Consider the following 54,607-nt stretch of genomic DNA (forward strand, 5'->3'; position numbering starts at 1 on the left):
TCCTCGTCCACGGCCGGCTTCGCGATCGCGCCCGACTGCACCTCGTCGACCGTCTTCCGGCCCTCCACCGGACCCAGGTCGAACAGGTACGGCGGATCGGCGGTGTCCTCGACGAACCTCTGGGCTGCGGGCTCGAGGACCGGCTGCACCGGCTGCACCGGCTGCACCGGCCGGAGCGGGTTGGCGGATTCGGACATGTGCATCTCCCGGGGTTTCCGTGACGTGCCGCCGGTCGTTCCGGCGATGACGGCCCCAGGGGGTGCCGAACGCGCCATGCGCTCCGGTTCCCGCCCCCGGGATCCGTCCTCCGGCACGCCAGAACCGTCCGGTGGTCACCAGTTGCTCACCAGCGCACCACCCCTGCTCCTCCAGTGCACGTCGTCGGCGCGGTGCCGGACCGGGCCGGGGGGAGGCCCCTCAGCCCGGTTCGCCCTCCAGCCACCGCAGCACGTCGGGCGTCACGGGGTCGACGAGGTCGGCGAACTCGCCGTGCTTGGTCAGGAACCTGGCCCAGTAGGGGCACACGGGAACGATGCGCTTCCCGCTCTCGCGCACGTCGGCGATCGCCTCCCGGACGAGCCGGGAGGCGAGACCCTGCCCGGCGAAGGCGTCGTCGATCTCCGTGTGGAAGAAGACACGCTGCTCGCCGCGGTCGCGGTACTGGGTAACGCCCGCGAGCCGGCCGTCGGCCAGGATCTCGTAGCGGTGCCGGGCGTCCGCCCGCTCGACGGTCGGTGCTGCGGAGGGCTGGTCCATGGGGTCTGTTCCTTACGGTCCGACGGTCCGGGGTCAGTCGCGCGCGGGGTTGCGGCGCGGGGTGATGACGGCGTTCGGCAGGGCGGGCGCGGGCAGCCGGTCCCCGTCGTAGCCCTCGACGGCGCCGAAGCGGTCGGACGCGTCCTGCCACTCCTCGCGCGCGCGGACGATGTCGTCGTGGCTGCGGCCGATGAAGTTCCACCACATGACGATCTCCTCGCCGAACGGGGTGCCGCCGAGCAGGACCGTCCGGGCCGGGTCGTCCGAGTCGTTGACGAGGGTCAGTGCGTCGGCGCCGGGGTGCACGTAGCCGAGTTCCGCCGCCTGCAGCGGGGTGCCGGCCACCCGGACGTCCCCGTGGTCGACGAGGAGACCGTGCTCGAAGCCGGGGTCCACGGCGAGGGTGACCGTCGCGCGCGGCGCCAGGACGATCTCGGCGCCGAGCAGCGGCGTGAAGGTGCGCACCGGAGACACGGACCCGGCGAGGGAGCCCAGGAAGACCCGGACGGTCGCGGCGCCGTCGGTCCCGTCGGTCCCGTCGAGGCGGACCGGCTCGGGCACGTGGTGCTGGAAGTCCCGTCCCGTGTCGCGGTGTTCGGCGGGCAGCGCCACCCACAGCTGCACGCCGTGCAGGACGGTGGTCCGCGGGGTCGAGACCTCCGAGTGGCAGATGCCGTGTCCGCCGGTCATCAGGTTCAGCTCGCCGGGCCGTACGTAGGCGTGGCTGCCGAGGCTGTCCCGGTGCTCGATCTCACCGCTGAACAGCCAGCTCACCGTCTGCAGTCCGATGTGCGGGTGCGGCGCGACGTCCATGCCGCCGGTGCGGGCGACGTCGTCGGGGCCGTAGTGGTCGGCGAAGCACCAGGCGCCGATCAGGGTCCGGGCACGCTGCGGCAGCGTGCGCCGTACGGTCATCGCCCGCGGGCCGCCCAGGGGCACGTCGCGGGGGGTGAGGACGTCGACCCGCGGTTCCGCCGCCGGCCGCCCGTCGGCGTCCGCCGGGGTTCCGCACCGTACCGCCACAGGTCCTGACTCGACGTTGCTCATCGGGGACCACCACCTTCCACACTCATGATACTTTCATTTTCAACAATTACGCAACGGCTTCGGCCCACCCGCGAAGGAGCCCCAGGTTGAGCAGCAGCCCCGCGCCCGCGTCACCGGCGTCACCGGAGCCTTCGGCACCCCCGTCCGCGGGCCGACGGATCTTCGTCGACAAGCAGAGCCCCCAGGCCTACCGCGCGCTGGTGCAGACCTCGGAGGCGGTCCGCGCCACCGCGGCCGACGCGGGACTCGACCGCATTCTCGTCGAACTGGTCAACCTCCGCGTCTCCCAGCTCAACGGCTGCGCCTACTGCCTCGACGTGCACACCAGGGCGGCGCTGCGCGCGGGTGAGACGACGCGGCGGCTGGGCACGCTGGCGGCCTGGCGGGACACCGAGCTGTTCACCCCGCTCGAACGCGCCGCGCTCGCCCTGGCGGAGGCGACCACGGTGCCGTCCGACGCCGCCGCGCAGGACGCCGCGTACGCCGCCGCCCGCGAGGTGTTCACCGACGAGCAGATCTCCGCGGTGATCTGGGTGGCGGTGACCATCAACGCGTTCAACCGGGTCTCGATCCTGAGCAGGCATCCGGTGCGGTGACCCCCTGTTCGTCCGGCTGTACGAGCAGCCGTCGGCAGAGACCGGAGGAGACCGGAGGCCGCGGAAGAAACGATGCGGCCGCGCCCCGGACGGGGCGCGGCCGCGATGGATCAGGTGGGCCGGCGGGTTCTCACACCTCGGTGCTCACGGACGCTCACACCCTGGCGCCGTCGTCACGGCCCCGGCTGCCGGACTTGGCCAGCCCCCGGCTGATCATGTACCCGATCGTCAGCAGGGTGACGTACAGCCACGCCTGCCCCGCCGGGAACCGGTCGACCCCGCGCGCGTCGTCCCCCACGACGGCGGATGCGATGAGTACGGCGACCACGGCCGCGACGAACGCCATGAGTTCCGTGGTCTTGTAGCTGGGCTTGGTCTCCTCGCCCACCCGTTCCCCGGCGTACGTGGCCCGGGGCATGCCGGACTCCGGGTATCCGGCCGACGATGCAGCGGACATCGTGTCCTCCTGGATTCGTTGGGGCCCGACGACCGTCGAGCCTTGCGAGCCAGTACCCGACCCCTCTCCCCCGTAACGGCGCTATCCGGCGGACGACCGGGCTCCACCCCGGTACGGCGTTCAACCGTTCCCCCGGCCGGCGCCCGTCCACGCGGGGCCGCCCCCGGGTGCCGACGACGTGCTGCGTGCGCGGCCGTCCGCGCGCGCCCGTCCACGGCACGGGCGCCGGTGGCCGGTCGGCCTGCGCAGGCCGGCGGTGTCCGCCGTACGGCGACGTACGTCCCCCGTACTGCGTCACCCGGCCCGTCCGCGCGCCCGGATCCCGGCGGTCACGTCCCGTCCGGGTGTCCGTGCCCCGTACGGCCGCTGGCGCGGGGCGGTCCGCCACCGCTGCCCGACGTGACGCGGGAGAGCCGCGCCGTACCCCTTTTCCGGCTGACCGCCCGTCATGCCTGAGCTGTTGCGCCGTAAACGGTCCACGGCCGCGCGCGACGAAGGGCTGCCCATCTGTGAGTGACAACGGATCCGGCGGAAGGGTCCGGCCGGCTCGCCCCGGCGACCCCTCCCACATAGGCCCGTACCGGATCGCCGGCCGGCTCGGCGCGGGCGGGATGGGAGTCGTCCACGCCGGTGTCGCCGCCGACGGGACGCGCGTGGCGGTGAAGGTGATCCATCCCGCGCAGGCCGAGGAGCCGGAGTTCAGGGCGCGTTTCCGACGCGAGGTGCGGTTGTCCTCCCGCGTCACCGGCCCGTACCTGATACCGCTGCTCGACGCCGACACGGAGGCGGACGTCCCCTGGCTGGCCACCGCGTACGTCCCCGGTCCGACGCTGAAACAGCACGTGGACACGGACGGACCGCTCACCGGGGGAAGCCTGTACGCACTCGCCGGCGCCACCGCGCAGGCCCTGGCCGACGTCCACGCCGCCGGTGTGGTGCACCGCGACGTGAAACCGCAGAACGTCATCCTCACGCCCGCCTGTCCCCGCGTCCTGGACTTCGGCATCGCGCACGCCGACGACGTCACCGGCGTCACCCGCACCGGGGCCGTCTCCGGCACCCCGGGCTGGATCAGCCCCGAGCAGTACCGCGGCGGGAGCACGAGCCCCGCCAGTGACATGTTCGCCTGGGGAGCACTCGTGGCGTACGCGGCCACGGGCCGGCTGCCCTTCGGGGACGACGCCTCCTACGCGGTCGCGGTGCGCGTGATGACCGGTGAGCCCGACCTGGACGGCGTCCCCGGTCCGCTGCGGCGGATCGTGGAGCGGGCGCTGTCCAAGGAGCCGGAGGGCCGCCCGTCGGCCGCCGAGGCCGCCCGGAGCTGCGCGGAACTGCTGGCCGCCCAGACCACCCAGGTGCTGGGCACGGCACCGGCCACGGTCGGGGACATGGTCACGGCCGTCTGGGACGTACCGGCCGGCGACGATCCGGCGTGGGGCCTGCCCACCTCGCCCGGCTCGTCCCCGGGCCGTCCGGGCCGTCCGGGCCGTCCGGGCCGTCCGGGCCGTCCGGGCCGTCCGGGCCGTCCGGGCCGTCCGGGCCGTCCGGGCCGTCCGGGCCGTCCGAGGAAGCGGCCGGTCCGCACGGTGGTCGTCGCGGCCGCCGTCATCGGCGGCCTGGCCGGAGGGGTCGCGGCCATGCTGCCCCACGGTTCCGGAGGCGACAAGGCGGTGGCCTCACCCTCGAACGCCGCGGACGGCGGGACGAAGGAGGCGGAGCGGTCCGCCGGCGAGGACGCCGGTGACACCACCGGCGCGACTCCTGTCGTCGACGAGACCCCCGTCGTCGACGAGCCCCCTGCCGACAGCGACGACGTCGGCAACGACGCGGACTGGCGCCCGGACGACGCCGGTCTCCGGGAGGCGATGTCCCCCAGCACCGACAGCACCGAGATCCAGGTGGCCGACCAGGCCGCCAGACAGATCATCGGGCGGACCAACGGGATGCGTGCGTACCTCGGCACCGACCGCGAACTCGGTCACGAGGACATCGCCGTGGGATTCGACCCGTCCGGCTCGGTGATGTACGTGTGGACGAACAGCGAGGTGTGGGGTCGGGGCGCGGCCGAGGCATGGGCCGCCACGACCGCCGGTGAGGCCTGCCGGACCCTCGTGAGGCAGCGGGAGAGCGCGGGCGGCACCTGGCCGTACACCCGTTACGCCGTGGCGCAGAGAACGGAATCCGGCCCCCTGATGATGCGCTGGGGCACGGCCGGCCCGGAGGCCGGCTGCCCCTCCTGACCACGGCCCGGACCGGGCGGGCGACCGCTCACGCCGCCGCCGGCCGGCCCGCCGGCGCGTGCGCATCCGTGACGTCCGCGATGTCCGTGACGACGAATCCGCTGCGCGGCCGGGTCGGGATGCGCCCCAGCGGAATGGACAGGTCCTGCTCCGGTACCGCGTACGTGAGGCGCGCCAGGCGCACGGCGAGGGTCTCCAGCAGTCCGATGGTGAGGTTCTCCCCCGGGCAGCGGTGACCCGCCCGGGGATCGCCGCCGCCCTGCGGGATCAGCTCGTCGCTTTCGGCGGGCCGCTCGAGGAACCGCTGCGGGCGGAAGGCGTACGGGTCGCCCCACAGCTTCTCGTCGTGGTTCTGCCCGTACACGTCCAGCAGCACCAGCGCCCCGGCCGGAATGCGCTCGCCCTCCCAGGTCAGGTCGGTCACGGCGTGCCCACCGAGGAACGGTGCGAACGGGTAGAAGCGGCGCACCTCGTGCGTGAACGCGGTCGCGTACGCGGCGTCACCGGTCCGCAGCCGCTCCCGGATCTCGGGCCAACGGTGGAGCGCGTGCGCCGTGAAGGACAGGAACCAGCTGACGGCGACCGTGGGCCGGATGACGTTCAGCAGCTCCACCGCGGCGGTCCTCGCGTCCAGCGGCTCGCCCGAGGCGTCGCGGTGCCGGCACACCCGGCCGAGCACGCTGTCCTCGGGCGCCGCGACACCACCCGAGCGCACGTCCTCCACCAGCCGGGCCAGCCGGTCCTCCTGCCGGCCACGGGCCCGCCGGGCACGCCAGTGACGCGGCCCGAGCGTGGCGAAACCGTCGATCATGGCGACCAGATCGCGGGCCAAAGCTTCGGCCCCGTCCCCGTCCCCCTCACCCAGGGGAACTCCGGCCCAGCGGCACACTCCACGGGTCAGCACCACGCTCACCTCGTCGAACAGGACGACCTCGGGCCGCCCGCCCCACTCGGGCACGGCCTCGTCCCACGCCCGGGCGACCTCCTCGGCCAGCCCGGCGACCCGGTCACCGTGCAGCAGCGGCAGGAACAGCTCCTTCCGCGCCCGGTGCGCCTCCCCGTCGAGCGTGTGCACCGCGCCGTGCCCGAACAGGGTGCCGACCACCGGCTCGGGAAGCGCGCCCGTACGGCGCACGTGCCGCTCGTCGTAGAAGAACCGCACCGCGTCGGGTCCGCGCAACGCCACGGTGGGCCGCCCCATCAGCCGGGTCCGCACGACGCGGCCCCCGCTCTCCCGCATGCGGTTCGGCAACCAGGCATAGCCTTCGGCCAGGGCGAACAGGGTGCGGTCGGTCAGGGGGCGGCTGAGTGCGTCCATGAGGGGCGGGTGCCCCGGGGCCCCACCGGCACACCTGTCACCATCGGCCCCATAGGCCCTCGGCCGGGTTCCAGGCTCCGGAGTCCGGGACGTGGACAGCGAACGCGCAGCCGATGCCGGTCGCCGCGGTGGACCGACGGCCCGGTGGACCGACGGCCCGGGAGGCCGACGGCCCTGACGGCCGGAGGACCGGGGGTCAGAAAGCCGCCCCCGGCCCCACCGCCGTCCCGTTGACCCGGGCCGACAGGGCGATCAGCCGGTCGATCAGCGCGATCAGGACCTCGCGGCACGAATCGCGGTCCCGGGCGTCGCAGAGCAGGACCTGGGCGTCCTCCGGCAGGGCGAGGGCGTCGCGGATCTCCTCGGGGGCGTAGGGGTGCTCGCCGTGGAAGCCGTTGACGCCGACGACGAAGGGGATGCGGCGCCGCTCGAAGAAGTCGATCGCGGCGAAGCTGCTCTCCGGTCTGCGGACGTCGATGAGGACCACGGCGCCCAGGGCACCGATGGCGAGGTCGTTCCACATGAACCAGAACCGCTGCTGACCGGGGGTGCCGAAGAGGTACAGCACCAGGTCGTCGCTGATCGTGATGCGGCCGAAGTCCAGGGCCACGGTGGTGGCGTGCTTCTCCTCGATGCCGTCGAGGTCGTCGACGCCCAGACCGGCCATGGTCAGGGGTTCCTCGGTGCGCAGCGGGACGATCTCGCTGGTCGACCCGACCATGGTCGTCTTGCCGACGCCGAAGCCCCCGGCGATCAGGATCTTCACGGCGTCCGGTGCCGCGGCGGCGCCCCGCGTGCCGGCACCGGCACGGTCGGCGGAGTCAGAGCCGCTCAAGGCCGTCCCTCACTTTCTGCAGCAGTTCCAGGTCCGGGATCGCCGAGACGGGACGCGGCGGCCGGACGGTGATCCGGCCCGCCTCCAGCAGGTCGCTCAGCATGATGGTGACCACGCTGACCGGGAGGTCGAGCCGGGTGGCCAGCTCGGCCACCACGACCGGCCGCGCACAGAGCCGCAGGATGCGCAGGTGCTCCGGCTGCGGCCGCGGGCCGTCGTCGGGTTGCGGGTCGGCCGCGGTCACCGACGTGATGAGGGTGAAGTCGGCGCGATCCGGTTTGGTCCGGCCTCCGGTCAGGGTGAACGGCCGGACCAGACGGCCGGCCGTATCGCCGCCGTTCACCTCACTCGCCGTTGTCGGCGGCGTTGCCGCGCGGCGCCGCGCTCAGGTGCTCGCCTATCTTCTTCACCAGCATGTTCATCTGGTACGCCACCACGCCGACGTCCGCGCCCTGGCTGGTGAGCACGGCGAGGTGGGCGCCGGGCCCGGCGTTGGTCAGGATCAGGTAGCTGTTGCCCATCTCGATGAGCGCCTGTCGCACGGGTCCGCCGCGGAAGTCCATGCTGACGCCCTTGCTGAGGCTCATCAGCCCGGACGCGGTCGCGGCGAGCCGTTCGGCGTCGTCCCGGACGAACGCCGTGGACTTGCTGACGACCAGGCCGTCCTCGGAGAGCACGACGGCGTGGTTCACCTCGGCGACCCGGTCCACCAGTCCGGTGAGCAGCTGGTCGAGCTGGCTGTGTGTGGCGGGGGTGGGGCGTGTCATTTCTCTGTCCTTCATCAGCGGTTCAGCGGTCGCTTCGTGAGCGGTCGGCGCTCGGGGTCGATGCGGTGGACGGGCCCGGCGGGGAGACGTTCCCGGGGTCGCTTCCGGATGCGCTCCCGGTCTCCGCGTCCTCGTCGCGGGCCCGGAGCGTGCCGCGCTGGAAACCGGCGAGCGAGGAGGCCGCGCGCTCCGCGGTGAAGTCGTCGGCGGAGTCGGCGGAGCCGGGGAGGCCGGCGTCACCGGTGGGCGGGAGGTCCTCGCGCAGCTCGGCCGCCAGGCTGGTCTGTGGTATCCGGCGCGGCAGCGGGGCGACTCCCCCGCGTCCGGGCCCGCCCGGGCGGACGGATCCCGGCCGCCGGGTGGGGCCCGCGCCGGCCGCCGGCGAGGTGCGGGGCGCGGGCCGCGACGCGGCGGTCGTGGCGGTGTCCCGCTCGCCCGGTGCGTGCGTGGCGGAGCGCGGTTCCGCCGCGTACGGCTCCGGGGTGTGCTCCCTGGTGCGCTCGGTGCCGCCGGACGCCCCGGCCGCGTCCTGGGCGTCCGTGACCGCCTCGTGCACCGGTGACGTCGTGCGGCGGCGGGCGAACGCGGGCACCGCCTCCTCCGGGTCACCGGTGTCCGCGGCGGGCCCGTCCTCGGTCTCGCGCACCACGATGTCGTGCGGGACGAGCACGATCGCGGTGGTGCCGCCGTAGGGCGAGGGGCGCAGGGTGACGGAGATGCCGTGCCGGGTGGCGAGCCGGGCGATCACGAACATGCCGAGCCGCAGGTCGTCGGCGAGTGCGACGACGTCGAACTGCGGGGCCACCGCCAGCTGCGCGTTGAACGCCTCGTAGTCCTCCTCCGACATGCCGAGGCCGCGGTCCTCGATCTCGACCGCGAGGCCCTTGGCGACGGACGCGGCCCGTACGGTCACGGGCTGCGGGGCGGGCGAGTACGCGGTCGCGTTCTCGATGAGTTCGGCCAGCAGGTGGATGACGTCCGCGACGGCGGGCGGGGCGACGTACACCTCCTCCTCGGTGTCCACCTCCACCCGCTGGTACTGGGCGACCTCGCCGACGGCGCTGCGCAGGACGTCGATCAGCGCGACCGGCCGCATCCAGGTGCGTCCCGGGCGCTCGCCGCTCATGATGACGAGGTTCTCCTCGTACCGGCGCAACTGGCTGGCGGTGGAGTCGAGTTCGTACAGGCCCTCCAGGACGTGCGGGTCCTGGTGCTGGCGTTCCATCGCGTCCAGCTTGCGCAGCTGCAGGTTGACCAGGTTCTGGCTCTGCCGGGCGATGCCCAGGATGACCTTCTGGAAACCGCGCCGGGTGTCGGCGAGTTCGACCGCGGTGTGCACGGTCGTGCGCTGCATGGTGTTGAACGCCTGGGCGACCTGGCCGAGTTCGTCGTGGCCGTAGTCCAGCGACGGGGTGGCGGACTCCACGTCGACCTTCTCGCCCCGGTTGAGGCGGGCGACCACGTCGGGCAGCCGCTCCTCGGCCAGGCCGAGGGTGGCCAGGCGCAGTCCGCGCAGGCGCAGCGAGAGGGAGCGGGTGATGCGCCAGGACATCACGACGCACAGCAGCACGGCGACGAGGCCGGCGGCGCTCAGCGAGGCGGCGACGAGGAGCAGGCCGCGGGCCTCGTCACCGCTGCGCTCGAGCAGGCCCCGCGTCTCCTGCTGGATCAGGTCGGTGTACTGGGGGATGAGCTTGTCCATTGCGTCGTCCCACGGCTGCCGCGCGTCCCGCAGCACGGTGCCGGGGGTGTCGCCGTCCGTGGGGCCGGCGTCGAGCACCTGGTTCTCCACGGCCTCCAGGGTCGTCCACTCCGGGCTCTGCAGCATCTGCTCGACACGGGTCTTCACGTCGCCGTCCAGCGTGGGCAGGAGCTGGTCGTCGACGAGCCACCGCCGGGCGCTGACCAGGTCCGCGAACCGCTTCCGGGTATCCGCGTCGAGCTCCCCGGACGGCCAGGCGAGGGTCAGCAGGGCGTCCTCCTGCGAGACGAGCTCCGCCGCGTGCTCCAGGGTGACGAGCGGCTGCGCCTGGGAGGTGAGGTCGCCGTTGTCGACCTGGGTGAGCGCCTGGAAGGCGTGGATCTGCTCGTCGATGATGGTGGTGAACTGGTCCAGCGCCTGCTGCGGGGTGATGTGCGTCTGGTTGTCGACCTGGTCGCGGTAGTACTCGAGGCTGTCGGCCGCGGCGGCGACGGAGTACAGCCGGTCACCGACGCGGGAGGGGGCCTCCTCGACGGTGCCCGCCCTGTCGACGAGCGTCGCGATCGCCGCGTCGGTGCGCTCCCGCTGCTCGTCGAGGGCGGCCCGGGCGCCGGCGGTCCCGGCCAGCAGGTCGGCCGAGAGTCTGCGCTCGCGCTGCAGGGCGATGGCGGCGTCGGTGCCCATGGCCCCGGTCGACTCGCTCAGCTCGGTCTGCTCCCGCAGCCGCAGCCCCTCCGAGAACATCTGGATCGTCGTCACGCCCCACATGGCGGCGAGGGTGACGCTGGGGATCAGCGCCAGGAGGAAGAGCGAGAGACGTATGGAACCGAGACGGCGCCGGGCACCTGTCCGAGAGGGCATCGTCGTCCTTGGGCGATCGGTAGGGCGGGGTGTGGTCCGGGGACGGGGTGGTCCAGGGGGCGGGAGCGGACCGGAGGGGCGAGGCGGTCCGGAGGAGCGGAAGTGGTCCGAGAGCGAGCGGTGTCGTCAGTGGGACGCGGTACGAGTGGCGCGCAGGATGCTATCCGTACAAACGGTCGCACGCATCGCCAGGGACCCGCTTGCTCATAAGTACGGGCCGGTGCTCACCTCGCGCGGGCGGATCAACGGGTCCCGTTCGCCGCGAACTCGGCGACGTCGTCGGCGTTCTGCCTGGTGACGAAGGCGGGGCCGGTGAGCACCGGGGCCTCGCCGCCACCGGTGACGTTGCCGTTGGTCTCGTGCAGCCAGAGCGCGTCCACCGCGAGGTAGCCCTGCAGATACGGCTGCTGGTCGACGGCGAACTGCACGTCGCCCTTCCGTACCGCGTGGACGATGTCCTCGTTGAGGTCGAAGGTGGCGACCTCGGCGGCGCTGCCGGACTGCTTCACCGACTTGACGGAGGCGAGCGCGAACTGGGCGCCCAGGGTGACGACCTCGTCGATGGTGGGGTCCTGGCGCAGGGCCGCCGCGACGGAGTCGGTCACCGCGTCCATGTCGGTGCCGTCCACGTACAGGTTCTGGGTCTCGCCGCCGAAGGCGTTCCGCACTCCGGCGCAGCGGGCCTCCATGGCGACGTTGCCGCGCTCGTGGACGACGCACAGGGTGTGCTCGGCCTCGAGGTCGTCCAGTTTGTCGCCGAGGGCGCGGCCCGCGAGGTTCTCGTCCTGGCCGAAATACTGCAGCAGGCCGTGCGACTGCCAGGAGTCGATCCCGGAGTTGAGGCCGACGACGGGTATGCCGGCCTTGCGCGCCTCGTCCACCGCGGACTTCATCGCGGCCGGCTTGGCCAGGGTCAGCGCGATGCCGTCGACCCGGTCGTCGACCGCGTCGCGCACCAGTTCGGCCTGCTTCGTCGCGTCCGCGTCGCTCGCGTACGTCAGGTCGATGCCGCCCTTGGCCGCCGCGGCCTCGGCCCCCCTGCGCACCCGCTCCCAGAAGGCGTCGCCCTCGGCACCGTGGGTGATCATCGCGACCCTGAGCCCGGAGCCGTCCGCCGCGCCGCTTCCCGAGCCGGAGTCGGCACCGTCCGAGTCCGAGCAGCCGGCCGCGAGCAGGCAGACGGCCGCCACGGCGGAGACGAGGGCCGTGGCGCGGACGGGACCGGAAGAACCGTGGGAGCCGGAGGACGTGTTCATGAAGGTGCGGCACCTCGCTGTGCGGCCGAGCCGAGGGAGAGGAGGGGGACGGGCGGGTTGCTGAGAGGACGGAAGGGGCGGTCGGAAACAGAACAGGAACGGACAGGACGAAGCCGACGCGGCCACCTGGACAGTGCGCGTCGACTTCCGGACATGCGCTTGCCGGAGCCAATCGCGTGTGACCTCTGGTAGTCAAGTGAACAACTGTGAGGGAACGGTGGATACGCCCCGAGACGGCCTGCCGGATGTCTGCCGACACGTGCCACCAGGCTCGAGGCCATGGGGCGGGCCTCCGTCCGGGCACCGGCGCGGCCGGCGCGCGGCTCTTCGCCCGGGAGGGCGCCGGGTGCCGCCGGCCGCCCGCACGGAGGACCGGCCGAAGGCGGTGGCCGAGGAGATCCGGCGGGCCGGCGGGACCGTGGAGCACGTGGTGGGCGACCTGGCCGACGCGGCCCGGAGGGCGTCCGGGTCGACGCCGCCGCGCCCGGCACGACGCTCACCGAGACGGTCCGCGAGCGGGGCGAGCACTCCCCCGGCGTCGTCGACCAGCTCGGCGCCCGGACGCCGCCGCGCCGCGCCGCCGCCCCGGAGGAGATCGCCGAGGCCGCCGCCTGGCTGCTCACCGACCGCGCCTCGTACGGGACCGGCGCGGTCCTCCCGGCCGACGGCGGCGCACGGGCCCGACGGTCCCGCGGGCGCGCGCAACCCCGCCGCAACGTGCACCGGAGTTCACTGTCCACCGCCGACTGCCCGAGGCGGAGGGATGCCCGGTGAGCGAGACGACGCACGAGACGACGCACGAGACACCGCCCCGCGTGGAGCTCACGCCCGCGGCCGCCGAGCTGCTGCGGCGGCTGCGCGCGGCGCACGGGCCGCTGATGTTCCACCAGTCCGGCGGCTGCTGCGACGGCAGCGCGCCCATGTGCTACCCGGCGGGCGAGTTCCGTACCGGCGCCTCGGACGTGCTGCTGGCCGAGCTGGCGGTCGACGGGGTGGCCGAGCCGGTCCCGTTCTGGATGTCGCGGAACCAGTACGAGGCGTGGAGCCACACCCGGCTGACCGTCGACGTGGTGCCGGGACGGGGCAGCGGGTTCTCGCTGGAGGCGCCCGAAGGGGTGCGTTTTCTGATCAGGTCCCGCGTCGTGAAGTCCTGAACGCCGCCTTGGCGGCCACCGCCTGATGCACTTGCCTGAAGTCCCGTACATCTGACGAGGCATCAGGGAGTCGCCGTGGTGGTGCGCCGAGCCGGACGGTTCAGATCGTTCCTGACGGTCCTCGCGGCCTGTGGCGCGCTGGCGGGTGGCGCCCTCGTGGGGGCGCCACCCGCCGGCGCCGTGCCGAAGGGTGCGGTGATCGCCCCGGGCGTCGGCTACCGGCAGCTGAAGGTACCGGCGGCCTCGGGTACCGCGCGCGCCCATGTACTGACCGTCGACCTGCGCGCCCCGGGCGTACGGGTGGGTCTGCTGCGCCCCGGCGTGGTGGCGGCCCGGGCGCCCGTGTCACGGCTGGCCGACGGCATGCACGCCGTGGCAGGGGTCAACGGCGATTTCTTCCACATCAGCGAGGCCCAGCACCGGGGCGTCAGGGCCACGGGCGCGCCGGTCGGCCCGGCGGTCGCGGACGGGCGCCCGCTGAAGGGCGCGGTCCCGAACGGCCAGCGCTTCGGCCCGGCGCTGCCGCCCGGTACGAGCACCCGCGACGTGCTCGGTGTCGGCACCGACCGCACGGCCCGGCTGGACGGCCTCGCCCTCGACGGCGCGGTCACCACCGCCCTGGGTGTCGTGCCCCTCGGCGGCCTCAACCAGTACGCGCTGCCGCGGGATTCCGTCGGCGCGTTCACCGCGGACTGGGGCAGCGCCTCGCGGGTGCGCGCCGTCTGCGGCTCGGACACCGACCGGGCTGCGCCGTGCAGCGCGGACACGTACGAGGTGACGGTCAGAGGCGGCCGGGTGGCGTCGGTGACCCGCAGCCCCGGCGGCGGCGCCATCTCCTCGGGCACCACCGTCCTGGTGGGGCGCGAGGAGGGCGCCCGGTGGCTGCGCGGACTGTCGGTGGGCGACCGGGTCGGCGTGCGGCACCGGCTCGTGGCCGCGAGGAGCCGTACCCCGTACGCGATGGCGGTGGGCGGCACCCCGGTCCTCCGCGACGGGCGGCCCCTGCCGCGGCTCGACGGCAGGACCGCGGCCGTGCGGACCGTGGCGGGCATCGCGGACGGCGGGCGCCGGCTGCTGCTGGTCGCCCTGGACGGCGCGCCGGAGCACCGCCGCGGCCTGACCGTCGCCGAAACGGCCCGGCTGATGCGGAGGCTGGGCGCACAGCACGCCCTGAACCTCGACGGAGGCGGCTCGTCCACGCTCGTCGCGCGCAGGCCGGGAGCGCGGGCCGTCTCGGTGCGCAACCACCCCAGCGGCGGCGCGGAACGCCCCGTGCCCAACGGCATCGGCGTCTTCGTGGGCCGCTGAACCGCGCGGCCCCGCACGGCCCCCGCATGGACCCGAGTTCCTCACGGCCCCCACAGTCCTCACAGTCCTCACGGTCTGAGGCTGCTGACCACGTCCGTCGTCGCCGCGAGCCCGTCGTGGATGGTCGGCGCCATGCTCGTGCTCGCCAGATGGAAGCCCAGCAGGACGCAGACCAGGGCGTGCGAGAGCCTCAGCCCGCCGTTGCGCAGGAACACCACCGCCAGGATCGCGAGCAGCAGCAGCAACGAGATGGAAACGACCATCGTCAACCTCCTCCGCCACGTCCGTTTCGCGGCGTTCGGCCGCAAGTGTGGCGCAGCGGAGGGGCCGTCCGGGCGGCTGACCTGTCCGCCGAACGTGTGGTGTTCCGTCCGGGGCGTCAGAGGACCTTGTGCGGTGCCGCGGTCACCTGTGCGCGTCGAGGAACGCCTCGAGGCCCGCGAGGTCGTCCGTGTTGAGGTGGTCGACGCCGGCCGCGACGAGTTCGCCCCACAGCGCGTCCCGGGCCGGGCCCGCGGCGTCGGGCGTGGCCCAGAAGCGCACCCGCTGCCCGCGCACGTGGGCCGTCCGGACGATGTCGCGCAGCTTGGCGCGTTCGGCCTCCGGGAAGGCCCCCACGCCCCGCCAGGTGAAGTTGAGCGTCCAGTTGTCGCTGATCAGCGGCATGAAGGCGGCGGGCGCCGGACCGCCGAGGTCGTCGAGGCGGCCGTCGTAGAAGGCGTGGCGCACCCGCTGCGCCTCCATCGGCTCCCGCGCCGCGCGGTGCCCCGAGACCACCACGGTGACCGCTCCGGACCGGACGCGGCCGCGGTCGTACGTCGTGAACAGGTGCCGGTGGCGGCGCAGCAGGCGGTCGAGCGCGGCGTACGTCGAGGCGCCCTCGGTCTTGAGGTCGACGAGCAGTTGCAGCGGCTTGCGGTGTCCGCGGTACACGGACCCGCCGTTCGCCCTGACGCGGGCCGCGAGCGGGGCGAGGTAGAGGGAGTCCAGGGTGCGGGACGGGTCGAGGTCGACCGCGTCGTGGGCGACCAGCAGCTGCCCGTCGACGAGCCAGACGTCGGCCTCGACGCTGCCGAAGCGGTGGTCGAGGGCGTCGAACAGGGGGCGTGGGTGCTCGTAGTCGTTGTGGGCGTGGGCCCGCCACAGGGGGCGGACCCGGTGCTCCCGGTGTTCCCGCCCGCCCGCCCACGCGTCGGTGACGGGCAGGACGGCGGTGCCCGCGAGGGCGGCGCCGAGGGTGAGGATTCTGCGACGGGTGCTGGCGGCCATGGTCTGCCTCTCGGGAGTGCCGGATCGGAACCCCAGCGAGTATGGGGTCCGCCGGGGGCGGGGCAGCAGTGCCGCGCGCACGAGTTGGCCGGACCGCCGTCGTGCGTTCACTTCGGCGGAACCGGTGCCACCGGAAAGCCCGCCCCAGTTGGGACGGGCTTTCCTTCCGTGCACCCCACCGGCCGTCAGGGCGCCCGCAGATCGACCAGTTCGGCCAGGGCCGCACGGTGGCCGCCCGCCGTGCCGTAGGCGATCGAGTCGGCCTTGGCGCGCTTGAGGTACAGGTGCACGGGGTGCTCCCAGGTCATGCCGATGCCGCCGTGGAGCTGGAGTGCCTCCTCGGCGGCGCGGACCGCGACGGGCGCGGCGTAGGCCTGGGCGACGGTGACGGCCACGTCGGTGTCAGCACCGCCGACCAGTGCGTCGGCGGCGTTGCGCGCCGCCGCCCGCAGGCCCGCGATCTCCAGCCAGAGCCGGGCGAGGCGGTGCTTGAGCGCCTGGAAGCCGCCGACGGGCCGGTTGAACTGCCTGCGTTCCTTCAGGTGCCGGACCGTCTCGGTCAGGCACCAGTCGGCGAGGCCGAGCTGCTCGGAGGCGAGCAGTCCGGCTCCGGCGCGCAGGGCCCTGCGTACGGCGGGTCCGGTGGCTCCCACTCGCGTTCCCGGTGCCCCGTCGAGGACGACCGTCGCCACCGGCCGGGTCAGGTCCAGGGACACCTGTGGCGTGACGGTCACGGCGCCGGCGGCCACCGCGTACAGGCCGCCGTCGTCCGCGGGGACGAGCAGCACGTCGGCGGCGGCCGCGTCCGCGATGCCGGTCAGTTCCCCGTGCAGGGCGCCGCCGGCGAGTCGTACGGTCCTCCAGGCGCCGTGCGGGGCCACGTTCAGCGCCACGGCGAGGACGCCGACCGTGTCGCCGGACGCCAGTTCGCCCAGCAGGTCGCGGGCCCCGGCGGCGAGCAGTGCCTCGGTGGCCACGACCGCGCTGGTCAGGTACGGCACGGGGGCGACGGCCCGCCCCAGCTCCTCCAGGACCACGGCGGCCTCGCGGTGCGTGGCGCCCTGGCCGCCCAGGTCCTCCGGTACCAGGAGTCCGGCGAGTCCCATCCCCTCGGTGAGTCTCTTCCACAGCGCCCGGTCGTGCGGCGTGCCGGACTCGGTGCGCGCGATGACGCCCGCCGCGTCGCAGTGGTCCGTGAGCAGGTCGCGGACGGCGGCGCGCAGTGCCTCTTCCTCCTCCGAGTACAGCAGGTGGTGCCGTGCGCTCATCGGGACAGGTCCTTCCACGCGACGTCCTTGTCGGTACGCGGCTCGGCGGGCAGCCCCAGGACGCGCTCGGCGACGATGTTCAGCAGGACCTCGCTGGTCCCGCCCTCGATGCTGTTGCCCTTGGAGCGCAGGTAGCGGTAGCCCGCGTCGCGTCCGGTGAAGTCGACGAGCTCGGGGCGGCGCAGGCTCCAGTCGTCGTACAGCAGGCCCTCCTCGCCGAGCAGTTCGACCTCCAGGCCGCTGATCTCCTGGTTGAGGCGGGCGAAGGTGAGCTTCATGCCGGAGCCCTCGGGGCCGGGCTGGCCCGCGGCGAGCTGCTGGCGCAGCCGCTCCCCCGTCAGCCGGGAGACCTCGGCCTCCACCCACAGGGTGAGCAGCCGCTGGTGCAGGTCGTGGGTGCGCAGGTCGGGGCGTGTCCGCCAGGTCCGGGCCACGGGGGCGATCATGCCGCCCTCGCGGGGCAGGCGCATGCCGCCGATCGAGACCCGCTCGTTCATCAGCGTGGTCTGCGCGACCCGCCAGCCGTCGCCGACCTCGCCGAGGCGGTGCGCGTCCGGGATGCGGACACCGGTGAGGAACACCTCGTTGAACTCGGCCTCGCCGGTGATCTGCCGGAGCGGGCGGACCTCGACGCCGGGGTCGGTCATGTCGCAGACGAAGTAGGTGATGCCCCGGTGCTTGGGCACGTCCGGGTCGGTACGGGCGATGAGGATGGCCCAGCGGGCGAGGTGGGCGCTGGAGGTCCACACCTTCTGCCCGTCGACGATCCACTCGTCGTCCTGCCGTACCGCTCGCGTGCCGAGCGCCGCCAGGTCCGAGCCGGCGCCCGGCTCGCTGAACAGCTGGCACCAGACCTCCTCGCCCGTCCACAACGGCCGCAGGAAGCGCCGCTTCTGCTCCTCCGTGCCGTACTGGAGGATGGTCGGCGCGGCCATGCCGAGGCCGATGCCGATGCGCCGGGGGTCGTTGTCGGGGGCGCCGGCCGCCGCGAGTTCGGCGTCCACGACGGGCTGGAGGGAGCGCGGCGCGCCGAGTCCGCCGAGGCCCTCCGGGAAGTGCACCCAGGCCAGGCCCGCGTCGAACCGGGCCCGGAGGAAGTCGAGCCGGCCGGTCGTGGCGGGCGGGTGCGCGGCCAGCAACTCGGCCGCTCGTCCCTTGAGTCCGGTCGCGTCGGTCATGCGGTGGTCTTCTCGTCCGGGACGACGGCCACCCGGCCGGTCGTCACCCCGTCGGCGACCCGCTGCACGGCCGCGGCGGCCTCGGCCAGCGGCACCCGTTCGCTCACCAGCGGCTTGACCGCCCCCTGTGCGGCCAGTTCGGTGAGCCGCTCGTGGCAGTCCCGGACCAGCCCGGGGTTCCTGGTGTGGTACAGGCCCCAGTGCAGGCCCAGGATCGAGTAGTTCTTGATCAGGGCGTGGTTCAGGGCGGGGCTCGGGACCGATCCGCTCGCGAAGCCGACGACCACGATGCGCCCCTCGAAGGCGACGGACTTGGCGGACTGCGCGTACGCCGCGCCGCCCACCGGGTCGTAGACCACGTCGGCGCCGCGCCCGCCGGTGGCCTCCTTCACGGCGGCGACGACGTCCTCCGTACGCCGGTCGACGACGACGTCGCAGCCCAGTTCGCGGGCCACGGCGGCCTTGTCGGCCCCGCCGACCACACCGACGACCCTGGCGCCCGCGGCCTTGCCGAGCTGTACGGCCGCGCTGCCGACCCCTCCCGCGGCGGCGTGCACGAGCAGCGTCTCGCCGGCCTCGATGCGGGCCCTGCGGTGCAGCGCGAACCAGCCGGTCTGGTACCCGATGTGCAGGGCCGCGGCCTCGGCGTCGTCGAGCGCCTCGGGCGCGGGCAGCACGGCGGCGGCGTCCGCGACGGCGTACTCGGCGAAGCCGCCGTACGGCAGGGCCGGGCTCGCGATGACGCGGCGGCCGTCCTCGGTCTCGCCGCAGATCTCCAGGCCGGGCGTGAACGGCAGCGGGGGCTTGACCTGGTACTGCCCCCGGCACAGCAGGGCGTCGGGGAAGTTGACGTTCGCGGCGCGCACCCTCAGGCGGACCTGGCCGGCACCGGGCTCCGGCGGCGCCGCGTCCGTGTCGAGCCGCATCACCTCGCCCGGCTCGCCGTATCCGTGCACGTGCCATGCCTGCATGCGGGCCTCCACCGACTGCGTCGTCCGACCGGGGTCGCCCCGCATACTAAGCGGTCGCTTGCACTGAGGGAACAGGCCGCGACACCCCGGGACCCCTCAGCCGGACCGCTCGTCCCCGGCCGGCCGCGCCCGCACGTGCATCCTCTCCCCCTGCGGCCCGAACAGGCTGAGGAACTCCGCAGGACCGCCCCCCGCCGATCCGAACCAGTGCGGGACCCTGGTGTCGAACTCGGCGGCCTCCCCCGCCGTCAGCACCACGTCGTGCTCGCCGAGCACCAGCCGCAGCCGCCCGGACAGCACGTACAGCCACTCGTACCCCTCGTGCGTCCGGGGCTCCGGCCGCTCCTCGCTCGCCGGCACGACCACCTTGAACGCCTGGAGGCCGCCGGGCTGGCGGGTGAGCGGCCAGTACGTGCGCCCGTGCCGCCTGATCGGCTCGGCCCGGATGCGGGGATCGCGCACCGGCGGCGCGCCCACCAGTTCGTCCAGCGGCACCTGATGGGCGCGGGCGATCGGCAGCAGCAGTTCCAGGCTCGGCTTGCGCAGCCCCGACTCCAGCCGGGACAGCGTGCTCACGGAGATGCCCGTGGCCCGGGACAGCGCGGCGAGGGTCACCTCCCGCTCCTTGCGGAGCCGCCGGAGCCGGGGGCCGACGCCGGACAGGACGTCGTCCGTGCTCCTGCCGCTCTCGTCGTTGCCCTTGTCGTCACTCGCGTCGCTCATGCATTTATTGCAGGTTCGGCAAAGGTGTTTGTCAATACCGCATCGCTCGGGCGACCGTGTTCCGCATGGAGGTGGTCACCATGACCGATGCGTACACCAGTACGTACGAAGTGATCGTCGTCGGCGGCGGCGCGGCCGGACTCTCCGCCGCCCTGGTCCTGGGCCGGGCCCGGCGCCGCACGCTCGTCGTCGACGCGGGCGAGCCGCGCAACGCGCCCGCCGCCCACATGCAGGGCTATCTGTCCCGCGACGGCATGCCGCCCGCCGAGTTCCTCGCCCGGGGGCGCGAGGAGATCGCGCGGTACGGCGTCGACCTGGTGCGGGACACGGTGGTGGACGTGCGCCGCAGCCACGACTTCGCGGTGGTGCTGGCCGGCGGGCGCACCGTGCGCGCCCGCCGGCTGGTCGTCGCCACCGGGCTGGCCGACGAGCTGCCGCCCGTGCCCGGGGTCGCCGAACGCTTCGGGCGGGACGTCCTGCACTGCCCGTACTGCCACGGCTGGGAGGTGCGCGACGGGGCCTTCGGCGTGCTCGCCACCTCCCCGATGAGCGTCCACCAGGCGCTGCTCGTCACCCAGTGGTCCAAGGACGTGACCCTGTTCGCGCACACCCTCGGCGAGGAGGCGATCTCCGACGAGGACCTGCGCAGGCTCGCCGCGGCGGGCGTGTCCGTGGTGCCGGGCGAGGTGGCGGAGCTGGTCGTGGAGGACGACGGGCTGACCGGGATCCGGCTGGCCGACGGTTCGGTGCACGCGCGGTCCACGGTGTTCGTCGCCCCCCGCTTCGCCCCGCGCACGGGGCTGCTGGAGCGGCTGGGCGCCGAGATGAAGGAGACCCCCTTCGGCACCGCCCCCGTGACCGACGAGACGGGGCGGTCCACCGTGCCGGGCGTGTGGGTCGCGGGCAACACCACGCTGACGTCCCAGCAGGTGGTGCACGCGGCCGGCGACGGCTACCGCGCGGCGGCCACGCTCAACAACGAGCTGGTCATGGAGAGTGTCGACGCGGCCGTCGCGACCGGCTCCCAGGTGTAGACCGGGCCCATCCGTAGCACTCTGAAGGCATGCTGTTCGCCCGGCTCGCACAGGTGTCCCAGGAGGTCGCCGCCACCTCGGCCCGCTCCCGCAAGACCGCCCTGCTCGCCGAGCTGTTCCGGGACGCCGACGCGGAGGACGTGCCCGTGGTCATCCCGTACCTGGCGGGCCGGCTGCCGCAGGGACGGCTCGGCATCGGGTGGAAGCTGCTGGGCCGGCCGGTCGCACCCGCCGCCGAGCCCTCCCTGACCGTGCGCGGCGTGGACGCCCGGCTGACGGAGATCGGGGCGGTCGCGGGCACCGGCTCGCAGGCGGAGCGCGGGCGGCTGCTCGGCGCGCTGCTGGCGGCGGCCACCGAGGACGAGCAGCGGTACCTGGTCGGGCTGCTCACCGGCGAGGTGCGGCAGGGCGCCCTGGACGCGCTGGCCGCGGAGGGCCTGGCCGCGGCGACCGGGGCGCCCCCGGACGCCGTGCGGCGCGCGGTGATGCTCGCGGGATCGCTGCAGGCCGTGGCCATGGCGCTGCTCGCGGACGGCCCGCCGGCCCTCGACCGGTTCCGGCTCACCGTCGGCCGCCCGGTCTGGCCGATGCTCGCGCACACCGCCTCCTCGGTGGCGGAGGCCGTGGGAAAGCTGGGCGCCTGCGCGGTGGAGGAGAAGCTGGACGGCATCCGCGTCCAGGTGCACCGCGACGGCGACGCCGTACGCGTCCACACCCGCACCCTGGAGGACATCACCGGCCGGCTGCCCGAACTGGTCGCGGCGGCGCGGGAGCTGGCGGGGGAACGGTTCGTCCTCGACGGTGAGGTGATCGCGCTGGACGCGGACGGACGGCCGCGGCCCTTCCAGGAGACCTCCGGCCGGGTGAGCTCCCGCGTGGACGTCGAGACGGCGGCACGGCAGGTGCCCGTGTCGCCGGTGTTCTTCGACGCGCTCTCCGTCGACGGCCGCGACCTGCTCGACCTGCCGTTCGCCGAGCGGCACGCGGAGCTGGCCCGGCTGGTCCCGGAGCCGATGCGGGTGCGGCGCGTGCTCGTCGACGGCCCGGACGGCCCGGGCGCCGCCGAGGAGTTCCTCGCGGAGACCCTGGCGCGCGGGCACGAGGGTGTCGTGGTCAAGGGCCTCGACGCCCCCTACAGCGCGGGCCGGCGCGGCGCGTCCTGGCTCAAGGTCAAGCCGGTGCACACCCTCGACCTGGTGGTGCTGGGCGCCGAGTGGGGCAGCGGCCGGCGCACGGGCAAGCTGTCCAACCTGCACCTGGGCGCGCGCAACCCCGACGGGACGTTCGCCATGCTGGGCAAGACGTTCAAGGGGATGACCGACGCGCTGCTCGCCTGGCAGACCGGGCGGCTCCCGGAACTGGCGGTCGAGGAGCACAGCTGGGGGTTCACCCTGCGCCCCGAGCTGGTCGTGGAGATCGCGTACGACGGGATCCAGCGCTCCAGCCGCTACCCGGCCGGTGTCGCGCTCCGCTTCGCCCGTCTGGTGCGCTACCGCGAGGACAAGACACCGGCCGAGGCGGACACGGTGGAGACGGTGCTCACGGCGCACCCCGGGGTGGCCCGATGACCGGCGGTGACCGGACCCGGCGCAGCGCGGGCCTGCTGCTGTACCGCCGCACCCCGCACGGCCTCGACGTGCTGCTCGGTCACATGGGCGGCCCGTTCTTCGCCCGCCGGGACGCCGGGGCGTGGACCCTGCCGAAGGGCGAGTACGCGGCCGGCGAGTCCCCGTGGGAGGCCGCGTGCCGCGAGTGGCGGGAGGAGCTGGGGGTGCCGCCGCCCGAGGGGGAGGCCGTCCCTCTGGGCGAGGTGCGGCAGGCGGGCGGCAAGACCGTCACCGCCTGGGCGGTCGAGGGCGACCTCGATCCGGCGGCCGTGGTGCCCGGCACGTTCCGGATGGAGTGGCCGCCGCGCTCGGGGCGGATCCAGGAGTTCCCCGAGCTGGACCGGGTCGAGTGGTTCACCCCCGGCCGCGCCCGTTCGGTGATCGTGAAGGCGCAGACGGCGTTTCTGGACCGGCTGGCGGAGCACTCGCACTGAGGGTGGTCCCGGGTGGTGCCCGGCCGGCCCCACCCCCGCATCCGCGTTGCGGCGCCCGCCGCCGCGCGGGAAGGTCGACACAGAGCACGTCCCTCAGGAGGCCAGTGATGCCCATCGCCACGGTGAACCCGGCGAACGGCGAGACGCTCAAGACGTACGACGCCCTCGGCGAGGAGGAGATCGAGCGCAGGCTCGCCACCGCCGACGCCACGTTCCGCACGTACCGGACGACCTCCTTCGAGGAGCGGGCCCGGCTGCTGCACCGGGCCGCCGACCTGCTGGAGGAGGACCGGGACGACGTCGGGCGCACGATCACCACCGAGATGGGCAAGCCGATCACGCAGGCCCGCGCGGAGGCCGACAAGTGCGCCAAGGCCATGCGCTGGTACGCCGACCACGCCGCGGAACTCCTCGCCGACGAGGATCCCACCGGGCACGACGTCGAGGACTCCGGGGGCAGCCGGGCCTACGTCCGCTACCGGCCGCTCGGTCCGGTGCTCGCGGTGATGCCGTGGAACTTCCCGCTGTGGCAGGTGGTGCGGTTCGCCGCGCCCGCGCTGATGGCGGGCAACGTGGGCCTGCTCAAGCACGCCTCGAACGTGCCGCAGACCGCGCTGTACCTGGAGGACCTGTTCCTGCGGGCGGGCTTCCCCGAGGGCTGTTTCCAGACGCTGCTGATCGGCTCCGCCGCGGTGGAGGGCATCCTGCGCGACCCGCGGGTGAAGGCCGCCACGCTCACCGGCAGCGCACCGGCGGGCCGCTCGGTCGCCTCGGTCGCCTCGGACGAGATCAAGAAGACGGTGCTGGAGCTGGGCGGCAGCGACCCGTTCGTGGTGATGCCGTCGGCGGACATCGGCCGGGCCGCCGAGGTCGCGGTGACGGCGCGCACGCAGAACGCCGGGCAGTCGTGCATCGCGGCCAAGCGGTTCATCGTGCACCAGGACGTGTACGACGCCTTCACGGAACGCTTCGTGGCGGGCATGAAGGCACTGCGGGTCGGCGACCCGACGGACGAGGAGACCCAGGTCGGGCCGCTCTGCGGCGAGCGGAACCGGGACGACCTGGCGGAGCTGGTCGACGACGCGGTCGAGCACGGCGCGACGGTGCTGTGCGGCGGCGAACGTCCCGACGGGCCCGGCTGGTACTACCCGCCGACCGTCCTCGCCGACGTCACCCCCGAGATGCGGATCCACCAGGAGGAGTCCTTCGGTCCGGTCGCCACGCTGCACCGGGTCGCCGACCTGGACGAGGCGATCGAGGCCGCCAACGACACGCCGTTCGGGCTGAGTTCCAACGTGTGGACGCGCGAGGAGGCGGAGGTCGAGCGGTTCGTCCGCGACCTGGAGGCCGGCGGGGTGTACGTGAACGGGATGACGGCGTCCCACCCGGCGCTCCCGTTCGGCGGGGTCAAGCGGTCCGGGTACGGGCGCGAGCTGTCCGGACACGGGATCCGCGAGTTCTGCAACATCACCACCGTGTGGCACGGGGCGTGAGCGTCCCGCGACTACCATCCCCCCTGTGAACCGCGAAGTGACCCTGCCTCTGATCGTCGACGACCGCGGCACGTTGCAGGTGGCGGCCGCCGACGTCAGCAAGCTGCTGCGTACGGTGGGCGGCCGGTGGCTGCACCTGGTGGAGGCCGGACAGGACGGGCTCGACGAGGACACGGTGGCGGCCCTCACCATCGAGCTGGCCAAGCTGGCCGACCGGATCGACGTGGCCTGCATCGCCCACAGCAGCGGGGCCGCGTCCGGGTGACCGGGCGCGGCCGCGCCGCCTCAGGCGCCGTCCCGGTCCAGCTCCCACAGCGTGTCCCAGAACATCGCCTCGTAGGTCTGCAGCAGCCGCCCGTGACGGTGCACGAGGGCCTCGTCCACCCGCCCGGCGTCCAGCGCCGCCCGGACGGCCTCGCGGGCCAGCCGCTCCAGCTCGGGCGCGGGAGCGGCGAAGAAGTCGAAGAACCCGCAGGCCTCGTCCGGGAGGCCGTAGTGGCGGCGCAGCGCCCCGGCGACGGTCGCGCAGTAGCCGCCCCAGGCCGAGAAGTTGGCGTGCAGGGCGAGCACCACGTCGGCCGGTGACCCGTTCAGGGCGAGCCAGGCGACGTACGCCGGATAGGCCTGGCAGCCCGGGAGCGGCTCGTACCCCGCCCGGCGTGCCTCGTCCACGCCGCACGCCCCGGCGAACGCCCCCAGCCGCTCCCCCGCCAGCTCCTCGCCGCGCGCCAGCGCCGTGAAGAAGGGCTCGCTCGCCGGTTCCGCCGCGGCCGAGAGCTCGGCCAGACGGAGGAACGCACGGCGGTCCGCCGCGATCACCAGGTTCTGTTCGAGCGCCAGTGCGGCCAGCGTCCCGCGCCGGGCCGCGCCCCGGGCGATCAGCGGCACCAGCCGGTTGGCGCGGGGGTCGGGGGCGAGGTCACGGGTGACCCTCTCCAGCAGTTGCCCGGCCGTCCGTGTCATCGCGTACTCCCTCGTGTCGTGTCCGGCTGCCCCGCTGTTCCTGTCGTCTTGTCACTCTCCCGCCCGCAGGCCCGCTCCGGCCGTGTTTTCGCCGGTCCGGAGTAGTCCGGCGCGACCCGCACGCCTCCCGGGGTGATCGTGGAAGGCACCACCATCCGCCCGGGGGCGTCAGCGTCCCCGGATGGCGAAAGCAGGCGTTCCCCATGGCGACTTTGTGCAGACCGGCGGTCTCCGTCCCGGAACACGTGATCACGATGGAGGAGACACTGCAGCTGGCGCGCACCCGGCACCCCGACCACCCGCAACTGCCGCTGGCGCTGCGGTTGATCCAGAACACCGGCGTCCGCACCCGGCACATCGTGCAGCCCATCGAGGAGACCCTCAGGCACCCGGGCTTCGAGATACGGAACAAGCTCTACGAGTCCGAGGCGAAGGCGCGCGTCCCGGAGGTCGTACGGCGGGCGCTGGACGACGCGGAGACGCTCACCACGGACATCGACGTCATCATCTACGTCTCCTGCACCGGGTTCATGATGCCCTCGCTGACGGCCTGGCTGATCAACGCGATGGACTTCAGCAGCGACACCCGGCAGATCCCCATCGCCCAGCTCGGGTGCGCCGCGGGCGGCGCGGCCATCAACCGGGCGCACGACTTCTGCACCGCCTATCCCGAGAAGAACGCCCTCATCGTGGCCTGCGAGTTCTGCTCGCTGTGCTACCAGCCCACCGACCTGGGCGTCGGTTCCCTGCTGTCCAACGGTCTGTTCGGCGACGGGGTCGCGGCCGCGGTCGTCCGGGGACGGGGCGGGACCGGCGTCAGCCTGGAGCGCAACGGCTCGTACCTGATCCCGAAGACCGAAGAGTGGATCATGTACGACGTCCGCGCCACCGGCTTCCACTTCCTGCTGGACAAGCGGGTGCCGGCCACCATGGAACCCCTCGCCCCGGCGCTCCACGGTCTCGCCAGGCAGCACGGCTGGAACGCCTCCGAGCTGGACTTCTACATCGTCCACGCGGGCGGTCCGCGCATCCTGGACGACCTCAGCAAGTTCCTGCACGTCCCGCACTCGGCCTTCCGCTTCAGCCGGGCGACGCTCACCGAGTACGGGAACATCGCCAGCGCCGTCGTCCTGGACGCGCTGCGCCGGCTCTTCGACGAGGGCGGCGCCGGGCACGCGGCGCGCGGACTCCTCGCCGGGTTCGGCCCCGGCATCACCGCGGAGATGGCCCTGGGCCGCTGGCAGCACACGACATGAGAGACGAAGGTGGCATGCCGACATGACGACGCGCGAGACAAGTGCAGAGACGGCGCCGGTGCCCCCGGTACGGCACTGGCCCGCCCTCAATCTGACCGGGGTGGACTTCGACCCCGTCCTGACCGAGCTGATGGACGAGGGCCCGGTCACCCGCATCCAGCTGCCCAACGGCGAGGGCTGGGCCTGGCTGGTGACGCGCTACGACGACGTACGGCTGGTGACGAACGACCCCCGGTTCAGCCGCGCGGCGGTGGTGGGCCGTCAGGTCACCCGGCTGGCTCCGCACTTCATCCCGCAGCCGGGCGCGATGAGCTTCGCCGACAAGCCCGACCACGCCCGGCTGCGCAGGGCCATCGCCCCCGCCATCACGGCCAGGGGCGTGGAGCGGCTGCGCGCGGGCGCCCGGGAGACGCTCGGCCGGATGGTCGACGAACTGATCGCGGACGGGCCGCCCGCCGACCTGATCGAACGGGTCCTCGAACCCTTTCCGATCGCCGTCATCTGCGAGCTGATGGGCGTCCCGGCCGCCGACCGGGACCTGATGCACGACTGGACCCAGGGCATCCTGTCCTCCTCGCGCGGCGCGGCCGCCAGCGAGCAGGCCAAGCGGGACATGGAGGAGTACTTCGCCAAGCTCATCGCCGAGCGGGCGGACCCCCGAGGCGCGGACGGCGCGGACGGCGAGGGCCGCGAGGACATCGTGTCCCTGCTCGGCGCGGCGGTGGGCCGCGGCGACATCACCGAGGACGAGGCGATGGCGATCGCCGGGCCGGTGCAGATCGGCGGCGAGGCCGTCACCAACAACGTCGGACAGATGTTCTACATCCTGTGCACCCGTCCCCGGCTGATGGAGCGGCTGCGCGAGGAGCCGGGCCTGCGCCCGCAGGCCCTGGACGAGCTGCTGCGCTACATCCCGCACCGCAACGCCGTCGGGCTCTCCCGCATCGCGACCCAGGACGTGGTGATCCGGGGCGTACGCATCCGCGAGGGCGACCCGGTCTACGTCTCCTACCTCGCCGCCAACCGCGACCCGGAGGTCTTCCCGGACCCGGAGCGGATCGACTTCGACCGCGCCCCCAACCCGCACCTGGCCTTCGGGAACGGCGCCCACTACTGCGCGGGCGCCGTGCTGGCCCGGCTGGAGGCGGAGCTGCTGGTGGACACGCTCGTCGACCGGCTGCCCGGGCTGCGGCTCGCCGTCCCGCCCGAGGAGGTGCCGTGGCGGCGGGGCGCACTGATCCGCGGGCCCGAGGCCCTGCCCGTCACCTGGTGACCGCTCTCCTCCCGCCCGAGGGACTGCTCGTGCCGCCGGGCCACGGCCGTACGGTGCGCACGCCCGCGCAGGACGTGACGTTCAAGGTGACCGGCACGCACTCGCGCATGGCGTCCAGCTTCGAGGTGGTCGTCCCGCCCGGCTTCGACGTGGGCGCCCATGTGCACACGCGCAGCGAGGAGCTGTTCTACGTGCTCGAGGGCGAGCTGGACGTGCTCGCCTTCGAGCCCCGCGTGCGGACTCCGGACGGCTGGCAGCGCTGGGAGTCGCGGTCGGGCAACCGGGTGGTGCGGGCGGTCCCGGGCACCGTGATCGCGGTCCCGCCGGGCTGCCCGCACGCGTTCGCGAACCCCACCGACACCCCCGCGAAGATGTTCTTCCTGGCCTCCCCGCCACCGGACCACGAGCGGTACTTCGAGGAACTGCTGGAGATCCTCGACGCCGGCGGCCCACCGGAGCGCGCGGCGATCCGGGACCTGCGGGCGCGGTACGACACCGAACAGCTCACCCCGCTCCGGTACCGCTGACCGCGTAGCCCCGCGGAAGGGCCGGCGGACCGGGGGTCACCGGATCGGCATGCCCGCCAGCGTCCGGGCGATCACCAGCCGCTGGATCTCGCTCGTCCCCTCGAAGATCGTGTAGATGGCGGCGTCCCGGTGCATCCGCTCCACCGGGTACTCCCGCGTGTACCCGTTGCCGCCGAGGATCTGGATCGCCTGCGCGGTCACCTTCTTGGCGGTCTCGCTGGCGAACAGCTTCGACATGGAGCCCTCGGCGGCGGTGAACGGCCTGCCGTTGACCGCCATCCAGGAGGCGCGCCACACCAGCAGCCGCGCCGCGTCGACGGCCGTGCGCATGTCGGCGAGCTGGAAGGCGACGCCCTGGTTGTCGATGATCGGCCGCCCGAACTGCTCACGGGTCCGCGCGTAGTCCAGGGCGACCTCGTACGCGGCCCGGGCGGTGCCCACCGCCATCGCGCCGACCGCCGGGCGGGATGCCTCGAAGGTCGCCATCGCGGCGTTCTTCAGCCTCTCACCGCCTTTTTCGGCCTTTTCCCGGGCCCGGGCGAGCCGCTCGTCCAGCTTCTCCTTGCCGCCCAGCAGACAGGAACCGGGCACGCGGACGCCGTCGAGGACCACCTCGGCGGTGTGCGAGGCGCGGATCCCGTGCTTCCTGAACTTCTGGCCCTGGCTGAGACCCGGTGTGCCCGGCGGGACGATGAAGGAGGCGTGGCCCTTGGAGCCGAGCTCCGGGTCGACGACCGCGACCACCACGTGCACGTCCGCGATGCCGCCGTTGGTCGCCCAGGTCTTCGTGCCGTCGAGCACCCACTCGTCCCTGGCCTCGTCGTACACGGCGCGGGTGCGCATGGAGGCCACGTCGGAGCCGGCGTCGGGCTCGGAGGAGCAGAAGGCCGCGACCTTGACGTCGTTCACGTCGCCGTACATCTGCGGGACCCAGGTGCCGATCTGCTCCTCGGTGCCGTTGGCGAGGACGCCCACGGCGGCGAGGCCGGTGCCGACGATGGAGAGGGCGATACCGGCGTCGCCCCAGAACAGCTCCTCCATCGCCATGGGAATGCCGAGGCCGGTGGGGTCGAAGTACTGCTGTGCATAGAAGTCCAGGGAGTAGATGCCGACCTTGGCGGCCTCCTGGATGACCGGCCAGGGGGTCTCCTCGCGCTCGTCCCACTCGGCGGCCGCGGGGCGGATCACACCGGCCGCGAACCCGTGGAGCCAGTCCCGGACCTCCTTCTGCTCCTCGCTCAGCTCCATGGTGAATCCGGCCATGTCCCCTCCAGCACTGCACAGCGGTGTTACCTGTAGTAACCGGAGTCTGTTACCGCCCGGTAGTAAAAGTCAACCGTCCATGCCGCCTCGTCAGCTCGTTCGATCGAAGGAGGCCCATGAGTGTTAGTTTGCGCAGGCATCACCGATTCAGCACGGGTGGGGGAGAGACGCATGGACACCACGCAGCGGGCCGAACAGGAACGGTCCGCCGACCGCCGTCGGCGCGAGCTGCTGGAGGCCGCCGACAGAGTGGTGCTCCGCGACGGCCCGGGGGCCTCGATGAACGCGATCGCCGCCGAGGCGGGCATCACCAAGCCGATCCTCTACCGGCACTTCGGCGACAAGGGCGGGCTGTACGCGGCCCTCGCCCAGCGCCACACGGACGCCCTCCTCGGCTCGCTGCGGGCCGCGCTGGACGCCCCGGCGGAGCGCCGCGAGCGGGTCGAGCAGACGCTCGACACCTATCTGGCTGCCATCGAGGCACGACCTCAGGTGTACCGCTTTCTGATGCATCCCGCGGAGGCGGGCCAGCAGGGCGACCAGGGCTTCGACGTCGGCAGGCACTCCGCTCCCCTGCTGCGCCGCATGGGCGAGGAGCTGGGCAAGGTCATAGAGGAACGGCTCGACCTCGGCCCGGACACCGCGCGGCTCGCCCGGGTCTGGGGGCACGGCATCGTCGGCATGATGCACGCGGCCGGCGACTGGTGGCTCGGGGAACGCCCCTGCTCACGCGCGGAGCTGGTGCGCAGCCTCGCCGATCTGCTGTGGGGACGGCTGGCGGCGGCGGGCGACCGGCTCGGCGGCCCCGGCTTCTGACGTACGGCCGCTCCGGGCGCACGGCCGCCCACGACCGCTCCGGGCGCACGGCCGCTCCGGGCGCACGGCCGCCCACGACCGCTCCGGGCGCACGGCCGCTCCGGGCGCACGGCCGCCCACGACCGCTGCGGGCATACGGCCGCCCACGACCGCTCCGGCGCTCAGCGGCTCGGCACACGGCGGCCGCGGCGGCCGGGGCGCACGGCGGCCGGGGCGCACGGCGCGTACGGCGCTCAGGACCGCCGTCCGGCGCGGTCCTGACGCGCCGTCAGCCGCCCGGCCCGCGACTCCGGGACGACCGCGCGGCCCGCCGCAGCACCCGCCGTCTGCGCCAGCCGGTGAGGCGGTCCACGTACAGCAGCCCGTCCAGGTGGTCGCACTCGTGCTGCAGGCACCGCGCGAAGAAGCCGGTGCCGCGCACCCGCACCGGGTCGCCGTCCAGGGTGACGCCCTCCACGACCGCCTCGTCGTGGCGTTCGGTGCCCGCCTCCAGGCCCGGCAGCGACAGGCAGCCCTCCGGACCGCGCAGCACCACGCCGTCCTTCTCCACGAGCCGCGGGTTGACCACGTGCCCGAGGTGCCGGACGTCCTCGTCGTCCGGGCAGTCGTAGACGAACACCCGGCGCGGGTCGCCCACCTGGCTCGCGGCGAGACCCACCCCGCGGGCCGCGTACATGGTGGCGAACAGGTCCTCCACGAGTTGTGCCAGATCAGGGCCGAAGTCCACCACTTCTTCACACGGCGTGTGCAGAACGGGGTCCCCGAGGAGGGTGAGAGGCCGTACGCGCCCCTTGGCGCCGGGGATCGAACCGTGTCGCATGGCCGCAAGAGTACGGTCCTCGGGGTCACCGGCCGCCGCGGAGGTGGCCGGGATTCGGGTGTGCGAGTGGATCTCGATAGGCTGAGGCCCGCACCACGTGGCCGAACAGGTTCAGGCGCGGCGCGCACGCAAGGAGGATCGAGAACTGATGGCAGGCAACTCGGACCCGCTCACGCCGCGGGCCAAGCTGGCCGTGACGGCGGGCAAGGCGGTCGCGGCGGCATCGCGCGCCGCGGGTCGCGGCAGCGGGTCGGTGATCGGCGGCAAGGTGGCGCTGCGGCTCGACCCCGACCTCCTCGCCCGGCTCGCCCAGAACCTGGACTGTGTCCTCGTCTCGGCGACCAACGGCAAGACCACGACCACCCGGCTGATCGCGGAGGCGCTGCGGGCCGCGGGCCCGGTCGTCTCCAACGCGCTCGGCGCCAACATGCCCGCGGGCATCACCTCGGCGCTGGCGGGCGGCTCGGACGCCAGGTTCGCCGTCATAGAGGTCGACGAGAAGTACCTCGCCGGGGTGGCCCGGGACACCGACCCCAAGTGCATCGCCCTGCTCAACCTCTCCCGCGACCAGCTCGACCGGGCCGCCGAGACCCGCATGCTCGCGGAGAACTGGCGCGAGGGCCTCGCCGGCTCGAAGGCCGTGATCGTGGCCAACTGCGACGACCCGCTGGTGGTCTGGGCCGCGTCCTCCTCCCCCAACGTGATCTGGGTCGCGGCGGGGCAGATGTGGAAGGACGACGCCTGGTCCTGCCCGTCCTGCGGCGGTGTGATGCAGCGCCCCGGCAACGACTGGTTCTGCAACGAGTGCGGCTTCCGCCGGCCCAACCCCAGCTGGGCGCTCTCCGGCGACCACGTCCTCGACCCGCACGGCTCGGCCTGGCCGATCAGCCTCCAGCTCCCGGGCCGCGCGAACAAGGCCAACGCCGCCTCCTCGGCCGCCGTCGCCGCCGTCTTCGGAGTGCCGCCGCAGGTCGCCCTGGAGCGCATGTACCAGGTACAGGCGGTGGCCGGCCGCTACGACGTGGTGCGGTTCATGGAGCGCGACCTCCGGCTGCTGCTCGCCAAGAACCCGGCCGGCTGGCTGGAGACGTTCTCGCTGATCGACCCGCCGCCGGCCCCGGTGATCCTGTCGGTGAACGCGCGCGCCGCGGACGGCACCGACACCTCCTGGCTGTGGGACGTCGACTACACGCGGCTGACCGGTCACCCGATCTTCGTCGTCGGCGACCGCAAGCTGGACCTCGCGGTGCGCCTGGAGGTGGCCAACCAGCACTTCCAGGTCTGCGACGACGTCGACCAGGCCGTGCAGATGTGCCCGCCGGGCCGGATCGAGGTCATCGCGAACTACACCGCGTTCCAGGACCTGCGCCGCCGCGTCGGCAACTGAACACAAGACCTCAGGGGACTTTTGTGAGCGACAACCAACTGCGGGTCGTCTGGGTCTACCCGGACCTGCTCAGCACCTACGGCGACCAGGGCAACGTGCTCGTCGTCGAGCGCCGCGCCCGCCAGCGCGGCCTGGACGTGGCCCGGCTGGACGTGCGCAGCGACCAGCCGATTCCGACCTCGGGCGACATCTACCTGATAGGGGGCGGCGAGGACCGGCCGCAGCGGCTCGCGGCCGAGCGGCTGCGCCGCGACGGCCAGCTCTACCGGGCCGTGGAGAACGGCGCCATCGTGTTCTCGGTCTGCGCCGGCTACCAGATCCTCGGCCACGAGTTCATCAACGACCTGGGCCAGCGCGAGCCGGGTCTCGGGCTGCTGGACATCACCACCACCCGCGGCGAGGGCGCGCGCTGCGTCGGCGACGTGCTGGCCGACATCGACCCGCGGCTCGGGCTGCCGCCGCTGACCGGGTTCGAGAACCACCAGGGCGTCACGCACCTCGGCCCCACCGCGCGTCCGCTGGCGCGGGTGCGCATCGGCAACGGCAACGGCACGGGCGACGGCACGGAGGGCGCGTTCAACGACACCGTCTTCGGCACGTACATGCACGGGCCGGTGCTCGCCCGCAACCCGCTCATCGCGGACCTGCTGCTGAAGCTCGCGCTCGACGTCAACGCGCTGCCGCCGGTGGACGACCGCTGGTACGAGGCGCTGCGCGAGGAGCGGATCTCGGCCGCCGAACAGCCCGCCTGAAACAGGGGTCGCTCAAGTGTGCGGGGGTGTCCGGAAGGCGGACGCTCCATACGGCCGGGCCCCCGCACGCCGGTAGGGTGACGGGGTCCCGCCGGACAGTGACGTCCGGCTACCGGCCCTTTGTGGAGAAGGTATCTCGGGCTATGCGCATTGGTGTCCTCACCTCCGGTGGCGACTGCCCCGGGCTGAACGCCGTCATCCGGTCCGTCGTGCACCGTTCCGTCGTCGACCACGGTGACGAGGTCATCGGCTTCCGGGACGGCTGGAAGGGTCTCCTGGAGTGCGACTACCTCAAGCTCGACCTCGACGCGGTGAGCGGCATCCTCGCTCGCGGCGGCACGATCCTCGGTTCCTCCCGGGTCCGTCCCGAGCACCTGCGGGACGGCGTGGAGCGGGCCCGGGAACACCTTGAGCAGCTCGGCCTCGACGCGGTCGTCCCGATCGGCGGTGAGGGCACCCTCAAGGCGGCACGGCTGCTGGCGGACCACGGTCTGCCGATCGTCGGCGTGCCGAAGACCATCGACAACGACATCGCGGTGACGGACGTCACCTTCGGCTTCGACACGGCCGTGGGCGTGGCGACCGAGGCGCTGGACCGGCTCAAGACCACCGCCGAGTCCCACCAGCGCGTCCTCATCGTGGAGGTGATGGGCCGGCACACCGGCTGGATCGCCCTGCACTCCGGGATGGCGGCCGGCGCGCACGCCGTCGTCGTGCCCGAGCGCCCCTTCGACATCAAGGAGCTGACCGCCCGGGTCGGCGAGCGGTTCGAGCAGGGCAAGCGGTTCGCGATCGTGGTGGCCGCCGAGGGCGCCAAGCCCCGGCCCGGCACCATGGAGTTCGACGAGGGCGGCAAGGACGTCTACGGCCACGAGCGCTTCGCCGGGGTCGCCCGCCAGCTCTCCGTCGAGCTGGAGCGGCGCCTCGGCAAGGAGGCCCGCCCGGTGATCCTCGGGCACGTCCAGCGCGGCGGCACCCCGACCGCGTACGACCGCGTCCTCGCGACCCGCTTCGGCTGGCACGCGGTGGAGGCCGTGCACCGGGGCGAGTTCGGCATGATGACCGCGCTGCGCGGCACCGACATCGTGATGGTGCCGCTGGCGCAGGCCGTGGAGACCCTGAAGACCGTCCCCGAGGACCGGTACACGGAGGCGGAGTGCGTGCTGTGACGCGCCGCGCGGTCGCCGTCTGACGACCGGCGCGCCGTACCGCCCCCCGGTGCCGGGCGCCCAGGGGGGCGGTTCTACTCTGGTGCGGACGGACAAGCACAACCCGCACGAATCAGGAGCCGTGGGATGGATCACAGCGGGCACGGCATGTCGACGGACCTGCCGCCGTTCACGCTGGCGCGGGGGCTCGCGTGGTCGCCGGACTGGTTTTTCCTCATCGGCTGCCTGGTGGTGCTCGCCCTGTACGGGTGGGGGGTCGCCCGGCTGGTCCGGCGCGGTGACAAGTGGCCGGTCAACCGCACGGTGTGGTTCGCCGTCGGGGTGCTGCTCGTCCTGCTGATGATGTGCACCGGGCTGAACGACTACGGCATGGTCATGTTCAGCGTGCACATGGTGCAGCACATGGTGATCAGCATGCTGGCGCCGATCCTGCTGCTGCTCGGCGCCCCGATCACGCTGGCGCTGCGGGCGACGCCGACCGCGGGACGGGGCCGCAAGGGGCCGCGCGAGCTGCTGCTGAAGCTGCTGCACAGCCGGTACATGCGGGTCATCACGCATCCCGCCTTCACGATCCCGATGTTCATCGCGAGCCTGTACGGGCTGTACTTCACCCCGCTGTTCGACTTCCTGATGGGGTCGCGGCCGGGACACATCGTGATGATGCTCCACTTCCTCGTCGTCGGCCTGACGTTCTTCTGGCCGATCATGGGCGTCGACCCGGGACCGCACCGCCAGGGCTACCTGATGCGGATGCTGGAGCTGTTCGCGGGCATGCCGTTCCACGCGTTCTTCGGCATCGCGCTGATGATGGGGTCCACGGCGATGGTCGAGACGTACCGGAACCCGCCGGCCTCGCTGGGCATCGACGCGCTCTCCGACCAGAGCGCGGCCGGCGGCATCGCCTGGGCGTTCAGTGAGGTGCCGTCCGTGCTGGTGCTGCTCGCGCTGCTCTTCCAGTGGTACCGCTCCGAGCAGCGGCAGGCGAAGCGCAAGGACCGGGCCGCCGAGCGCGACGGGGACAAGGAGCTGGAGGCGTACAACGCCTACCTGGCCTCGCTCAACGCCCGTGGGCACTGACACCCGCCTTCCCGCTCTCCCCTCGGCTCACCCCCGGCTCCCCCTCGGTTCACCTGGGCTTTCCCCGCGAGACGCCGCCACGGAACGTCGTGATCCGTGTCCCGGCGCCGAACCGGGGCACCATGGAGACAGATCACCTAGTCCGAGGAGGGTGTCGCGATGCCCGGTTCCACGAAGACGATGGGTGTGCTGACCGTGGGTGGGCTGGTCGTGGTGACGGCCTACACGGTGGCGCTCGGTTCCAGCGGCTGGCTCTGGTTCGGCTGGGTCGTTCTCGGCCTCATCACCCTCGGCATGGTGGTGTCGCGCGGCGTCTGAGCCACCGCTCCCTCACTCGCGGGGCAGCAGGCCCCCCGAGTGGACGCCCGGCTGGTACTTGGGCAGCCGGGCGGTGATCTTCATGCCCGCCCCGACCGCGGTCTCGATCACGAGGCCGTGGTCGTCGCCGTACACCTGGCGGAGCCGCTCGTCGACATTGCTCAGGCCGATGCCGCCCGAGGGGCCCGCCTCGCCCGCGAGGATGCGGCGCAGCAGGGCGGGGTCCATTCCGGCGCCGTCGTCCTCGATGACGACGAGCGCCTCGGCGCCCGCGTCCCGTGCGGTGATGCCGATGTGCGCCTTGTCGGTCCTGCCCTCCAGACCGTGCTTGACGGCGTTCTCGACGAGCGGCTGCAGACAGAGGAAGGGCAGGGCGACCGGCAGCACCTCGGGGGCGATCTGCAGGGTGACGGAGAGGCGGTCGCCGAAGCGGGCCCGGACCAGCGCCAGGTAGTGGTCGATGGCGTGCAGTTCGTCGGCGAGGGTGGTGAAGTCGCCGTGCCGGCGGAACGAGTAGCGGGTGAAGTCGGCGAACTCCAGCAGCAGCTCGCGGGCCCGCTCCGGGTCGGTGCGCACGAACGACGCGATCACGGCGAGCGAGTTGAAGATGAAGTGCGGGGAGATCTGCGCGCGCAGGGCCCTGATCTCGGCCTCGATGAGCCGGGTGCGGGAGCGGTCGAGGTCGGCCAGTTCGAGCTGGACGGAGACCCAGCGGGCGACCTCCCCGGCGGCCCGGACCAGGACGGCCGACTCGCCGGGCGCGCAGGCCACGAGCGCGCCGTGGACGCGGTCGTCGACGGTCAGGGGCGCGACGACGGCCCAGCGCAGCGGGCAGTCCGGCACCTCGCAGGTCAGCCGGAACGCCTCGCCGCGGCCGGTCTCCACGGGGCCCGCGAGCCGTTCCACGATCTGGGCGCGGTGGTGCTCCCCCACGCCGTCCCAGGCGAGGACCGACTCGTGGTCGGTGAGGAGCAGCGCGTCCGTGCCGAGCAGGGTGCGCAGCCGCCGCGCCGACTTGCGGGCGGTCTCCTCGGTGAGGCCCGCGCGCAGCGGCGGCGCGGCGAGCGAGGCGGTGTGCAGGGTCTCGAAGGTGGCGTGCTCGACGGGGGTGCCGAGACCGGCGAGGCTGCGGGTCCGGGCGGCGCGCCGCCCCAGCCGGTAACCGGCGGCCAGCAGCGGCAGGGCGGCCACGCACAGCCCCGCGACGAAGGCGCTGATCTCCCCCGCGCTCACGCGTCCCCCACCCTCCGCCAGGCGTCCGCCCGCGCGTCGATCTCGGGGACGGCGCCGCGCACCTGCCCGCCCACCAGCTCCTCCGGCAGGTGGAAGCGGGCCAGGATCGCGGACGTCCCGGGCGGCACCTTCCCCGGCGTCGCCAGTGACACCAGCACCATCGTCAGGAACGACAGGGGCACCGACCACAGCGCGGGCCAGGCGAGCAGCGCGTGCAGGCCGCCGGCCTGCCCGTCGGTGGGCCGGCCCACCATCGTCGCCGCCACCGCGACCAGCGCCGATCCCCCGCCGACGAGCATGCCGGCGGCCGCGCCGGGCGGGGTGAGCCGCCGCCACCAGATGCCGAGGACGAGCAGCGGGCAGAACGAGGACGCGGACACGGCGAAGGCGAGGCCCACCGCGTCGGCCACGGGCAGCCCGCCCACCAGCGCGCCCGCCGCGAGCGGCACGGCCATCGCGAGGACGGTGCCGAGCCGGAAGTGGCGCACACCGCGGGAGGGCAGCACGTCCTGGGTGAGGACGCCGGCCACGGCCATGGTCAGCCCGGACGCGGTGGACAGGAACGCGGCGAACGCACCACCCGCGACGAGCGCGCCCAGCAGGTCGCCGCCGAGCCCGCCGATCATGCGGTCCGGCAGGAGCAGGACGGCCGCGTCGGCGTCGCCGGTGAGCGCGAGTTCCGGGGCGTACAGGCGGCCGAGCGCGCCGTAGACGGGCGGGAGCAGGTAGAAGGCGCCGATCAGGCCGAGGACGACGACGGTGGTGCGGCGGGCGGCGACGCCGTGGGGGCTGGTGTAGAAGCGGACGACGACGTGGGGCAGGCCCATGGTGCCGAGGAAGGTGGCGACGATCAGCCCGTACGTGGCGTACAGCGGGCGTTGCTCGCGGCTCGCGGTGAGCGAGTCCGACATGCCGTCGTCGGCACCCCGGTCCGCGACGGGTACGGGGTCGCCCTGGGCGAAGACCAGCTCGGTGCCGCCCTGGACGCGGTGCGGGCCGGCGGGCAGGCGGACGGGCTCGCCCCGGTACCGGTCACCGTCGACCGTGCCGGTCACGGTCACGTCCAGCGGGCGCTCCAGCCTGAGGTCGAGGGTCTCGTCGACGCGGACGGCGCGCTGCTCGCGGAAGGCGGCCGGTTCGTCGAGGAGGCGGCGGTCGGCGCCGTCGTGCTGCCAGGCGAGGACCAGGAAGAGGGCGGGCACGAGCAGGGCGGTCAGCTTGAGCCAGTACTGGAATGCCTGGACGAAGGTGATGCTGCGCATGCCGCCCGCGGCGACCGTCGCGACCACCACGACCGCGACGATGACCCCGCCGAGCCAGTCGGGCGCGCCGGTGAGCACGGAGAGCGTCAGGCCCGCTCCCTGGAGCTGCGGCATCAGGTACAGCCAGCCGACCCCGACCACGAAGGCCCCCGCGAGCCGCCGCACCGCCTGGGAGGCGAGCCGGGCCTCGGCGAAGTCGGGCAGCGTGTACGCCCCGGAGCGGCGCAGCGGGGCGGCGACGAACAGCAGCAGCACGAGGTAGCCCGCGGTGTAGCCGACCGGGTACCAGAGCATGTCGGGGCCCTGGACGAGGACGAGTCCGGCGATGCCGAGGAAGGAGGCGGCGGACAGGTACTCGCCGCTGATCGCCGTCGCGTTCAGCCGGGGGCCGACGGTGCGGGAGGCGACGTAGAAGTCGGACGTCGTACGGGACATGCGCAGGCCGAAGGCGCCGACGAGGACGGTGGCGACGACGACGAGGGCGACGGCGGGCACGGCGTAGCCGGAGTTCACGGTCGGTGTCACCCGCCCTCAGCGGTCCTCGACGAGGCGCACGAAGTCGTGCTCGTTGCGCTCGGCGCGGCGGACGTACCAGCGGGCGAGGAGGACCAGCGGGACGTAGAGGCCGAAGCCGAGCACCGTCCACTGCAGGCGGCCGTCCGCGGCCGCCGCGAAGACCAGCGGGAGCGGGCCGACCAGCAGGAGGAGCACCCCGCCCACGGTGAGGGCGGCGCGCAGCTGGCTGCGCATGAGGGAGCGGACGTAGGTGTGGCCGAGGGTGGTCAGCTCGTCGATCTCGGTGCGGGGGCGGTAGTAGCCGGAGGTGCGCCGGACGGTGCGCGGCGGGGCGGTGACGACGACACGGCGTTCGGCGGGGTCCTGGGGCACCGTCACGGCCTCCGCATCAGCAGGTCGCGCAGTTCGCGCGCGTGCCGGCGGCTGACCTGCAGCTCGACCGCGCCGACCAGCACGCTCACCGTGCCGGCGTCCAGTCTCAGCTCGGCGATGTGGCGCAGGGCGACGAGGTGGCGGCGGTGGATGCGCACGAAGCCGCGGGCCCGCCAGCGCTCCTCCAGCGTGGACAGCGGGATGCGCACCAGGTGGCTGCCCTGGGTGGTGTGCAGGCGCGCGTAGTCGCCCTGGGCCTCGGCGTGGGTGATGTCGTCGACGGGGACGAACCGGGTCACGCCGCCGAGCTCGACGGGGATGTGGTCCGGGTCGGGTTCGTGCACGGGGATCAGGGGGGTGGTGTCCCGGCGTTCGGCGGCCCGGCGCACGGCCTCGGCGAGGCGCTCCTTGCGCACCGGCTTGAGCACGTAGTCGACGGCCTTGAGGTCGAAGGCCTGGACGGCGAAGTCCTCGTGGGCGGTGACGAACACGACGAGCGGCGGTGCGGCGAAGCCGGTGAGCAGCCGTGCGAGGTCGAGGCCGTCGAGGCCGGGCATCTGGATGTCGAGGAAGACCACGTCGATCGCCTCGGGTCCGCCGGGGCCGGACTCCAGGGCCCGGTTGATGCGGCGCAGCGCCTCGGTGGCATCACCGGCGCCCTCCGCGCTGCCGACGCGCGGGTCCGCGTTCAGCAGGTAGAGGAGTTCCTCCAGCGAGGGGCGTTCGTCGTCGACGGCGAGGGCGCGCAGCATGAACGTGGAGTGTAGGAGCAATTCGTACGTCTGGACATCTGTACGGGGTGGGTGTCCCCGCTGGATACAGTGCGGACATGGACAGCAGGCCGGCGCCGTTCGACGATCTCGACCGGGCCATCGTGACCGCTCTGATGGCGAACGCCCGGAGCAGCTTCGCCGAGATCGGCGCGGCGGTCGGGCTGTCGGCGACGGCCGTGAAGCGGCGCGTGGACCGGCTGCGCGAGACCGGTGTGATCACCGGGTTCTCGGCCACGGTGCGGCCCTCGGCGCTGGGCTGGCGCACGGAGGCGTACGTGGAGGTGTACTGCGAGGGCGCGGCGCCGCCCCGGCGCCTCGCGGAGGTGGTGCGCAACCATCCGGAGATCGTCGCCGCGATGACGGTGACCGGGGGCGCGGACGCGCTGCTGCACGTACGGGCGCGGGACGTGCAGCACTTCGAGGAGGTGCTGGAGCGCATCCGTACGGAGCCGTTCATCCGTAAGACGGTCAGCTGCATGGTCCTGTCCCATCTGCTGCCGGAGAGCCCGGAGGCGGGTGCCAGCCGGCCGGGGCCCGGGGCGGACGACGCAGCGAATCCGCGCTGAGACGGCGGACGACGCAGCTTTCCTGCACGAGCGCGCAGCTTTCGTCACTTGTCGCCCGTCCATGACGCTTCCTACCGTGGTGTCCACCATCGTCACTCGCAGGAAGCGGAGGGAACCCTCTGTGTCCGAGAGCCGTGTGCCGAGCAGGCGGCGCTACCTCGTCTGCGAACCCCGGCACTTCGCCGTGAGCTATGCGATCAATCCCTGGATGCACCCCGACCGGCCCGTCGACGTCGATCTCGCCCGCGGCCAGTGGGCGGAGCTGATCCGCGCCTACCGCGCCCACGGCCACGACGTGGACACCGTGGAGCCGGTCGCGGACCTGCCCGACATGGTCTTCGCGGCCAACTCCGCACTGGTGCTGGAAGGCCGTGTCTTCGGCTCCCTCTTCCACGCGCCCGAACGGCGCCCCGAGTCCCTCGCCTACGAGACCTGGTTCAAGGAGGCCGGCTACACCGTGCACCGGCCGGAGTCGGTGTGCGAGGGCGAGGGCGACCTGGTCCCGGCCGGCCGCTGGGTCCTGGCCGGCACCGGCTTCCGTACGACCCGGGAGGCGCACCGCGAGGTGCAGGAGTTCTTCGGCGTCCCGGTGATCAGCCTCCAGCTGGTCGACCCGTGGTTCTACCACCTGGACACGGCGCTGTTCGTGCTCGACGAGCCGGACGGCGGGAACCACGCCAACATCGCCTACTACCCGGAGGCCTTCTCGCCGGGCAGCCGTGAGGTGCTCGCCCGGCTGTACCCGGACGCGGTGCTCGCGACGCGCGAGGACGCGCTGGCGTTCGGGCTGAACTCGGTGTCCGACGGCCGCCACGTCTTCATCTCGTCGGGCGCTGAGGAGCTGGCCGCGCGGCTGGCCGCCCGCGGTTACCTTCCCGTCCCCGTCGACCTGTCGGAGTTCCACAAGGCCGGCGGTGGCATCAAGTGCTGCACTCAGGAGATCCGCTGATGACCGCACCCGCACGTGCACACACGTCCGCCGAGCTGATCCGCGCCGAGGAACCGGTCCTCGCGCACACCTACCATCCGCTGCCCGTGGTGATCGCGCGGGCCGAGGGCGCCTGGGTGGAGGACGTCGAGGGGCGCCGCTACCTGGACATGCTGGCGGGCTACTCGGCCCTGAACTTCGGTCACCGGCACCCGGCGCTGATCGAGGCCGCGCACCGCCAGCTGGACCGGCTCACCCTCACGTCACGCGCGTTCCACAACGACCGTCTCGCCGGGTTCGCGGAGGGCCTGGCCGCGCTGACGGGCCTGGACATGGTGCTGCCGATGAACACCGGCGCCGAGGCCGTGGAGAGCGCCGTGAAGGTGGCCCGCAAGTGGGCGTACGAGGTGAAGGGCGTCCCCGACGGCCGGGCGACGGTCGTGGTGGCCGAGAACAACTTCCACGGCCGTACGACGACGATCGTCGGCTTCTCCACGGACCCGGTGGCCCGCGGGGGCTTCGGCCCGTTCACGCCGGGCTTCCGCGTCGTCCCGTACAACGACCTGGCCGCGCTGGAGCGGGCCGTCGACGACACGACGGCGGCCGTGCTGATCGAGCCGGTGCAGGGCGAGGCGGGCGTGATCGTGCCCGACGACGGCTATCTGCGGGGCGTGCGCGAGCTCACCCGCCGGGCCGGCTGCCTGTTCGTCGCGGACGAGATCCAGTCGGGCCTCGGCCGCACCGGCCGCACCCTGGCCGTCGAGCACGAGGGCGTCCTGCCCGACCTGGTGCTGCTGGGCAAGGCCCTGGGCGGCGGCATCGTCCCGGTGTCGGCGGTGGTGGGGCGCCGGGACGTGCTGGGGGTGCTGCGGCCGGGCGAGCACGGGTCGACGTTCGGCGGCAACCCGCTGGCCGCGGCGGTCGGGGCGGCGGTCGTGGACCTGCTGGAGACGGGCGAGTTCCAGCGGCGCGCCACCGAACTGGGCGTCGTCCTGCGCGAGGGCCTCGAGGCGCTGGTGGGCAAGGGTGTCGTGGGCTTCCGGGCGCGCGGGCTGTGGGCGGGCGTCGACGTGGACCCCGCGCTCGGGACGGGACGCACGATCGGCGAGCGTCTGCTGCACGAGGGTGTCCTGGTGAAGGACACCCATGGCGCCACCATCCGGCTGGCCCCGCCGCTCACCGTGACCGCGGACGAACTGGGTGACGCGCTGCAGGCGTTGGGGAAGGTGCTGGGACGGGAGGGCTGAACCGGCCGGGCGACGGCCGGGCCGGCTCGGGGCGGGGGTCCGGCCCCGGGGAGCGGCGCAGTGCGTAGGTCCCGCCCAGCGGAGCGAACTGTTCGATGATGCAGGCCGCCGCCGCGGCGGCGCTCGCCGCGTCGTCCACCTGCCGGACGATGAACTGGCAGTCGTCGGCCCCGGTGGAGAACGCGTGGTCGTTGACGGTTCGCTCCACGGCACGCATGTACAGGCCGGCGGCTCCGGGTTGGGCCGTGTCCGCTCCGTTGCGGAACGAGCGGGGGTCTCCGACGAGGAAGTGCGGGCCGACGAGCACGACGGTGGAGGGGTTGAACAGGTTGACGAGGGTGGCGATCCCCCGTCCCAGCGCCTCTCCCGCACGGTCGAACACCGTGTGCAGCACGCCGCCCGGAGCGATCGGGTCCGCGTCCTCGGCCGCGGCGTCGGGCCCGCCGTGGAGCCCCTCCTGAGCGAGCGTCCTGGCCAGGGCATATGGGGCTGTCATGCTCTCCAGACAGCCATGGCTCTGGCAACGGCACTTGACCTGCGCGGTGTCGCTGTCGGCCGCCACGGGAATGTGACCCAGCTCCCCGGCCATGCCGCGAGCCCCGCGGAACACCCGTCCGTTCAGCACGAGCGACGACCCGACGCCTCCGTCGGTGATCAGGACGACGGCCGCGCTCTCGTCGTCGATGCCGCCGAGGAACCGCTCGCGGACGGCGAGGGAGTTGGCGTCGTTCTCCAGGACCACGGGCACGTCGACGCGCTGCTGCACCAGGGCGGCGAGCGGGAAGCGGCGCCAGCCCGCGTTCGGCGAGTTCACGATCGTGCCGCGGTGCACATGTCCGCCGACCGCCATGCCCACCCCGATCAGGTGCTCCCGTTCGGGCAGCAGGGTCTCCCGCAGTTCGTCTATCAGGTCGAGGACGCTCGCCAGTACGTGGCCCTGGTCGAGGTCGCCCAGCGGTACGCGGACCGGTCCGTGGGAGAGACGGCCGAGCATGTCGGTGACGACGCCGATCAGCCGGTTCGCGCCGTCCGCGTCGTCGGAGACGACGGTGATGCCGATGGCGCGCTGGTGCAGCACCCCGCTCCGGACGGTGTGCGGCGGGCCGAGGCGCTCGGACCGAGCCGGCTCGTACGGCCGGCTCTCCCCGGCGGCACCTTCCTTCCGCCGCTCCTCCGGCAGCCGTGTCCCCTTCAGCCGCTCGTCCCGCAGCCGTGCGTCCGCCGTCCCGTCCTCCTCGATCAGTTCGTCGAGGGTCGGCACGTGCCCGCCGGTCGCGATCTCCCGCTCGCCGCGCTCGATGCTGTGGCGGATGCGCGAGAGGTTGCGCTCCACGAGCTGCTCCACCCACTGCAGGGTGACGGGGACGAGAAGGGCGACGGCCTCGCCGCCGTGGGTGACCACCAGCGCCTCACGCGCCGCGGCGGCTTCCTCGATGCGCGCTCCGGACAGCCCCCGGATCGTCACCCGCGTCGGAGCCCGGCGTCCCGCGGGCCGCGGAGCCTCGGCCACCAGGTCGTCCAGCGCCACGGAACCGCCGGCCAGGGCGTCCCGTTGTCCTTCTCTGGTGTTCTGCAGGATGCGGGTGAGGTTCTGGTCGACCAGTCGCTCCACCGTCGCCTGCTTCAGGGGCATCAGGACCCCCGCGAGTACGCGTCCGTTGGTGATGCCCAGCACCTCGCCACACTCGGCGGCGGCTTTGATCACATCGCCGGACACCTCTCGGATGCCGATGGTCTTCATGGGTTCTCCTGCCCCGGGCCGGGAACGCCGCGCGCGCAATGTGCCCGAGAGCGGCTGTCGTTCGCACTACCCAGCGTGTAGCCTCCCAGGAGCGTCGTCAACCGTTGACAACATTTTTCCGAAGCCCGCCGCCGAAGGGGGCCACGATGGACACCGAGTCCGCTTCCGAGGCTCCGGCCCTGAGTTCGGGGTACCTGGCGGCGGTCGAAGCACTGCGCTCCGCCGCCAAGTGGCTGCTCACGGCCTTCGCTGCGATCGGCACGGCGCTGACGGCGGGACTGCAGCTCACCGGCCTGGGCGAGCTGCCTCCCACCTCGTGGCGCCTGTGGGTGGCGGTCGGCGCCATCGGCACCGCCCTCGCCGCCCTGGGGTACATGGTGAACAGCGCCAGCGCCGTCCTCACCCAGGACTGGGTGACCCTCAACACCTTCACGGACCGGGACATCGAGTCCCAGTTGCAGGACGTGCCCGGCCACGCGCGGCGCCGCACGTTCGACCGCGTGGCCGAGCACATCGACGACAACCGGCACGAGCTGTACGGCCATGCGGCCCCGGACCTGCCCACCCTGCACCGCTGGCTCCGCGAGGCCGACGAGGAGATCCACGCGGCCGACGGCCCGGCGGCCCGGGAGGCGGCCACGCGACGGGCGGCACACCTGCGCGCCGCGGCCCGGGAAGTGGTCCAGTGCGCCAACTACTACGCGACGCTGGAACGGTTCCGGCGCATGAAGGTCCAGCTGGCCTGGGCGTCCGCCGTGGCGGCCGTCGCGCTGGGCACCTTCGCCTACGCGTCCACCCCGCCCCGGGCGACGGACGCGTCAGAAAGGCTGGGCCTCACTCGCGGTCAGGATGTCCATGATCATGACGCCGCGCTCGATGTCGTACTGCTTGGTCTCGAATTCATCCATCTGCCGGAAGACAATCAGGTAACCGATGGAAAGCAGCATGGCGCGAAAACCCTCGGGCGTCATACGCACTCTCACGACCGGATGCCGGGTTCCATTGCCCAGGGCGGCCTTGAGCGCATCGGCCAGGTCCTGCCGCTCGGCTCTCCCCATTTCCCGCAAGAACTGCTTGGCCGAGCCGGCCAGTCGTATCTGTTGCTCCATACATCCCCCTACGAGCGCCCCACAGTGTAGGCCCTGGATCTCCGCGGCCGACAGCCCCGCGCGACGTCCGGCATTCCGTCCCGCGGCCACCGAATACGACAACTCCGGCGCTTTTGTGCGCAGTTCACCGATCAATTGTTCCGGTGCCCGTCGCGGTGTTCCTCGAACACCGCCGACGATGCCGCGGATACCGGACCGGTGCCGCGAGGGACTACGGACCAGTACCGCGAGTTCGTCCGGACACGGTTCCTGCCGACCGCACCCGCACTTACACTGGCACCTCTTCCTACCCGCTGACCTGCTAGAACGCGGCGGTTGAGCCGATCCGCCAGAGTGAGGAGCGACCCCTTGTTCTACAACCTGCTCAAATACGTGTTCCTCGGGCCGCTGCTGAGACTGGTCTTCCGGCCCCGTATCGAGGGTCTCGAGCACGTACCGGAGTCGGGCCCGGCCATCATCGCCGGCAACCACCTCTCGTTCTCGGACCACTTCCTGATGCCCGCGGTGCTGAAGCGGCGCATCACCTTCCTGGCGAAGGCCGAGTACTTCACGGGTCCCGGGGTCAAGGGCCGTCTGACCGCCGCCTTTTTCCGCAGCGCCGGGCAGATTCCGGTCGACCGCTCCGGCAAGGACGCGGGCCGGGCCGCGATCCGGGAGGGCCTCGGTGTCCTGCGCCGCGGCGAACTGCTCGGCATCTACCCCGAGGGCACCCGCTCGCACGACGGCCGTCTGTACAAGGGCAAGGTCGGTGTGGCGGTGATGGCCCTCAAGGGCCAGGTGCCGGTGATCCCCTGCGCGATGATCGGGACCTTCGAGGCGCAGCCGCCCGGCCAGAAGCTCCCGAGCGTCCACCCGGTGGTCATCCGCTTCGGCAAGCCCCTCGACTTCTCCCGTTACGCGGGCATGGAGGACGAGAAGGCGGTCCTGCGCGCCGTCACCGACGAGATCATGTACGCGATCCTCACGCTCTCCGAGCAGGAGTACGTGGACAAGTACGCGGCGGTCGCGAAGGAGGAGGCCGAGAAGCGGGACCGCAGGTTCCCGCGGCTCCCGCTGAGCTGAGGTCCGGCGGGCGGGCGGATCTGCTGTGGGCAGAAGGGGCTGGGGGCCCGGGCTCCCGGCCCCTTACGGTCCCCTCATGCGACGTGCTGTGGTGATCGGAGCGACGGGTCAGATCGGGCACCCGGTGGTGGGGGCCCTCGCCCGGGACGGCTGGGAGGTGACCGCCGCTTCCCGCGGCGGCGGCCGGGAGGAGACGTGGCCCGACGGGGTGCGGACGGTACGGCTGGACCGGGAGGACGACGCCGCGCTCGCCGCGGTGGTCGGTGACGGCTGTGACCTGGTGGTCGACGTCGTCGCCCACGGAGCACGGCACGCACGGCAGTTGACCTCTCTCGCCGGGCGCGTCGGCTCGGCGGTGGTGATCTCCAGCGTGTCGGTGTACGAGGACGGCGAGGGCCGTGGCTTCGACACGCAGGGCGAGCCGGGGGGCTTCCCCGAGTACCCGGTGCCGATCCCGGAGACGCAGGCCACGGTGGCGCCCGGGGAGTCGACGTACAGCACGCGCAAGGCGGCCCTGGAACAGGAACTGCTCGCCGCCGGCGACCGGTTGCCGGCCACCCTGCTGCGTGCCGGGGCGGTGTACGGGCCGCGCTGCCGCACCCCCCGCGAGCTGTACTTCGTCAAGCGGAACCTGGACGGGCGCGGGCGCCGGGTGCTCGCGTACGGCGGGCGGAGCCGTTTCCACCCGGTGAGCGTGCACACCCTCGCCGAGCTGGTCCGCCTGGCCGCGGCCCGCCCGGGGTCGCGGGTCCTCAACGCCTGTGACGACGCGGCGCCGACCGTCGCGGAGATCGCCGCCGCGATCGACGCGGTGATGGGCGTACAGCCGGAGACCGTCCTGGTCGACGGACCGCCGCCGGCCCCGTCCGTGGGCGACACCCCGTGGTCCGTGCCCGCGCCCGTGGTGTGCGACACGTCGGCGGCGCGGCGCGAGCTCGGGCACGCTCCGGTGGCGGGGTACGCCGAGGGGCTCCCGGAGACGGTCGAGTGGATCGAACGCCGGCTGGCCGGCCGGGACTGGCGGGAGGCGTACCCCGACATGGTCCGGGCGTACGGCGACCTCTTCGACTACGCGGCGGAGGACGCCTGGCTCGGCACGAGGTGACGCCTCCCGTGCCCCGTGCGTCCCTACGGCGTCGGCAGGGCGTGCGGCGCGCAGGTCACGTCGGTGCGGCCGGTCCTGCCGGTGAGCAGGTAGGTGTCCACCCGGTCGTTGACGCAGGGGTTGGTCAGTCCGGTGACGCCGTGCGAGCCCGCGCCCCTCTCGGTGATCAGGCGGGAGCCCCTGAACCGCTTGTGCAGTTCGACGGCGCCCCCGTAGGGGGTGGCCGCGTCCCGCTCGGCCTGGACGATCAGCACGGGCGGCAGCCCCTTCCCCGCCGTCACCTCCACCGGTGTGCGCTGCTTGGCCGGCCAGGTGGCGCACGGCAGGTTCATCCATGCGTTGGCCCAGGTCATGAACGGGTGGTCGCGGTGCAGCCGGGTGTTGTCGCGGTCCCAGGTCCGCCAGTCCGTCGGCCACTCGGCGTCGGCGCACTCGACGGCGGTGTAGACGGCGTTGCCGTTCTCGGCGGCGGCGTTGCCCGCGGTGTCGGTGGGGTCGGGGGCGGCGGCGTCGACGAGCGCCCGGGTGTCACCGGCGGCGTACCGGCTCCACACCGTGGCGGTGGGCACCCACGAGGAGTCGTAGTACGGGGCGCTCTGGAAGAAGGAGATCAGCTCGGCCGGGCCGACCACCCCGCCGAGCGGCGCCTTCTTGGCGGTGGCGCGCAGTTCCTCCCACGCGGCCTGGACCTCTCCCTGCGTGTCGCCCAGGTGGAAGGCGGCGTCGTTCGCGGCGACCCACGCCGTCCAGTCCTTCCAGCGGCTCTCGAAGGCGACGTCCTGGTCCAGGTTGGCCCGGTACCAGATCTTCTCGCGCGACGGGTCGACCACGCTGTCGAGGACCATGCGGCGCACGTGTCCCGGGAAGAGCGTGCCGTACACCGCCCCGAGGTACGTGCCGTAGGAGACACCCAGGTAGTTGAGCTTCTTCTCGCCCAGCGCGGCCCGGATGACGTCGAGGTCGCGGGCGGTGTTCGGGGTCGTCATGTGGGGCAGCATCCGGCCGCTGCGTTCCGCGCAGCCGTCCGCGTACTCGGCGGCGAGCTTGCGCTGGGCGCGCTTGTCGGCCTCGGAGTCCGGGACGGGGTCCATCTTGGGCGCCTTCACGAACTCCTGCGGGTCGACGCAGGAGACGGGGGCCGAGTGGCCGACACCGCGCGGGTCGAAGCCCACGAAGTCGTACGCCCTGGCGGTCTCGGTCCAGAGCGGGGCCTTGGTGGTGACGCGGCGCGGGAACCGCAGGCCGGAGCCGCCGGGGCCGCCCGGGTTGTAGAGGAGCGCGCCCTGGCGCTCGGCCTTCGTGCCCGTGCTGCCGATCCGGTCCACGGCGAGCCTGATCTGCTCGCCGTCCGGCCTGGCGTAGTCGAGCGGTACGGTCACCCAGCCGCACCGGATCGGCTTCTCCAGCCCCCAGTCCTCGGGGCAGTCCCGCCAGTCGACGCCCCGCGCGGCGGCCCGGGCGGCCGCGACGGCGGCGCCGTGCGCTTCCCGGTCCTTTCCGGTGCGCGCGTCCGCGCCTGCCGGGGACGCCGTCACGACACCGGCCATCAGGGTCGCGGTGACGAGCGCTCCGGCGGACCCGAGCGCCGTGGCCCGCCGTGTCGGTCGTATGCCTTTCACGTGCCTCACGTGGGAACTCCCCCGGTCCGGTGTCCTGCGGCGGTCACGGGGATCCTCGTCGCTGCGGCACGGCCGTGAACAGACGCGGAGGACGTTCTTTACCCACCCGATAACCGGTGCGCGCCGGTCACCCGAGCACGGCCAGGGCCTCGTCCAGCACCCGGCGCAGGCGCAGGGCGTCCGCCGCGAGCGCGGTGACGAGGACGGCGGGCCCGGCGAGCGGCGTGAGCGCGGCGCACTCGCCGAGCACCCGGGCCGCGGGGGCGCTCTCCGCGTACTCGGGCCGTACGACGACGAGCTGCCCGAGTGCGCGGTGCCCCGCCAGCACGGCGGGACCGTCCCAGCCGCCGGGCGCGCCCGGCCCGCAGGCCAGCTCCTGGTCGAGCAGCGGCCGGCCGCCCAGGCGCACGGTGAGCCGGCTGGTGAGCCGTCCGGGCTCCTCCCCCGCGCGGCCGAGCACCTGCTCCTCCCGGAGGACCAGCCGGGCGCCGGGGGCCAGGTCGACGCGCGAGGAGACGTACAGCTCGCTCCCCCGCGCGGAGATCAGCTGCTCGGGGAGCCAGCACAGCTCGGCGCCGGCCGCGACGTCGAGCCGCACGTCGTAGCGCGCCCCGCCCCCGGTCTGCCCCGGCAGGGCGAGGGTGGCCGCGGCCGACCCGACGCGCAGCCGGGCCCCCGCTCCGGCCCGCGCCGCCACGGTGAAGTGGTCCCCGCCCAGCGGACCGCTCATGGCGCCGACGAGCATCACCCGCGCCTCGTCGCCGCTCGCCGCCCGGGTGCGCCGCACGGCGAGCGGCCCCTCGCTCTCCAGGACGGGCAGCGCGGTGCCGCCCCGCCCGTCGGCCCGTGCCGCGATCCGCGCGGTGGCCCGTACGCCCCCGGTGGCCGTGGCCGTCATGCGGTCCAGGCCGCGAGCCGCTCCCGCACCCACCCGGCGACGGCCGTGACGCCGTCCTCCCCGCGCAGCGACTGGAGCACCACGGGCAGCTCGGCGCGCTGCGCCTTGGCGTCCGCGGCCATCCGGGCGAGGTCGGAGCCGACGTACGGCGCCAGGTCGGTCTTGTTGACGACGAGCAGGTCGGCGGTGGTGACGCCGGGGCCGCCCTTGCGGGGGACGTCGTCGCCGCCCGCGACGTCGATCACGAAGATCTGCGCGTCCACGAGGCCCTTGGAGAAGGTCGCGGTGAGGTTGTCGCCGCCGGACTCGACGAGGATCAGGTCGAGCGGACCGACCTCGTCCTCCAGGTCCTCGACCGCCTCCAGGTTCGCGGAGATGTCGTCCCGGATCGCGGTGTGCGGGCAGGCACCGGTCTCGACGGCGGTGATCCGCTCCGGTGGCAGCACCGCCTCCCGGAGCAGGAACTCGGCGTCCTCCCGGGTGTAGATGTCGTTCGTGACGACGGCCAGCGACAGCTCGTCGCGCAGCGCCCGGCAGAGCGCGGCGACGGTGGCGGTCTTGCCGGATCCGACGGGGCCGCCGAGGCCGATGCGCAGGGCGCGGCGGCTGCCGTCGGGGCGGTGGGCGTCGGCGCCGACGGCGGAGGGGCCGTCGTGGGTGTGAGTGTGGTCGAGATGCATGTGAGCGGCTCCTGTGTTCGATGTGGCCGGGCGACGCCTCGGCCGGTGCCTTCTCAGCCAGTCCGGCGTCTGGGGACGAGGCCGTCCAGGCCGATACGGGGGGTCTGGGGGCGGATCCCCCAGGAACGGATGGGAAGGGCAGGGGCGGCGGGGGCGGGGACACTCACGACGCGAACAACCGCACCGCCCACCCCCCATGCGCCTCCGCCCCGATCTCCAGCAGCGGCGCGGACACCGCCGGCAGCACGTCCACCCCCTCGTCGACCGCCCGCCACGCGGCCTCCACCGCCCGCCCCACCACCAGGTCCATCTCCGGGGCCAGCCGCGCGAGCACCCCCGTCGCGTCGAACGGGTCCAGGCTCAGCAACCGCACCGTCGCGCTCGCCGGTCCGCCGACGCTCTCGTACACGGAGCAGTACGCCGCGTCCTCGGCCCCCAGCCCGGCGGCCCGCGCCGTGAGCCCCAGGACGACCGGCTGGTGCGCGCCCTTGGGGAACCGATCCGCCAGCGCGTCGAGTTCGGCCGACGGCCAGGTCGCCCGCGCCGCCCGCATCAGCTGCCGCCCCAGCCTGCGCGCGACGCGGCGCAGCGCGGGCGACGGCGTCCGGGCGTCCGCGGCGGCGTCGAGCGGTGCCGGCCCGACGCCCAGCGCGGCGGCCGCGGCCAGCGAGGCCGCGACCAGCCCGGCCGTGTGCAGCCGCCCCCGGCAGAACTCCTCCAGCTCCGCCGCACCGGTGATCCGCCCGGCCCTGACGGCCGCCTCGGCACCGCCGGAGTGGGCGTGCCCTCCCGCGGGGAAGCGTCCGTCGGCGAGAACGAGCAGCGCGGCCCTGGTGGTCGAGGGCGTCGGCGTCGGCATCAGAAGAGGAAGTACCGCTGGGCCATGGGCAGTTCGGCGGCGGGTTCCGCCTCGACCAGCTCCCCGTCGATGTGCACGGCGAAGCTGTCGGGGTCGATCCGTACGTCCGGCCGCGCGTCGTTCTCGCGCATGTCGGCCTTGGTCACCCCGCGCGTCGACTCGATCGCCACGAACCGCTTGCCCAGCCCCAGCCCCTCCAGCCGCTCCGGCAGCCCGTCCTCGATCGCGAGGGGTGCCACGAAGGTGAACGAGTTCGCGGCGGGCGCCCGCCCGATCGCCCCGTACATCGGCCGGGGCAGGATCGGCTGCGGGGTCGGGATGGAGGCGTTGGCGTCGCCCATCTGCGCGTACGCGATCTGCCCGCCCTTCAGCACCAGATACGGCTTCACCCCGAAGAACGCCGGCTCCCACAGCACCAGATCCGCGAGCTTGCCGCTCTCCACCGACCCGATCTCCCGCGCGAGGCCCTGCGCGAGCGCCGGGTTGATCGTGTACTTGGCGACATAGCGCCGTACGCGGTGGTTGTCGGCGCGGCCGTCACCGGGCAGCGCGCCCCGCCGCCGCTTCATGACGTGGGCGGTCTGCCAGGTCCGCAGGATCACCTCACCGACCCGCCCCATCGCCTGGGAGTCGGAGGAGATGATCGAGATGGCGCCGAGGTCGTGGAGGATGTCCTCGGCGCCGATGGTGGAGGGCCGGATGCGGGACTCGGCGAAGGCGAGGTCCTCGGGGACGGCCGGGTTGAGGTGGTGGCACACCATCAGCATGTCGAGGTGTTCCTCGGCGGTGTTGACGGTGTAGGGCCGGGTGGGATTGGTGGAGCTGGGCAGAACATACGACTCGGAGACCACGGTCATGATGTCCGGCGCGTGCCCGCCGCCGGCGCCCTCCGTGTGGTACGCGTGGATGCCGCGTCCGGCGATCGCGGCGAGGGTGTCGCCGACGAACCCGGCCTCGTTGAGGGTGTCCGTGTGGATGGCGACCTGGATGCCGGTCCGCTCGGCGACGGTGAGCGAGGCGTCGATGACGGCCGGGGTCGAGCCCCAGTCCTCGTGCAGTTTCAGGCCGAGCGCGCCGCCGCGGATCTGGGAGAGCATCGCCTCGTGCGAGACGGTGTTGCCCTTGCCGAGGAAGCCGATGTTGAGCGGGTACTGCTCCATCGCCGCCAGCATGCGCGCGAGGTGCCAGGGGCCGGGTGTGACGGTGGTGGCCTTCGAGCCCTCGGCGGGGCCGGTGCCGCCGCCCACGAGCGTCGTCACCCCGGAAGCCAGCGCCTCGTCGGCGATCTGCGGGCAGACGAAGTGGACGTGCGCGTCGACGCCGCCGGCCGTCAGGATCCGTCCGTTGCCCGCGATCACCTCGGTCTCCGGGCCGATCACCAGGTCGGGGTGGACGCCGTCCATGGTGTCGGGGTTGCCCGCCTTGCCGATGCCGGTGATCCGGCCGTCGCGGATGCCGACGTCGGCCTTGACGACGCCCCAGTGGTCGACGATCACGGCACCGGTGACCACGGTGTCCGGGGTGCCGTCCGCGCGGGTGGCCCGGGCCTGGCCCATGGACTCGCGGATGACCTTGCCGCCGCCGAACACGGCCTCGTCGCCGGCGAGACCGGGGCCGCCGCTGCGGTCCTCCTCGATCTCGATCAGCAGGTCGGTGTCGGCGAGCCGGATGCGGTCGCCGGTGGTGGGGCCGAACAGGTCGGCGTAGGCGGGGCGGGAGATCTCAGGCATCGAGGGCACCTCCGGTCTCCCCGCGCAGTCCGGGCACGACGCGGGCGCCGGCGAGGGGGACGAGTTCCACGTCGACGGGGATGCCGGGTTCGAAGCGCACGGCGGTGCCCGCGGCGATGTTCAGCCGCTTGCCGCGCGCGGCGGCACGGTCGAACTCCAGGCCGGGATTGGTCTCGGCGAAGTGGTAGTGGGAGCCGACCTGGACGGGGCGGTCCGCGGCGTTGAGGACGGTGAGCCGGGTGACCTCGCGCCCCTGGTTGCAGACGACCGGGTCCTCGGCGAACAGGATCTCTCCGGGAATCACGGACGGTTCCCTCCCCGTCAGACGATCGGGTCGTGGACGGTGACGAGCTTGGTGCCGTCCGGGAAGGTCGCCTCGACCTGGACGTCGTGGATCATCTCCGGGATGCCCTCCATGACGTCGTCGCGGGTGAGCAGTTTCCGTCCGGAGGCCATGAGTTCGGCCACGGTGCGGCCGTCGCGGGCGCCCTCGAGGATGTGGGACGTGATCAGCGCGACCGCTTCGGGGTGGTTGAGCCTGAGCCCGCGGGCCCGGCGCTTCCCGGCCACGTCGGCTGCGACGTGGATCAGCAGTCTCTCCTGCTCGTGCGGGGTCAGATGCACGGCGTCCCACCTCACAGTCCTCGCTCCGGACCGTGCGGGGTCCGGTCGCCACGTCCACCGGGCAACGTCCCGGGCGGCCTGGGCGCAGGCTAGTTGTGCGGCGTTTCGGCGACGTTAACCGTGGGCCGTCCTCGTCAGGGGGCGCCCGGCCGCCGGTGCTCGGCGGCGATCCCGAAGCGCTGGTGCTCGCGGGGCGCCGACACGGGGTCGTGGAGGTGGGACACCGAGCTGATCGTCGGCTCCTGGGCCGCTGCCGCCTCCTCCAGCCGCTCCAGATCCGCGGCGGAGACCAGGGCGACGAGCGGCTTCCCGTGCCGCGTCACGACGACGTGCTCGCCGCCGTACACCACGCGGTTGATCAGGTCGGCCAGCTCGGCCCTGGCTTGCG

56 protein-coding genes and 1 pseudogene (1 of these 57 cut by a window edge) are annotated in these 54,607 nt (G+C 73.4%); 25 read left to right on the forward strand and 32 right to left on the reverse strand.

Features of this window, described 5'->3' with window-relative positions:
* The 3 genes and pseudogenes from IEZ04_RS26845 to IEZ04_RS26855 all read right to left on the reverse strand — a co-directional run.
* Positions 1-197: pseudogene (locus tag IEZ04_RS26845) on the reverse strand (hypothetical protein); the annotation flags it as partial.
* Positions 198-417: 220 nt separating this feature from the next.
* On the reverse strand, positions 418-756 hold the full coding sequence (locus tag IEZ04_RS26850) for a GNAT family N-acetyltransferase (RefSeq protein WP_189219551.1): 339 nt from the start codon (positions 754-756) through the stop codon (positions 418-420).
* A 33-nt stretch (positions 757-789) separates the two neighbouring features.
* The gene (locus IEZ04_RS26855) at positions 790-1,803 is read right to left on the reverse strand and encodes a pirin family protein (RefSeq protein WP_189219552.1); all 1,014 of its coding nucleotides are present in this window, start codon (positions 1,801-1,803) and stop codon (positions 790-792) included.
* Between the two features lie 158 nt (positions 1,804-1,961).
* Here IEZ04_RS26855 and IEZ04_RS26860 point away from each other — a divergent pair, with 158 nt between their 5' ends.
* Positions 1,962-2,399: a carboxymuconolactone decarboxylase family protein gene (locus IEZ04_RS26860; RefSeq protein WP_229821308.1), complete on the forward strand. Its 438-nt coding sequence runs from the start codon at positions 1,962-1,964 to the stop codon at positions 2,397-2,399.
* 154 nt (positions 2,400-2,553) lie between these two features.
* Here the strand turns inward: IEZ04_RS26860 and IEZ04_RS26865 are convergent, their stop codons facing one another.
* Positions 2,554-2,856: a hypothetical protein gene (locus IEZ04_RS26865; protein ID WP_229821300.1), complete on the reverse strand. Its 303-nt coding sequence runs from the start codon at positions 2,854-2,856 to the stop codon at positions 2,554-2,556.
* Between the two features lie 509 nt (positions 2,857-3,365).
* Between IEZ04_RS26865 and IEZ04_RS35180 the strand changes: the two genes are divergently transcribed.
* A complete protein-coding gene (locus IEZ04_RS35180; RefSeq protein WP_229821301.1) occupies positions 3,366-5,096 on the forward strand; it encodes a serine/threonine-protein kinase in 1,731 nt (576 codons plus the stop codon).
* 28 nt (positions 5,097-5,124) lie between these two features.
* Here IEZ04_RS35180 and IEZ04_RS26875 read toward each other — a convergent pair whose 3' ends face one another.
* The 6 genes from IEZ04_RS26875 to IEZ04_RS26900 form a co-directional block, all read right to left on the reverse strand.
* Complete coding sequence (locus IEZ04_RS26875; RefSeq protein WP_189219554.1) at positions 5,125-6,414, reverse strand: cytochrome P450; 1,290 nt, start codon at positions 6,412-6,414, stop codon at positions 5,125-5,127.
* A 196-nt stretch (positions 6,415-6,610) separates the two neighbouring features.
* Positions 6,611-7,249, reverse strand: coding sequence for a GTP-binding protein (locus IEZ04_RS26880; protein WP_189219555.1), 639 nt, complete (start codon positions 7,247-7,249; stop codon positions 6,611-6,613).
* Complete coding sequence (locus IEZ04_RS26885) at positions 7,236-7,592, reverse strand: DUF742 domain-containing protein (RefSeq protein WP_189219556.1); 357 nt, start codon at positions 7,590-7,592, stop codon at positions 7,236-7,238. The genes IEZ04_RS26880 and IEZ04_RS26885 overlap by 14 nt, the downstream gene beginning before the upstream one ends.
* Position 7,593: 1 nt before the next feature.
* Entirely contained in the window at positions 7,594-8,016 is a 423-nt protein-coding gene (locus IEZ04_RS26890) for a roadblock/LC7 domain-containing protein (RefSeq protein WP_189219557.1), read from the reverse strand.
* 22 nt (positions 8,017-8,038) lie between these two features.
* The gene (locus IEZ04_RS26895; RefSeq protein WP_189219558.1) at positions 8,039-10,579 is read right to left on the reverse strand and encodes a sensor histidine kinase; all 2,541 of its coding nucleotides are present in this window, start codon (positions 10,577-10,579) and stop codon (positions 8,039-8,041) included.
* Between the two features lie 242 nt (positions 10,580-10,821).
* Positions 10,822-11,835 carry a substrate-binding domain-containing protein gene (locus tag IEZ04_RS26900; protein ID WP_189219559.1) on the reverse strand — a complete coding sequence of 338 codons (1,014 nt, stop codon included), beginning with the start codon at positions 11,833-11,835 and terminating at the stop codon, positions 10,822-10,824.
* A gap of 279 nt (positions 11,836-12,114) precedes the next feature.
* Here IEZ04_RS26900 and IEZ04_RS36310 point away from each other — a divergent pair, with 279 nt between their 5' ends.
* From IEZ04_RS36310 to IEZ04_RS26915, 3 genes are all read left to right on the forward strand, one after another.
* Positions 12,115-12,609, forward strand: a complete 495-nt coding sequence (locus IEZ04_RS36310; RefSeq protein ID WP_487222069.1) for an SDR family oxidoreductase — start codon at positions 12,115-12,117, stop codon at positions 12,607-12,609.
* Positions 12,606-12,989 carry a DUF779 domain-containing protein gene (locus IEZ04_RS26910; RefSeq protein ID WP_189219560.1) on the forward strand — a complete coding sequence of 128 codons (384 nt, stop codon included), beginning with the start codon at positions 12,606-12,608 and terminating at the stop codon, positions 12,987-12,989. Before IEZ04_RS36310 ends, IEZ04_RS26910 begins: the two co-directional genes overlap by 4 nt.
* A 78-nt stretch (positions 12,990-13,067) precedes the next feature.
* Positions 13,068-14,297: a phosphodiester glycosidase family protein gene (locus IEZ04_RS26915; protein ID WP_189219700.1), complete on the forward strand. Its 1,230-nt coding sequence runs from the start codon at positions 13,068-13,070 to the stop codon at positions 14,295-14,297.
* Between the two features lie 68 nt (positions 14,298-14,365).
* Here IEZ04_RS26915 and IEZ04_RS26920 read toward each other — a convergent pair whose 3' ends face one another.
* From IEZ04_RS26920 to IEZ04_RS26945, 6 genes are all read right to left on the reverse strand, one after another.
* Positions 14,366-14,560 (reverse strand): hypothetical protein, encoded by a 195-nt coding sequence (locus tag IEZ04_RS26920; RefSeq protein ID WP_189219561.1) that lies wholly within the window; start codon positions 14,558-14,560, stop codon positions 14,366-14,368.
* 142 nt (positions 14,561-14,702) lie between these two features.
* Positions 14,703-15,566: a phosphatidylinositol-specific phospholipase C/glycerophosphodiester phosphodiesterase family protein gene (locus tag IEZ04_RS26925; protein WP_189219562.1), complete on the reverse strand. Its 864-nt coding sequence runs from the start codon at positions 15,564-15,566 to the stop codon at positions 14,703-14,705.
* 185 nt (positions 15,567-15,751) lie between these two features.
* Positions 15,752-16,834, reverse strand: a complete 1,083-nt coding sequence (locus IEZ04_RS26930; RefSeq protein WP_189219563.1) for an acyl-CoA dehydrogenase family protein — start codon at positions 16,832-16,834, stop codon at positions 15,752-15,754.
* Entirely contained in the window at positions 16,831-18,012 is a 1,182-nt protein-coding gene (locus IEZ04_RS26935) for an acyl-CoA dehydrogenase family protein (protein WP_189219564.1), read from the reverse strand. Before IEZ04_RS26935 ends, IEZ04_RS26930 begins: the two co-directional genes overlap by 4 nt.
* A complete protein-coding gene (locus IEZ04_RS26940; protein ID WP_189219565.1) occupies positions 18,009-18,983 on the reverse strand; it encodes an NADPH:quinone oxidoreductase family protein in 975 nt (324 codons plus the stop codon). The genes IEZ04_RS26935 and IEZ04_RS26940 overlap by 4 nt, the downstream gene beginning before the upstream one ends.
* Positions 18,984-19,079: 96 nt before the next feature.
* Positions 19,080-19,706 carry a helix-turn-helix domain-containing protein gene (locus tag IEZ04_RS26945; RefSeq protein ID WP_189219566.1) on the reverse strand — a complete coding sequence of 209 codons (627 nt, stop codon included), beginning with the start codon at positions 19,704-19,706 and terminating at the stop codon, positions 19,080-19,082.
* A gap of 80 nt (positions 19,707-19,786) precedes the next feature.
* On the opposite strand from IEZ04_RS26945, the gene IEZ04_RS26950 reads away from it, so the two are divergent.
* The 5 genes from IEZ04_RS26950 (at position 19,787) to IEZ04_RS26970 (ending at position 24,539) form a co-directional block, all read left to right on the forward strand.
* Positions 19,787-20,740 (forward strand): NAD(P)/FAD-dependent oxidoreductase, encoded by a 954-nt coding sequence (locus IEZ04_RS26950; protein WP_229821302.1) that lies wholly within the window; start codon positions 19,787-19,789, stop codon positions 20,738-20,740.
* Between the two features lie 29 nt (positions 20,741-20,769).
* Positions 20,770-22,308, forward strand: coding sequence for an ATP-dependent DNA ligase (locus IEZ04_RS26955; RefSeq protein ID WP_189219568.1), 1,539 nt, complete (start codon positions 20,770-20,772; stop codon positions 22,306-22,308).
* Positions 22,305-22,781 (forward strand): NUDIX hydrolase, encoded by a 477-nt coding sequence (locus IEZ04_RS26960; protein WP_189219569.1) that lies wholly within the window; start codon positions 22,305-22,307, stop codon positions 22,779-22,781. Before IEZ04_RS26955 ends, IEZ04_RS26960 begins: the two co-directional genes overlap by 4 nt.
* A 107-nt stretch (positions 22,782-22,888) precedes the next feature.
* Positions 22,889-24,274: an NADP-dependent succinic semialdehyde dehydrogenase gene (locus tag IEZ04_RS26965; RefSeq protein ID WP_189219570.1), complete on the forward strand. Its 1,386-nt coding sequence runs from the start codon at positions 22,889-22,891 to the stop codon at positions 24,272-24,274.
* A gap of 25 nt (positions 24,275-24,299) precedes the next feature.
* Complete coding sequence (locus tag IEZ04_RS26970) at positions 24,300-24,539, forward strand: DUF6213 family protein (RefSeq protein WP_189219571.1); 240 nt, start codon at positions 24,300-24,302, stop codon at positions 24,537-24,539.
* A 20-nt stretch (positions 24,540-24,559) separates the two neighbouring features.
* Here the strand turns inward: IEZ04_RS26970 and IEZ04_RS26975 are convergent, their stop codons facing one another.
* Positions 24,560-25,237, reverse strand: coding sequence for a thiaminase II/PqqC family protein (locus tag IEZ04_RS26975; protein ID WP_189219572.1), 678 nt, complete (start codon positions 25,235-25,237; stop codon positions 24,560-24,562).
* 203 nt (positions 25,238-25,440) lie between these two features.
* Here IEZ04_RS26975 and IEZ04_RS26980 point away from each other — a divergent pair, with 203 nt between their 5' ends.
* The 3 genes from IEZ04_RS26980 to IEZ04_RS26990 are packed head-to-tail and all read left to right on the forward strand — an operon-like array spanning position 25,441 to position 28,293.
* Positions 25,441-26,493, forward strand: a complete 1,053-nt coding sequence (locus tag IEZ04_RS26980; RefSeq protein WP_189219573.1) for a type III polyketide synthase — start codon at positions 25,441-25,443, stop codon at positions 26,491-26,493.
* Positions 26,494-26,515: 22 nt separating this feature from the next.
* Positions 26,516-27,766 carry a cytochrome P450 gene (locus tag IEZ04_RS26985; RefSeq protein WP_189219574.1) on the forward strand — a complete coding sequence of 417 codons (1,251 nt, stop codon included), beginning with the start codon at positions 26,516-26,518 and terminating at the stop codon, positions 27,764-27,766.
* Positions 27,763-28,293, forward strand: coding sequence for a cupin domain-containing protein (locus IEZ04_RS26990; protein ID WP_229821303.1), 531 nt, complete (start codon positions 27,763-27,765; stop codon positions 28,291-28,293). The genes IEZ04_RS26985 and IEZ04_RS26990 overlap by 4 nt, the downstream gene beginning before the upstream one ends.
* Before the next feature lie 36 nt (positions 28,294-28,329).
* Here the strand turns inward: IEZ04_RS26990 and IEZ04_RS26995 are convergent, their stop codons facing one another.
* Entirely contained in the window at positions 28,330-29,556 is a 1,227-nt protein-coding gene (locus IEZ04_RS26995) for an acyl-CoA dehydrogenase family protein (protein WP_189219575.1), read from the reverse strand.
* A 171-nt stretch (positions 29,557-29,727) separates the two neighbouring features.
* On the opposite strand from IEZ04_RS26995, the gene IEZ04_RS27000 reads away from it, so the two are divergent.
* Positions 29,728-30,372, forward strand: coding sequence for a TetR/AcrR family transcriptional regulator (locus IEZ04_RS27000; protein ID WP_189219576.1), 645 nt, complete (start codon positions 29,728-29,730; stop codon positions 30,370-30,372).
* 268 nt (positions 30,373-30,640) lie between these two features.
* Here the strand turns inward: IEZ04_RS27000 and def are convergent, their stop codons facing one another.
* The gene (gene def, locus IEZ04_RS27005; RefSeq protein WP_189219577.1) at positions 30,641-31,192 is read right to left on the reverse strand and encodes a peptide deformylase; all 552 of its coding nucleotides are present in this window, start codon (positions 31,190-31,192) and stop codon (positions 30,641-30,643) included.
* Between the two features lie 148 nt (positions 31,193-31,340).
* On the opposite strand from def, the gene IEZ04_RS27010 reads away from it, so the two are divergent.
* From IEZ04_RS27010 to IEZ04_RS27030, 5 genes are all read left to right on the forward strand, one after another.
* Complete coding sequence (locus IEZ04_RS27010) at positions 31,341-32,579, forward strand: MurT ligase domain-containing protein (protein WP_189219578.1); 1,239 nt, start codon at positions 31,341-31,343, stop codon at positions 32,577-32,579.
* Between the two features lie 23 nt (positions 32,580-32,602).
* Positions 32,603-33,331 (forward strand): type 1 glutamine amidotransferase, encoded by a 729-nt coding sequence (locus IEZ04_RS27015; protein WP_189219579.1) that lies wholly within the window; start codon positions 32,603-32,605, stop codon positions 33,329-33,331.
* Positions 33,332-33,474: 143 nt separating this feature from the next.
* Positions 33,475-34,500, forward strand: a complete 1,026-nt coding sequence (locus IEZ04_RS27020; RefSeq protein WP_189219580.1) for a 6-phosphofructokinase — start codon at positions 33,475-33,477, stop codon at positions 34,498-34,500.
* A 126-nt stretch (positions 34,501-34,626) separates the two neighbouring features.
* Positions 34,627-35,577, forward strand: a complete 951-nt coding sequence (locus IEZ04_RS27025; RefSeq protein ID WP_189219581.1) for a cytochrome c oxidase assembly protein — start codon at positions 34,627-34,629, stop codon at positions 35,575-35,577.
* Positions 35,578-35,736: 159 nt separating this feature from the next.
* Positions 35,737-35,895, forward strand: a complete 159-nt coding sequence (locus IEZ04_RS27030; RefSeq protein WP_189219582.1) for a hypothetical protein — start codon at positions 35,737-35,739, stop codon at positions 35,893-35,895.
* 12 nt (positions 35,896-35,907) lie between these two features.
* On the opposite strand, the gene IEZ04_RS27035 is transcribed toward IEZ04_RS27030, so the two are convergent.
* From IEZ04_RS27035 to IEZ04_RS27050, 4 genes are read right to left on the reverse strand one after another with little or no spacing between them, the layout of a single operon-like run.
* Complete coding sequence (locus IEZ04_RS27035) at positions 35,908-37,113, reverse strand: sensor histidine kinase (protein WP_189219702.1); 1,206 nt, start codon at positions 37,111-37,113, stop codon at positions 35,908-35,910.
* An 11-nt stretch (positions 37,114-37,124) separates the two neighbouring features.
* Complete coding sequence (locus tag IEZ04_RS27040; RefSeq protein WP_189219703.1) at positions 37,125-38,903, reverse strand: sodium/solute symporter; 1,779 nt, start codon at positions 38,901-38,903, stop codon at positions 37,125-37,127.
* An 18-nt stretch (positions 38,904-38,921) separates the two neighbouring features.
* Positions 38,922-39,278 carry a hypothetical protein gene (locus IEZ04_RS27045; protein ID WP_189219704.1) on the reverse strand — a complete coding sequence of 119 codons (357 nt, stop codon included), beginning with the start codon at positions 39,276-39,278 and terminating at the stop codon, positions 38,922-38,924.
* Positions 39,279-39,280: 2 nt separating this feature from the next.
* Complete coding sequence (locus IEZ04_RS27050; protein ID WP_189219583.1) at positions 39,281-40,030, reverse strand: LytR/AlgR family response regulator transcription factor; 750 nt, start codon at positions 40,028-40,030, stop codon at positions 39,281-39,283.
* A 77-nt stretch (positions 40,031-40,107) separates the two neighbouring features.
* Here IEZ04_RS27050 and IEZ04_RS27055 point away from each other — a divergent pair, with 77 nt between their 5' ends.
* The 3 genes from IEZ04_RS27055 (at position 40,108) to rocD (ending at position 42,792) form a co-directional block, all read left to right on the forward strand.
* Complete coding sequence (locus IEZ04_RS27055; protein WP_189219584.1) at positions 40,108-40,617, forward strand: Lrp/AsnC family transcriptional regulator; 510 nt, start codon at positions 40,108-40,110, stop codon at positions 40,615-40,617.
* Positions 40,618-40,738: 121 nt separating this feature from the next.
* Positions 40,739-41,566: a dimethylargininase gene (gene ddaH, locus IEZ04_RS27060; protein ID WP_189219585.1), complete on the forward strand. Its 828-nt coding sequence runs from the start codon at positions 40,739-40,741 to the stop codon at positions 41,564-41,566.
* Positions 41,566-42,792 (forward strand): ornithine--oxo-acid transaminase, encoded by a 1,227-nt coding sequence (gene rocD, locus IEZ04_RS27065; RefSeq protein WP_189219586.1) that lies wholly within the window; start codon positions 41,566-41,568, stop codon positions 42,790-42,792. Before ddaH ends, rocD begins: the two co-directional genes overlap by 1 nt.
* Here the strand turns inward: rocD and IEZ04_RS27070 are convergent.
* On the reverse strand, positions 42,722-44,533 hold the full coding sequence (locus IEZ04_RS27070; protein WP_189219587.1) for an ROK family protein: 1,812 nt from the start codon (positions 44,531-44,533) through the stop codon (positions 42,722-42,724). The genes rocD and IEZ04_RS27070 overlap by 71 nt on opposite strands.
* Before the next feature lie 146 nt (positions 44,534-44,679).
* Here IEZ04_RS27070 and IEZ04_RS27075 point away from each other — a divergent pair, with 146 nt between their 5' ends.
* From IEZ04_RS27075 to IEZ04_RS27085, 3 genes are all read left to right on the forward strand, one after another.
* Positions 44,680-45,672 carry a hypothetical protein gene (locus IEZ04_RS27075; RefSeq protein WP_189219588.1) on the forward strand — a complete coding sequence of 331 codons (993 nt, stop codon included), beginning with the start codon at positions 44,680-44,682 and terminating at the stop codon, positions 45,670-45,672.
* 318 nt (positions 45,673-45,990) lie between these two features.
* On the forward strand, positions 45,991-46,704 hold the full coding sequence (locus IEZ04_RS27080) for a lysophospholipid acyltransferase family protein (protein WP_189219589.1): 714 nt from the start codon (positions 45,991-45,993) through the stop codon (positions 46,702-46,704).
* A gap of 76 nt (positions 46,705-46,780) precedes the next feature.
* Positions 46,781-47,809, forward strand: a complete 1,029-nt coding sequence (locus IEZ04_RS27085) for an NAD-dependent epimerase/dehydratase family protein (RefSeq protein ID WP_229821304.1) — start codon at positions 46,781-46,783, stop codon at positions 47,807-47,809.
* A 23-nt stretch (positions 47,810-47,832) separates the two neighbouring features.
* Here IEZ04_RS27085 and IEZ04_RS27090 read toward each other — a convergent pair whose 3' ends face one another.
* The 8 genes from IEZ04_RS27090 to IEZ04_RS27125 form a co-directional block, all read right to left on the reverse strand.
* A complete protein-coding gene (locus IEZ04_RS27090) occupies positions 47,833-49,356 on the reverse strand; it encodes an alpha/beta hydrolase (RefSeq protein WP_189219706.1) in 1,524 nt (507 codons plus the stop codon).
* A gap of 199 nt (positions 49,357-49,555) precedes the next feature.
* A complete protein-coding gene (locus IEZ04_RS27095) occupies positions 49,556-50,326 on the reverse strand; it encodes an urease accessory protein UreD (RefSeq protein ID WP_189219590.1) in 771 nt (256 codons plus the stop codon).
* Positions 50,323-51,006 carry an urease accessory protein UreG gene (gene ureG, locus IEZ04_RS27100; RefSeq protein WP_189219591.1) on the reverse strand — a complete coding sequence of 228 codons (684 nt, stop codon included), beginning with the start codon at positions 51,004-51,006 and terminating at the stop codon, positions 50,323-50,325. Before ureG ends, IEZ04_RS27095 begins: the two co-directional genes overlap by 4 nt.
* 163 nt (positions 51,007-51,169) lie before the next feature.
* Positions 51,170-51,865 (reverse strand): urease accessory protein UreF, encoded by a 696-nt coding sequence (locus IEZ04_RS27105; RefSeq protein ID WP_189219592.1) that lies wholly within the window; start codon positions 51,863-51,865, stop codon positions 51,170-51,172.
* Positions 51,865-53,595 carry an urease subunit alpha gene (locus IEZ04_RS27110; protein ID WP_189219593.1) on the reverse strand — a complete coding sequence of 577 codons (1,731 nt, stop codon included), beginning with the start codon at positions 53,593-53,595 and terminating at the stop codon, positions 51,865-51,867. The genes IEZ04_RS27105 and IEZ04_RS27110 overlap by 1 nt, the downstream gene beginning before the upstream one ends.
* The gene (locus IEZ04_RS27115; protein WP_189219594.1) at positions 53,588-53,899 is read right to left on the reverse strand and encodes an urease subunit beta; all 312 of its coding nucleotides are present in this window, start codon (positions 53,897-53,899) and stop codon (positions 53,588-53,590) included. Before IEZ04_RS27115 ends, IEZ04_RS27110 begins: the two co-directional genes overlap by 8 nt.
* A 17-nt stretch (positions 53,900-53,916) precedes the next feature.
* The gene (locus IEZ04_RS27120) at positions 53,917-54,219 is read right to left on the reverse strand and encodes an urease subunit gamma (protein ID WP_189219595.1); all 303 of its coding nucleotides are present in this window, start codon (positions 54,217-54,219) and stop codon (positions 53,917-53,919) included.
* A gap of 134 nt (positions 54,220-54,353) precedes the next feature.
* A protein-coding gene (locus tag IEZ04_RS27125; protein ID WP_189219596.1) for a type II toxin-antitoxin system Phd/YefM family antitoxin crosses the window boundary here: on the reverse strand, positions 54,354-54,607 show its 3' portion. The gene runs 22 nt beyond the window's last position; only the last 254 of its 276 coding nucleotides appear in the window; its start codon lies off the right edge, out of view; its stop codon occupies positions 54,354-54,356.

The sequence above is a fragment of the Streptomyces ruber genome (assembly GCF_014648075.1).
GTDB lineage: Bacteria > Actinomycetota > Actinomycetes > Streptomycetales > Streptomycetaceae > Streptomyces > Streptomyces ruber.

Coding starts and splice junctions, on each gene's coding strand:
- IEZ04_RS26930 (WP_189219563.1), bottom strand. CDS start 16,834: ATGAGCGCACGGCACCACCTGCTGTACTCGGAGGAGGAAGAGGCACTG.
- IEZ04_RS26925 (WP_189219562.1), bottom strand. CDS start 15,566: ATGGCCGCCAGCACCCGTCGCAGAATCCTCACCCTCGGCGCCGCCCTC.
- IEZ04_RS26955 (WP_189219568.1), top strand. CDS start 20,770: ATGCTGTTCGCCCGGCTCGCACAGGTGTCCCAGGAGGTCGCCGCCACC.
- IEZ04_RS26980 (WP_189219573.1), top strand. CDS start 25,441: ATGGCGACTTTGTGCAGACCGGCGGTCTCCGTCCCGGAACACGTGATC.
- IEZ04_RS27030 (WP_189219582.1), top strand. CDS start 35,737: ATGCCCGGTTCCACGAAGACGATGGGTGTGCTGACCGTGGGTGGGCTG.
- IEZ04_RS26935 (WP_189219564.1), bottom strand. CDS start 18,012: ATGACCGACGCGACCGGACTCAAGGGACGAGCGGCCGAGTTGCTGGCC.
- IEZ04_RS26950 (WP_229821302.1), top strand. CDS start 19,787: ATGACCGATGCGTACACCAGTACGTACGAAGTGATCGTCGTCGGCGGC.
- IEZ04_RS27000 (WP_189219576.1), top strand. CDS start 29,728: ATGGACACCACGCAGCGGGCCGAACAGGAACGGTCCGCCGACCGCCGT.
- IEZ04_RS26985 (WP_189219574.1), top strand. CDS start 26,516: ATGACGACGCGCGAGACAAGTGCAGAGACGGCGCCGGTGCCCCCGGTA.
- ureG (WP_189219591.1), bottom strand. CDS start 51,006: ATGCATCTCGACCACACTCACACCCACGACGGCCCCTCCGCCGTCGGC.
- IEZ04_RS26855 (WP_189219552.1), bottom strand. CDS start 1,803: ATGAGCAACGTCGAGTCAGGACCTGTGGCGGTACGGTGCGGAACCCCG.
- IEZ04_RS27105 (WP_189219592.1), bottom strand. CDS start 51,865: ATGCCGACGCCGACGCCCTCGACCACCAGGGCCGCGCTGCTCGTTCTC.
- IEZ04_RS26940 (WP_189219565.1), bottom strand. CDS start 18,983: ATGCAGGCATGGCACGTGCACGGATACGGCGAGCCGGGCGAGGTGATG.
- IEZ04_RS27070 (WP_189219587.1), bottom strand. CDS start 44,533: ATGAAGACCATCGGCATCCGAGAGGTGTCCGGCGATGTGATCAAAGCC.
- IEZ04_RS27055 (WP_189219584.1), top strand. CDS start 40,108: ATGGACAGCAGGCCGGCGCCGTTCGACGATCTCGACCGGGCCATCGTG.
- IEZ04_RS26945 (WP_189219566.1), bottom strand. CDS start 19,706: ATGAGCGACGCGAGTGACGACAAGGGCAACGACGAGAGCGGCAGGAGC.
- IEZ04_RS27090 (WP_189219706.1), bottom strand. CDS start 49,356: ATGGCCGGTGTCGTGACGGCGTCCCCGGCAGGCGCGGACGCGCGCACC.
- IEZ04_RS27010 (WP_189219578.1), top strand. CDS start 31,341: ATGGCAGGCAACTCGGACCCGCTCACGCCGCGGGCCAAGCTGGCCGTG.
- IEZ04_RS27020 (WP_189219580.1), top strand. CDS start 33,475: ATGCGCATTGGTGTCCTCACCTCCGGTGGCGACTGCCCCGGGCTGAAC.
- IEZ04_RS26890 (WP_189219557.1), bottom strand. CDS start 8,016: ATGACACGCCCCACCCCCGCCACACACAGCCAGCTCGACCAGCTGCTC.
- def (WP_189219577.1), bottom strand. CDS start 31,192: ATGCGACACGGTTCGATCCCCGGCGCCAAGGGGCGCGTACGGCCTCTC.
- IEZ04_RS26995 (WP_189219575.1), bottom strand. CDS start 29,556: ATGGCCGGATTCACCATGGAGCTGAGCGAGGAGCAGAAGGAGGTCCGG.
- IEZ04_RS27050 (WP_189219583.1), bottom strand. CDS start 40,030: ATGCTGCGCGCCCTCGCCGTCGACGACGAACGCCCCTCGCTGGAGGAA.
- IEZ04_RS26975 (WP_189219572.1), bottom strand. CDS start 25,237: ATGACACGGACGGCCGGGCAACTGCTGGAGAGGGTCACCCGTGACCTC.
- rocD (WP_189219586.1), top strand. CDS start 41,566: ATGACCGCACCCGCACGTGCACACACGTCCGCCGAGCTGATCCGCGCC.
- IEZ04_RS27085 (WP_229821304.1), top strand. CDS start 46,781: ATGCGACGTGCTGTGGTGATCGGAGCGACGGGTCAGATCGGGCACCCG.
- IEZ04_RS26875 (WP_189219554.1), bottom strand. CDS start 6,414: ATGGACGCACTCAGCCGCCCCCTGACCGACCGCACCCTGTTCGCCCTG.
- IEZ04_RS27095 (WP_189219590.1), bottom strand. CDS start 50,326: ATGACGGCCACGGCCACCGGGGGCGTACGGGCCACCGCGCGGATCGCG.
- IEZ04_RS26850 (WP_189219551.1), bottom strand. CDS start 756: ATGGACCAGCCCTCCGCAGCACCGACCGTCGAGCGGGCGGACGCCCGG.
- IEZ04_RS36310 (WP_487222069.1), top strand. CDS start 12,115: ATGGGGCGGGCCTCCGTCCGGGCACCGGCGCGGCCGGCGCGCGGCTCT.
- IEZ04_RS27025 (WP_189219581.1), top strand. CDS start 34,627: ATGGATCACAGCGGGCACGGCATGTCGACGGACCTGCCGCCGTTCACG.
- IEZ04_RS26965 (WP_189219570.1), top strand. CDS start 22,889: ATGCCCATCGCCACGGTGAACCCGGCGAACGGCGAGACGCTCAAGACG.
- IEZ04_RS27075 (WP_189219588.1), top strand. CDS start 44,680: ATGGACACCGAGTCCGCTTCCGAGGCTCCGGCCCTGAGTTCGGGGTAC.
- IEZ04_RS26920 (WP_189219561.1), bottom strand. CDS start 14,560: ATGGTCGTTTCCATCTCGTTGCTGCTGCTGCTCGCGATCCTGGCGGTG.
- IEZ04_RS26960 (WP_189219569.1), top strand. CDS start 22,305: ATGACCGGCGGTGACCGGACCCGGCGCAGCGCGGGCCTGCTGCTGTAC.
- IEZ04_RS26895 (WP_189219558.1), bottom strand. CDS start 10,579: ATGCCCTCTCGGACAGGTGCCCGGCGCCGTCTCGGTTCCATACGTCTC.
- IEZ04_RS27110 (WP_189219593.1), bottom strand. CDS start 53,595: ATGCCTGAGATCTCCCGCCCCGCCTACGCCGACCTGTTCGGCCCCACC.
- IEZ04_RS26865 (WP_229821300.1), bottom strand. CDS start 2,856: ATGTCCGCTGCATCGTCGGCCGGATACCCGGAGTCCGGCATGCCCCGG.
- IEZ04_RS26900 (WP_189219559.1), bottom strand. CDS start 11,835: ATGAACACGTCCTCCGGCTCCCACGGTTCTTCCGGTCCCGTCCGCGCC.